The 46856-nt window shown below is 74.2% G+C and carries 37 protein-coding genes; 18 read left to right on the top strand and 19 right to left on the bottom strand.

Translation table 11 applies throughout. The features are described from left to right. Nucleotides 1-54: 54 nt before the first annotated feature. From rho to thrC, 3 genes are all read right to left on the bottom strand, one after another. A complete protein-coding gene (rho, locus tag ACFOWE_RS03870) occupies nucleotides 55-2001 on the bottom strand; it encodes a transcription termination factor Rho (protein ID WP_377285399.1) in 1947 nt (648 codons plus the stop codon). 497 nt (nucleotides 2002-2498) lie between these two features. Next, the gene (locus ACFOWE_RS03865) at nucleotides 2499-3518 is read right to left on the bottom strand and encodes a homoserine kinase (RefSeq protein ID WP_377285398.1); all 1020 of its coding nucleotides are present in this window, start codon (nucleotides 3516-3518) and stop codon (nucleotides 2499-2501) included. Nucleotides 3519-3552: 34 nt separating this feature from the next. Next, nucleotides 3553-4611: a threonine synthase gene (gene thrC / locus ACFOWE_RS03860; protein WP_377285397.1), complete on the bottom strand. Its 1059-nt coding sequence runs from the start codon at nucleotides 4609-4611 to the stop codon at nucleotides 3553-3555. A gap of 235 nt (nucleotides 4612-4846) precedes the next feature. Here thrC and ACFOWE_RS03855 point away from each other — a divergent pair, with 235 nt between their 5' ends. From ACFOWE_RS03855 to ACFOWE_RS03840, 4 genes are all read left to right on the top strand, one after another. Continuing rightward, nucleotides 4847-6439: a glycosyltransferase gene (locus tag ACFOWE_RS03855; protein WP_377285396.1), complete on the top strand. Its 1593-nt coding sequence runs from the start codon at nucleotides 4847-4849 to the stop codon at nucleotides 6437-6439. A gap of 390 nt (nucleotides 6440-6829) precedes the next feature. Next, the gene (locus ACFOWE_RS03850; RefSeq protein WP_377285395.1) at nucleotides 6830-7351 is read left to right on the top strand and encodes a hypothetical protein; all 522 of its coding nucleotides are present in this window, start codon (nucleotides 6830-6832) and stop codon (nucleotides 7349-7351) included. Beyond that, entirely contained in the window at nucleotides 7348-11043 is a 3696-nt protein-coding gene (locus tag ACFOWE_RS03845) for a glycosyltransferase (protein ID WP_377285394.1), read from the top strand. The genes ACFOWE_RS03850 and ACFOWE_RS03845 overlap by 4 nt, the downstream gene beginning before the upstream one ends. Continuing rightward, nucleotides 11040-12806, top strand: a complete 1767-nt coding sequence (locus ACFOWE_RS03840) for a glycosyltransferase (RefSeq protein WP_377285393.1) — start codon at nucleotides 11040-11042, stop codon at nucleotides 12804-12806. The genes ACFOWE_RS03845 and ACFOWE_RS03840 overlap by 4 nt, the downstream gene beginning before the upstream one ends. A gap of 138 nt (nucleotides 12807-12944) precedes the next feature. On the opposite strand, the gene ACFOWE_RS03835 is transcribed toward ACFOWE_RS03840, so the two are convergent. From ACFOWE_RS03835 to ACFOWE_RS03810, 6 genes are all read right to left on the bottom strand, one after another. Continuing rightward, complete coding sequence (locus ACFOWE_RS03835; protein WP_377285391.1) at nucleotides 12945-13775, bottom strand: polysaccharide deacetylase family protein; 831 nt, start codon at nucleotides 13773-13775, stop codon at nucleotides 12945-12947. 256 nt (nucleotides 13776-14031) lie between these two features. Further along, nucleotides 14032-15342, bottom strand: a complete 1311-nt coding sequence (locus ACFOWE_RS03830; RefSeq protein ID WP_377285390.1) for a homoserine dehydrogenase — start codon at nucleotides 15340-15342, stop codon at nucleotides 14032-14034. Then, nucleotides 15339-16721 carry a diaminopimelate decarboxylase gene (gene lysA, locus ACFOWE_RS03825; protein ID WP_377285389.1) on the bottom strand — a complete coding sequence of 461 codons (1383 nt, stop codon included), beginning with the start codon at nucleotides 16719-16721 and terminating at the stop codon, nucleotides 15339-15341. The genes ACFOWE_RS03830 and lysA overlap by 4 nt, the downstream gene beginning before the upstream one ends. 133 nt (nucleotides 16722-16854) lie before the next feature. Further along, a complete protein-coding gene (locus ACFOWE_RS03820; RefSeq protein ID WP_377285387.1) occupies nucleotides 16855-17679 on the bottom strand; it encodes a neutral zinc metallopeptidase in 825 nt (274 codons plus the stop codon). A gap of 31 nt (nucleotides 17680-17710) precedes the next feature. Continuing rightward, on the bottom strand, nucleotides 17711-18502 hold the full coding sequence (locus ACFOWE_RS03815) for a DALR anticodon-binding domain-containing protein (protein ID WP_377285386.1): 792 nt from the start codon (nucleotides 18500-18502) through the stop codon (nucleotides 17711-17713). Between the two features lie 20 nt (nucleotides 18503-18522). Continuing rightward, nucleotides 18523-20511: a hypothetical protein gene (locus ACFOWE_RS03810; RefSeq protein WP_377285385.1), complete on the bottom strand. Its 1989-nt coding sequence runs from the start codon at nucleotides 20509-20511 to the stop codon at nucleotides 18523-18525. Between the two features lie 71 nt (nucleotides 20512-20582). Here ACFOWE_RS03810 and ACFOWE_RS03805 point away from each other — a divergent pair, with 71 nt between their 5' ends. Further along, the gene (locus tag ACFOWE_RS03805) at nucleotides 20583-22346 is read left to right on the top strand and encodes an asparagine synthetase B family protein (protein ID WP_377285383.1); all 1764 of its coding nucleotides are present in this window, start codon (nucleotides 20583-20585) and stop codon (nucleotides 22344-22346) included. Between the two features lie 54 nt (nucleotides 22347-22400). On the opposite strand, the gene ACFOWE_RS03800 is transcribed toward ACFOWE_RS03805, so the two are convergent. Then, nucleotides 22401-22835, bottom strand: coding sequence for a type II toxin-antitoxin system VapC family toxin (locus ACFOWE_RS03800; RefSeq protein WP_377285382.1), 435 nt, complete (start codon nucleotides 22833-22835; stop codon nucleotides 22401-22403). Next, complete coding sequence (locus ACFOWE_RS03795; RefSeq protein ID WP_377285381.1) at nucleotides 22832-23074, bottom strand: hypothetical protein; 243 nt, start codon at nucleotides 23072-23074, stop codon at nucleotides 22832-22834. The genes ACFOWE_RS03800 and ACFOWE_RS03795 overlap by 4 nt, the downstream gene beginning before the upstream one ends. Before the next feature lie 466 nt (nucleotides 23075-23540). Between ACFOWE_RS03795 and treS the strand changes: the two genes are divergently transcribed. Beyond that, nucleotides 23541-25229: a maltose alpha-D-glucosyltransferase gene (gene treS / locus ACFOWE_RS03790; protein WP_377285380.1), complete on the top strand. Its 1689-nt coding sequence runs from the start codon at nucleotides 23541-23543 to the stop codon at nucleotides 25227-25229. Nucleotides 25230-25393: 164 nt separating this feature from the next. On the opposite strand, the gene ACFOWE_RS03785 is transcribed toward treS, so the two are convergent. Genes ACFOWE_RS03785 through ACFOWE_RS03775 form a run of 3 tightly spaced genes read right to left on the bottom strand, consistent with a single transcriptional unit; the run spans nucleotide 25394 to nucleotide 28930 of the window. Then, on the bottom strand, nucleotides 25394-27673 hold the full coding sequence (locus tag ACFOWE_RS03785) for an FtsX-like permease family protein (RefSeq protein ID WP_377285379.1): 2280 nt from the start codon (nucleotides 27671-27673) through the stop codon (nucleotides 25394-25396). A gap of 7 nt (nucleotides 27674-27680) precedes the next feature. After that, a complete protein-coding gene (locus ACFOWE_RS03780; RefSeq protein ID WP_377285377.1) occupies nucleotides 27681-28427 on the bottom strand; it encodes an ABC transporter ATP-binding protein in 747 nt (248 codons plus the stop codon). Continuing rightward, nucleotides 28424-28930: a PadR family transcriptional regulator gene (locus ACFOWE_RS03775; RefSeq protein WP_377285376.1), complete on the bottom strand. Its 507-nt coding sequence runs from the start codon at nucleotides 28928-28930 to the stop codon at nucleotides 28424-28426. Before ACFOWE_RS03775 ends, ACFOWE_RS03780 begins: the two co-directional genes overlap by 4 nt. Before the next feature lie 133 nt (nucleotides 28931-29063). On the opposite strand from ACFOWE_RS03775, the gene ACFOWE_RS03770 reads away from it, so the two are divergent. The 6 genes from ACFOWE_RS03770 to ACFOWE_RS03745 all read left to right on the top strand — a co-directional run bounded on the left by ACFOWE_RS03770 (nucleotide 29064) and on the right by ACFOWE_RS03745 (nucleotide 35341). Further along, the gene (locus ACFOWE_RS03770; RefSeq protein ID WP_377285375.1) at nucleotides 29064-30341 is read left to right on the top strand and encodes an ABC transporter substrate-binding protein; all 1278 of its coding nucleotides are present in this window, start codon (nucleotides 29064-29066) and stop codon (nucleotides 30339-30341) included. 91 nt (nucleotides 30342-30432) lie between these two features. Beyond that, the gene (locus ACFOWE_RS03765; protein ID WP_377285374.1) at nucleotides 30433-31758 is read left to right on the top strand and encodes an ABC transporter substrate-binding protein; all 1326 of its coding nucleotides are present in this window, start codon (nucleotides 30433-30435) and stop codon (nucleotides 31756-31758) included. 13 nt (nucleotides 31759-31771) lie between these two features. Further along, a complete protein-coding gene (locus tag ACFOWE_RS03760) occupies nucleotides 31772-33193 on the top strand; it encodes an ABC transporter permease (protein WP_377285373.1) in 1422 nt (473 codons plus the stop codon). Further along, a complete protein-coding gene (locus tag ACFOWE_RS03755) occupies nucleotides 33190-34077 on the top strand; it encodes a carbohydrate ABC transporter permease (RefSeq protein ID WP_377285371.1) in 888 nt (295 codons plus the stop codon). The genes ACFOWE_RS03760 and ACFOWE_RS03755 overlap by 4 nt, the downstream gene beginning before the upstream one ends. Nucleotides 34078-34280: 203 nt before the next feature. Beyond that, a complete protein-coding gene (locus ACFOWE_RS03750; RefSeq protein ID WP_377285370.1) occupies nucleotides 34281-34958 on the top strand; it encodes a uracil-DNA glycosylase in 678 nt (225 codons plus the stop codon). A 38-nt stretch (nucleotides 34959-34996) separates the two neighbouring features. After that, nucleotides 34997-35341 carry a hypothetical protein gene (locus tag ACFOWE_RS03745; protein ID WP_377285368.1) on the top strand — a complete coding sequence of 115 codons (345 nt, stop codon included), beginning with the start codon at nucleotides 34997-34999 and terminating at the stop codon, nucleotides 35339-35341. 228 nt (nucleotides 35342-35569) lie between these two features. Here ACFOWE_RS03745 and ACFOWE_RS03740 read toward each other — a convergent pair whose 3' ends face one another. Then, nucleotides 35570-36340: an SAM-dependent methyltransferase gene (locus tag ACFOWE_RS03740; protein ID WP_377285366.1), complete on the bottom strand. Its 771-nt coding sequence runs from the start codon at nucleotides 36338-36340 to the stop codon at nucleotides 35570-35572. Between the two features lie 257 nt (nucleotides 36341-36597). On the opposite strand from ACFOWE_RS03740, the gene ACFOWE_RS03735 reads away from it, so the two are divergent. The 3 genes from ACFOWE_RS03735 to ACFOWE_RS03725 all read left to right on the top strand — a co-directional run bounded on the left by ACFOWE_RS03735 (nucleotide 36598) and on the right by ACFOWE_RS03725 (nucleotide 39407). Further along, a complete protein-coding gene (locus ACFOWE_RS03735) occupies nucleotides 36598-37746 on the top strand; it encodes a MerR family transcriptional regulator (protein ID WP_377285365.1) in 1149 nt (382 codons plus the stop codon). 91 nt (nucleotides 37747-37837) lie between these two features. Then, nucleotides 37838-38377, top strand: coding sequence for an RNA polymerase sigma factor (locus ACFOWE_RS03730; protein WP_377285363.1), 540 nt, complete (start codon nucleotides 37838-37840; stop codon nucleotides 38375-38377). 73 nt (nucleotides 38378-38450) lie between these two features. After that, nucleotides 38451-39407, top strand: a complete 957-nt coding sequence (locus ACFOWE_RS03725; RefSeq protein ID WP_377285361.1) for a YbgA family protein — start codon at nucleotides 38451-38453, stop codon at nucleotides 39405-39407. A 79-nt stretch (nucleotides 39408-39486) separates the two neighbouring features. On the opposite strand, the gene ACFOWE_RS03720 is transcribed toward ACFOWE_RS03725, so the two are convergent. The 4 genes from ACFOWE_RS03720 to ACFOWE_RS03705 all read right to left on the bottom strand — a co-directional run bounded on the left by ACFOWE_RS03720 (nucleotide 39487) and on the right by ACFOWE_RS03705 (nucleotide 44091). Then, nucleotides 39487-40146, bottom strand: coding sequence for a lysoplasmalogenase (locus ACFOWE_RS03720; protein ID WP_377285360.1), 660 nt, complete (start codon nucleotides 40144-40146; stop codon nucleotides 39487-39489). Then, the gene (locus ACFOWE_RS03715; protein ID WP_377285359.1) at nucleotides 40143-41015 is read right to left on the bottom strand and encodes a sterol desaturase family protein; all 873 of its coding nucleotides are present in this window, start codon (nucleotides 41013-41015) and stop codon (nucleotides 40143-40145) included. The genes ACFOWE_RS03720 and ACFOWE_RS03715 overlap by 4 nt, the downstream gene beginning before the upstream one ends. 173 nt (nucleotides 41016-41188) lie before the next feature. Next, a complete protein-coding gene (locus ACFOWE_RS03710) occupies nucleotides 41189-43273 on the bottom strand; it encodes an MMPL family transporter (RefSeq protein ID WP_377285358.1) in 2085 nt (694 codons plus the stop codon). 203 nt (nucleotides 43274-43476) lie between these two features. Continuing rightward, nucleotides 43477-44091, bottom strand: a complete 615-nt coding sequence (locus ACFOWE_RS03705) for a TetR/AcrR family transcriptional regulator (RefSeq protein ID WP_377285357.1) — start codon at nucleotides 44089-44091, stop codon at nucleotides 43477-43479. An 82-nt stretch (nucleotides 44092-44173) separates the two neighbouring features. On the opposite strand from ACFOWE_RS03705, the gene ACFOWE_RS03700 reads away from it, so the two are divergent. From ACFOWE_RS03700 to ACFOWE_RS03690, 3 genes are all read left to right on the top strand, one after another. After that, entirely contained in the window at nucleotides 44174-45019 is an 846-nt protein-coding gene (locus tag ACFOWE_RS03700; protein WP_377285356.1) for an NAD(P)H-binding protein, read from the top strand. Nucleotides 45020-45190: 171 nt separating this feature from the next. Beyond that, a complete protein-coding gene (locus tag ACFOWE_RS03695) occupies nucleotides 45191-46156 on the top strand; it encodes a GlxA family transcriptional regulator (protein ID WP_377285355.1) in 966 nt (321 codons plus the stop codon). Between the two features lie 2 nt (nucleotides 46157-46158). Then, a complete protein-coding gene (locus ACFOWE_RS03690; protein WP_377285354.1) occupies nucleotides 46159-46782 on the top strand; it encodes a DJ-1/PfpI family protein in 624 nt (207 codons plus the stop codon). Nucleotides 46783-46856 lie beyond the last annotated feature (74 nt).

Here is a 46856-nt window from a genome sequence, read left to right as displayed (position 1 = left end):
CGACGGCGCCGCACGGCCCGTACGGCTCGTACGGACCGTGCGGCCCCGTGCGGATCAGTCGCGGTCGGAGCTGACGGTCGTCTTCTGCACCTGGAGCAGGAACTCCGCGTTGGACTTGGTCTCCTTCATCTTCTCCAGGAGAAGCTCCAGAGCCTGCTGCATGTCCAGCGCGTGCAGCACCCGGCGCAGCTTCCAGACGATGTTCAGCTCGTCCTTCGACATGAGGATCTCCTCCTTGCGGGTGCCGGACGCGTCGACGTCCACCGCGGGGAAGATCCGCTTGTCGGCCAGGGACCGGTTGAGCTTGAGCTCCATGTTGCCGGTGCCCTTGAACTCCTCGAAGATGACCTCGTCCATCTTGGAGCCCGTCTCGACCAGCGCCGTGGCGAGGATCGTCAGCGAGCCGCCGTTCTCGATGTTGCGGGCGGCGCCGAAGAAGCGCTTCGGCGGGTAGAGCGCGGTGGAGTCGACACCACCGGACAGGATCCTGCCCGAGGCCGGGGCCGCGAGGTTGTAGGCCCGGCCCAGGCGGGTGATCGAGTCGAGCAGCACGACGACGTCGTGGCCCAGCTCCACCAGTCGCTTGGCGCGCTCGATGGCGAGCTCGGCGACCGTGGTGTGGTCCTCCGCGGGACGGTCGAAGGTCGAGTGGATGACCTCGCCCTTCACCGACCGCTGCATGTCGGTGACCTCTTCCGGACGCTCGTCGACGAGGACGACCATCAGGTGGCACTCGGGGTTGTTCCGGGTGATCGCGTTGGCGATCGACTGGAGCACCATCGTCTTTCCGGCCTTGGGCGGGGAGACGATGAGGCCGCGCTGGCCCTTGCCGATCGGGGAGACCAGGTCGATGATCCGGGTCGTCAGGACGTTCGGCTCGGTCTCCAGGCGCAGGCGCTCCTGCGGGTACAGCGGCGTGAGCTTGTTGAAGTCGGGCCGCTGGCGGGCCTGCTCCGGGTCCATGCCGTTGACCGTGTCGAGGCGGACGAGCGCGTTGAACTTCTCGCGCCGCTCGCCCTCGCGCGGCTGGCGGACGGCGCCGGTGACGACGTCGCCCTTGCGCAGGCCGTTGCGGCGGATCTGGGCCAGGGAGACGTAGACGTCGTTGGCTCCGGGCAGGTAGCCGCTGGTGCGCACGAACGCGTAGTTGTCGAGGATGTCGAGGATGCCGGCGATCGGGATGAGGACGTCGTCCTCGCCGACCACGGGCTCGCCGCCCTCGAAGCGGTCGCGCCCGCGGCGGTTGCGCTCCCGGAAGCGGCCGCGACGTCCGCGGCGGTCGTCGTCCTGCTCGGTGCCGTGCTGGTCGCCGCGGCCCTGCTGGCCGCGGCCCTGCTGCTCGGCGCGGCCCTGACCGGAGTCGGCGGCCCGCTGCTCGGCGCGGCCCTCGCCGCGCTCGCCGCGCTCACGGCCTTCACCGCGCTCGCCGCGCTCACGGCCCTCGCCGCGCTCACGGCCCTCGCCGCGCTCACGGCCTTCAACGCGCTCACGGCGGCCCTCGCCGCGCTCACGGCTGCGGCGCTCGCGGCGGCTCTCGCCGCGCTCGGCGCGGCCCTCGGCGGGGGCGGTCTCACTCGGCGCCTCCACGGCCGGGGCCGCGGCGGCCACCGGCTCGGGCGCGGTCACCGGCTCGGCGGCGGGCTGCTCGGCCGGGGCCGCGGCGCGGGAACGCTCCCTGCGTCCGCGGGCGGGGCGCTCGGCGGCCGGCTCGGCGGCGACCGGAGCCGCCGGCGCCTCCTGGGCGGCGGCGGGCGCGGCGGCCCCCTCGGCGGTCACGCCCTGCTTCTCCTGGATGGCCGCGATCAGCTGGCTCTTGCGCATCCGCCCGGTCCCGCTGATGCCGAGACCCGACGCCATGGCCTGAAGCTCGGGCAGCACCATGGCGGACAGGCCGGTGCCGGAGCGACGACGCGGCGTCTTCGCCGCGGCGCGGGTGGGGGTGTCGCCGGCCGCAGGCTGTGCGCCGTTTGCGTCGGAGAGGAGTTCGGTGGTGTCGCTCACTAATGGGTCCTTCCCAGGGGTCGGGCGTGGCCACGATCGGCCAATCGTCCCGGTGGTGCGATCGATCCGGCGGGACAGACCGGGTCAGGTTGCACGTTGTGGTCCTGTCGCGATCCTGTTGCGATCTTGTTGCGATCCCCGGCGGCCCCGGAGGGCCGCCGCCACTGTCGGAGAAGGGGACATCCGCGCTTCACCGTCGAGACCCGCCGACGGTGGGGCACGGAGGACACCCCCCGGATTGCTACCGGCAACCAGATGTCGAGGTGGTTCGAACGCGCATGTCCCCTGAAACGCCGCCTCTCCTTGCCCCGTTCGAATGTGGACCATTCGGAGGCGGCGGATTCGGGGAAGCCACTGCGGCGATCACGCCTCGTGGAACAAGACGTGAGGCAACGATGTGTGGCTGACAAGCACGCACCCAGCACGGGGGCATCTGGTGCGGCTATCAGCCTAACATCACCAGCGCACACAGCTATTCCCTGAAGGCCGAAGAGGCGTCAACGTGTCTCGGGAGAAACGACGCACGCACCACGGGTTTCGACATCCAGTGGCCGGATGTGCCAGTCATTACCCACTTCTGGTGCGATCAAATCCTGCGTATCCCCTGTCGAAAACGCAAGAACCGTGGGACCCGCGCCCGAGACGATCGCGGGAATCCCGATCCCGCGCAGCCGCCGCACCAGCTCCGCCGTCCGGGGCATCGCCGGCGCCCGGTAGTCCTGATGCAGCCGGTCCGCCGTCCCCGCCAGCAGCAGCTCCCGCTCCGGCCGCCCGGTCAGCGCCGCGACCAGCAGCGCCGCCCGTCCGGCGTTCACCGCCGCGTCGGCGTGCGGGACGGTCGCGGGCAGCAGCCCCCGGGCGACCTCCGTGGACAGCCGGAAGGAGGGGACGAGGACCACGGGACGGACGTCGGCGTGCGGGAGCAGTTTCGCCATGCGCGGAACCCCGTCCGGCTCCGTCCACGAGATCGTGAGCCCTCCCGCCAGGCAGGGCGCCACGTTGTCGGGATGGCCCTCGATCTCGGTGGCCAGGGCGAAGACGTCGTCGTCGGTGAACTCCCGCGTCTTCCCCGCGGCTCCGGGCACCGGCCCGTCCGGGCGCCGGCGGGCGTCCGTACCGCTCCCGCCCCCCGTGCCGGGCACCGCCGGGTACGGCCCTGCCGCCAGGGCCCGGGCGGCGAGGATCCCGGCGCAGATCGCCGCGGAGGACGAGCCGAGGCCGCGCGCGTGCGGGATCCGGTTGACGCAGCGCAGCCGGATGCCCCGCGGGCTCGGCAGTCCCATCCGGTCGAAGGTCCTCCTCATCGTCGCGACGATGAGGTGGCCCTCCCCGAGGTCGACCTCCCCGGCCCCCTCCCCCTCCACGGACACCTCCGCGGACGGCCCGTCCGGACCGGGGTCGTGGAGGGTGGCCTCCACCTCGTCGTACAGGGCCAGGGCCAGTCCCAGCGTGTCGAACCCGGGGCCGAGGTTGGCCGAGGTCGCCGGGACCCGGACGACCACCGTGCTGTCGGTCATGCCTTCCTTCGCGGGAGAGGAGAGGAGAGGGGGGTCAGGCGAGCTCGAGGGCGCTCGCCGCCGCGTGGGCGTCGATCGGGATCGTGATCGGGGCGGGCGCGCCGGAGATGGCCCAGTCGGGGTCCTTCAGGCCGTTGCCGGTGACCGTGCAGACGATGCGCTGACCGGGCTCGACGAGGCCCTGCTCGTGGGCCTGGAGCAGACCGGCCACGCTGGCCGCGGAGGCGAGCTCGACGAACACGCCCTCCTCCTGCGCCAGGAGCTTGTAGGCGGCGGCGATCTGCCGGTCCGTGACGGCCTGGATGACGCCGCCGGACTCGTCGCGGGCGGCCTCGGCGAGCTTCCAGGAGGCGGGGTTGCCGATGCGGATCGCGGTGGCGATCGTGTGCGGGTGGGTCACCGGGGCGCCGTTGACGATCGGCGCGGCGCCGCTCGCCTGGAAGCCGAACATCTGGGGCGTCTTCGTGGCGACGCCGTCGGCGGCGTACTCGGTGTAGCCCATCCAGTAGGCGGAGATGTTGCCGGCGTTGCCGACCGGGATGCAGTGGATGTCCGGCGCGTCGCCGAGCGCGTCGACGATCTCGAAGGCCGCGGTCTTCTGGCCCTGCAGCCGGAACGGGTTGACCGAGTTGACCAGCGCGATCGGGTAGCTGTCGGAGAGCTTCCTGGTCATCTCCAGGCAGTCGTCGAAGGAGCCCTCGACCTGGAGCAGCCGGGCGCCGTGGACCAGCGCCTGGGCCAGCTTGCCCATGGCGATCTTGCCGCGCGGCACGAGCACCGCGCAGGTGAGCCCGGCGCGCACGGCGTAGGCGGCGGCGGAGGCGCTGGTGTTGCCGGTGGAGGCGCAGATGACGGCCTTCGCGCCCTCCTCGACGGCCTTGCTGATGGCCATGGTCATGCCGCGGTCCTTGAAGCTGCCCGTCGGGTTCAGCCCCTCGACCTTCAGGTGGACCTCGCAGCCCGTCAGCGCCGAGACCCGGCGCGCCGGCACGAGCGGAGTGCCGCCCTCCAGCAGGGTGACGACGGGCGTCTCCTCGGTGACCGGAAGACGGTCACGGTATTCCTCGATGAGACCACGCCACGCCCTGGCCATGATTGCTCCTCCCGCACGTGATCCCATGCCACGCGCGCTACCTGCGGTGTTGGGCACCGAGTCTACGGCCAACGGCCCGCCCCGGGGGATCCGGCGTCCACCACGTGGACAATCCGGGACAGACCCCGTGGACATCCCCGGGCAAGTCCTCAGTGAACATCCAGAAACGGCAGGTATGGTCGACACGACTTGACAGGTGGGACCCCGGACGATCTGACAAGGAGACGCAACTCTCATGACGGACGGAGCGGCGATCGGTCTGCCCCCGATCCGGCACAACGACTACTCGCCCCTGCGCCCCGCGGCACTCGGCGCCTGGGAGCCTTCTCTGCCGGTGAGCGTGGTCGTCCCCGCGCACGGTGGACAGCACCGGCTCGACCTGGTCCTGGCGGCCCTGTCCGCGCAGACCTACCCGGACCACCTCCTGGAGGTGATCGTCGTCGACGACGGCAGCGAGCCGCCGCTGCGCCTGCCGGAGATCGCCCCGCCGGACACCCGGATCGTCACCGCGCCCTCCGGGGGCTGGGGCCCCGCGCACGCGGTCAACGCCGGCGCGGCCGTGGCCGGCGGCGCCGTCCTGCAGCGGCTGGACTCCGACATGGTCGTCTGCCGTGAACACATCGAGGCGCTGGCCCGCTGGCACCACCTCTGCGACCACGTGGTCGCGATCGGCGCGAAGAAGTTCATCGAGGAGCCGCCGGTGACGCCCGCCGGCGTCCACGAGGCGGTGCGCGGGGGCTCGCTGGCGGACGCCTTCGACCTGTCGGCGGCGCTGCCCAGCTCCACCGAGGAGACCATCGCCCGCCTGGACGGCCTGAAGGCCAGCCGGAACCCGTACCACGTGTGCACGGGACCGACGGTGTCGATGCGGCGGGAGGTCTTCCACGCCGTGGGCGGGCTCGATCCGGCCGTGCCGCGCGGCGAGGACACCGAGTTCGCCTACCGGCTCGCCCAGCACGGCGTGGTGTTCGTCCCGGACATGGCCGCCGAGGCGGTGCACCTCGGGCTCCCCGCGCAGCGCCTCGCCCCGGAACGGGCGGTCCGGCTGGTGGCCCCCTACCTGGCCCACCGGGTACCGCTCCGCCGGGACCTGCGCAAGGACCCGGGGCGGCGCTGGCTGGTGCCGTACGTGGAGGTGGTGTTCCACGTGGACGGCGCCGGGCTGGAGCAGGTGCGCGAGGCGGTGGGGGCGGCGCTGTCGGGATCGGTCGGCGACGTGGTGGTCACACTGGTCGCGCCGTGGCCGGAGCCGTCCGCCGAGCGCCGGCCGGCGCTCGGCGACCCGGCGTTCGAGCTGCGGCTGATGCGCGAGCACTTCTCCCACGACGACCGGGTACGGCTGGCCGCCCGGGTCTCCGCCACACCGGCGCCGATCCCGTTCCGCTACACGGGCCCGGTCTCGGTCCCGCCGGCCCCGCGGACCCTGGAGCGGATGATCGACGCCGTCCAGCGCGACCGCCTGGGGATGCTCGTCGCCGACCTGGCCGGCGGCCGGACGGCCACCCTGGAGCGGACCGAGGCGCTGGGCCGGGCCCGGCTGCTCGGGGCCACCGGAGCGACCGCCGTGGCCGCCTCGGTCGAGGCGACCCACGGCCTGCGGAGGGCGCAGCGGGCGGAGTTCTGGCCGGCCGGGCAGGCGGGGCAGCGGCAGGGAGCAGGACAGGGCAGGACGGTGCCGGGACCGGAACAGGAGCGGCCCGCGCCGAAGACACCGGGCAGGCCGGGACCGGGCAAGGGCGAGGCGGAGCGGCGCGCCCCCACCGGTCCGGCCCCCCGCAAGCCGCGCACCCTGCTCTCCCGGATCCGCTCCGCGCTCCTGCAGAACTGATCCGCTCCGCGCTCCCGCGGAACTGCTCCGCTCCACGCACGCCGCGGGACCGCTCCGCTCCGCGCTCCCGCGGAACTGCTCCGCTCCACGCACGCCGCCGGACCGCTCCGCCCCGCACACGCCGCGGGACCCGAGGTGGAGACCGGTGTCCGCCGGGCACGGCCCCCGGCGGACACCGGTCGGCCGGAGTGGTCCTCCGGAGCGTCCGGCCGGAGAGTCCGCGCCGAGGCCGTCCTTGGACGACCCGAAATGCCGGGAAGGGCAAGGTAACCCCCAGGAAGCACTAAGCTTCCGTTGAGTTCCAAACGTTACATTCTGCTCCGCATCCGGATGGCCGGTGCCCCCGCGCGCCACCGGCGGATGACGACGACACACGGAAGGTACGTACGGATGCCCACGCCCCGACAACTGGTGCTCCCGGCCGCGGCCGGTGGCTGCCTGGCCCTGGTGGCACTGGTGGTCAGCGGTGCCGTCCCCGCCTCCGACGCCGTCCTGCTGGGCGCGGTGGTGCTCCTGCTGGGCACACAGGCGCTCGTCCTCCTCGCGGTCCGCCGGACGGACGGCAAGGCGCAGCGCGTCGACGCCCGGACGAAGCGCTGCGAGACCGGGCTGGCCGAGCTCACCGCGGCGGCCGAGCGGATCGGCGCCCGGCTCGACGAGGTCGCCGCGCTGCTCTCCGAGCGCGGCCTCGCGCACGACGAGGACCTGCGCGCGATCCTGGCGTCCCTGGGAGAGGACCGCCTGAACGCGATGGCCCTGCGGCAGGAGGTGGCGCGCCTGGCCGGCCTGCTGCCGCACCCCGCCGGACCCCCCGCGCCCGCGGCCGTCCCGGCGCCCTCTTCCCTCCCCGCGCCCTCCTCCCCGGCGTCCGCCCCCGCCCTCCGGCCGGCCTCCGCCGAGAGCGGGACGTGACGGCGGCCCGTCCGGGCCCCGGCCGCGGCGGGCGACCGTCGCCAGGGACCCTGGTCAGGCACAACGACTACTCCTGCCTGCGGCCCCCCGCCCTCGGCGACTGGTCCCCGCACCTGACGGTCAGCGTGGTGATCCCCGCCCGCGACTGCCAGGAGGCGCTGGACCGCACCCTCGCCGCGCTGGCCGCGCAGAGCTACCCCGCGCACCTGATGGACGTGGTCGTCGCCGACGACGGCAGCTCCCCCGCCCTGCGGGTGCCCGCCCTGGCCCCCGCGAACACCCGGATCGTGCGCGTGCCCGAGGGCCGGTGGGGACGGGGCTGGGCCCGCCGGACCGGCTCGTCCGCCGCCGAGGGCGAGGTCGTGCACTGGGTCGACTCCGACATGGTCCTCGACCGCGAGCACGTCGAGGCGCACCTGCGCTGGCACCACCTCTCCCCCTGCGTGGTCGTCCTCGGCGACGTCCTGTTCACCCCCGCCGGCCCCGAGCCGGGCCCGGCGGACATCTTCCCGGCCGTCGGCGAGGGCAGGGCGGCCGGGCTGTTCCCCTCCGCGGCCCCGCACGCCTACCGGGCGGACCTGCTGGCGCGGACCGGATGGCTGCGCGAGGCCGGCGGCGGCGCCTTCCACCTGCACACCGGCGCCACCACCTCCGTCTCCGCCGCCCTGCTGCGGGCGGCCGGCGGGGTGGACGCCTCCCTCCACATGGGCGAGGACACCGACCTCGGCTACCGCCTCGCCCAGGCGGGCGCGGTCTTCGTGCCCGACCCGCAGGCCCGCAGCTGGCACCTCGGCCCGTCCACGGTCATGCTGCGGGAGAAGGAGGTGCACCGGCACAACTGGTCGGTGCTGCCCGACCTCATCCCCGACCTGCGCTGGCTGCGCTCCCACCCGCGCCGCACCTGGCGGGTGCCGTACGTCGACGTCGTGGTGGACGCTGCCGGCGCCTCCTACGAGGACGTCCGCGCGAGCGTGGACTCCGTGCTGGCCGGCACCCTTCCCGACGCCGCCGTCACGCTGCTCGGACCGTGGCACGAGTTCACCGGGGAGCGCCGCTCCGCCCTGGACGACCCGCTGCTCGACCTGCGGCTGGTCCGCAACCTCTACGGGCACGAGCCCCGTGTCTCCTTCGCCGGGGAGCTCCCGCCCACCTCGGCGCCCACGCCGTTCCGCCTCCGTCTGCCCGCCGGATGGGCGCTCGCGCCCGACGCCCTGGCCCGGATGACGGAGCTGGCCCGGCGTGAGGAGTACGGCCTGCTGGGCGTGGCGCTCGGCGAGGACGCCGGCGGGGTCCTCGCCGCCAGGCTGGAGCGGACCGCCGCCTTCGCCCGGGCCGCGCTGGCCGCCGGGCCGGACGGCGCCCAGGACCTGGACGGCCTGGTGCACGAGCTGTGGGGCTCCTTCTGGACGGACGGCGAGCAGTCCGGCGTGGCGCGGGCCGGGAAGGCCGGGAAGGCGGAGCCGGCCCCTCAGACGCCCAAGGCGCCGAAGCCCGCCCAGTCCGGCAAGGCCACCGAGCCCGCCAAGACCGCGGTCGCGGCTCCGGCGGCTCCGGCGGCCCAGGCCCGCCCGGCCGCTCCCTCCGCAGGGTCCCCCCAGACTCCGCAGGTCCTGCGGGCCGGTCCGCTGGCCGGTCTGGTCCGCGCCGCGCTCGACCGGAACGCGGGCGACGCCAGGCGGCGCGTCCTGGTCTACCTCGCCGGCTTCGAGCCCACCGGCACTGCCGGCGTCCCCGGGACCCCGGTCTCCTCCGCTCCCTCCGTCTCCTCCGGCCCGTCCCGCACGGCACCGGTGGTGGACCTGGACGGCGACCTGTCCGGCGCGCCCGACCCCGGCCAGAGCGCCGCCGAGGTGCTGCTCCTCGCCCGGACCCCGACCGACCTGCGCCGGGCCGCGACCCTGCAGTCGCTGCTCCCGGCCGCCGAGCGGGTCGTCGTCGCGGTGGCCGAGACGCCCCCCGCCTGGACCGCGCCGGTCCTGTCGCCCACCCCCGCCCACCGCTGGCGGGCCCTGACCGACCTGCGCGTGCACCGGCCGGACGGGGCCTCCTGGGCGGTGGAGGCCCGCTTCGGCAAGCCCGTGCCCGCGGGCCGCACCGTGGCCGCCACGGCCAGGGCCTTCGCCGGGCACCGGCTGGACGCCGTCACCGCGCCCGTCGCCGGACTGGCCGGCCCGGGGGCCGCGCACTGGCGGCCCGGCGATCCGAACGCGGCCCCCGCCGCCTCCGCCGGGCCCGTTCCCGAGCGGTTCGGCGCGCGGGGCGGCGACCTGGTCCTGCGCGTCACCGGCTCGGACCCGGAGCCGTGGGCGGGCGCGGAGAGCCCGCTGGAGCGCCCGGTGGCCGAGCTGCTGAGCTGGGAGCGGCTCGGCCAGCCCGGCGGCGCCGCGATCCTCGGCGGCGATCTCGCCGACCTGTCCGACCCCCGGTCGCTGCCCCCGGTGGACGACCGTTCGGTCAACCCGATGGGCTTCGTCACCGTGCCCGCCCTCGGCATGGCCGAGCTCCGCCCGGAGGCCGGCCGGTGGACGGTCGTCTGCGAGAACGGCACGCTCACCCGGTTCGCCTCCTCCGGGTGCGTCACCGACACCGACGTCCACCGGATCAGGAGGGTCCGGGGGATCCGCGTCGACTGGCGGCGCGCGCACAGCGGCCCGCTCGCCGCGCTCCGGGTCGTGGCCGGGCTGGCGGCGGCGGGCGTCCCGCTCGTCTCGGGTCCCGTGCCGCCCTGGGCGGCCGCGCTCGGCGCGGAGCTGGTCCGGCTGATGACCTCGGTCGGCGAGGCCGACCTCGCCGACGACCTGCGCCGGGAGGAGTACAGCGTCCGGCTCCGCCGCGAGGCCCTGCGCACCCACGGCGTGCGGGCGCGCTGGGAGCAGCTGGGCGCCCCGCGTCCGCCCGCCCCGGCGACCTCGGTGCTGCTGGCCACCCGCCGCCCGGAGCTGGCGCGCTTCGCGCTCGCGCAGGTCGGCAGGCAGCGGGGCGCGGAGCTGGAGCTGGTCCTCGCCCTGCACGGCGTGCCCGCCGACCATCCGGAGGTGAAGGAGGCGCTGGCGTCCTTCGACCGCCCGGTCACCGTGTTCGAGGCCGACTCCCGGACCGTCTTCGGGCAGGTGCTCAACGAGGCCGCCGCCCGGGCGTCGGGGTCGTACCTGCTGAAGATGGACGACGACGACTGGTACGGCCCGGACTTCCTGTCCGACCTGCTGCTGGCCCACTCCTACTCGGGGGCGCAGGTCGTGGGCACGGTCCCGGAGTTCGTCTACCTGGCGCCGATCGACGTGACCGTCCACCGGGAGCAGGTCACCGAGCAGATCACCAACTTCATCGCCGGAGGGACGATCTTCGCCGAGCGCTCCGCGTTCGAGGCCGTGGGCGGTTTCCGGCCGCTGCCGCGCGCCATCGACGCCCAGTTCCAGCACGCCGTGCAGGCGGCGGGCGGGCAGATCTACCGCACCCACGGGCTGGGCTACATCCTGCGGCGCGGCAAGGTGACGGGGCACACGTGGCGCGAGCCGATCGGCACGTTCCTGCGGCGCAACAAGCGCCAGTGGCGGGGGTTCCGGCCGAACGCGCTGATGGAGCTGCCGCAGGGGCCGGACGCGCCCACGGAGCCGGTCCACGGGCCGGACCCGCTCACGGAGCCGCCGCGGAGGCCGGACGCGCTCACAGGACCGCCGGAGGGGACGCCGTGACCGCACCCGAGACGACCGCACCCGAGACGACCGCGCCCGGGACGACCGCCTCCGGCGCGCGCGCCCCCGAGCCGCGTGTCCCCGGCAACGACTACGGGGTGCTGGAGGCGCCCGCGCTCGGCGACTGGTCCCCGCACCTGACGGTCAGCGTCGTGATCCCCGCCCACGGGGGCCAGGAGCGACTCGACCTCGTCCTGGCCGCCCTGACCGCCCAGTCCTACCCGGCCCACCTGGTGGAGGCGGTCGTCGTCGACGACGGCAGCGAGCCGCCGCTCCGCCTGCCGGAGATCGCACCGGAGCGCACCCGCCTCGTCCGCAGCGCCCCCGGCGGCTGGGGCATCGCCTGGGCCATGCAGTCCGGTACGGCGGCCGCGGAGGGCCGGGTGATCCTCCGGCTGGACTCCGACGTCGTCCCCTACCGGGACCATCTCGAGGCGCACCTGCGCTGGCACCACCTGGCCGGCTACCTGGTGGTCACGGGCAGGCTGCGGTTCACCGCGCTGGAGAGGACCCCGCCGGCCCCCGGCGAGGTCCGCGCCGCCGTCGCCGCGGGCCGGGCCGCCTCCCTCTTCGACCCCGCCCCCGACTCCGGCCACGACTGGCTCGACGAACTCGTCGCCTCCCACCGCGGCTTCCGCGACGCGCCCCCCGCGCTCCTGCACCGGATCCACCTCGGCGCGACGGTCTCGGCCCCCGCCGGGCTGCTGAGGGCCGCGGGCGGCTACGACCCCGCGCTCCCGCTGGGCGAGGACACCGAGCTGGGCTACCGGCTCACCCAGGCGGGGGCGGTGTTCGTCCCGGAGGGCGAGGCCGTGGCCTGGCACCTGGGCACGACCACGGCCGTGCGGCGCGGCGCCGAGGTCAGACGGCACAACCAGCCCTTCATCGCCGACCGGGTGCCCTGCCGGCGGCGGCTCCGCACGGACCCGGGCCGCCAGTGGCTGGTGCCGTACGTCGACGTCGTGGTGGACGCCGCCGGCGCCTCCTTCGAGGACGTGCGGGCGAGCGTGGACGGGGCCCTGGCGAGCACGCTGCCCGACGTCGCGGTCACCGTGGCGGGACCGTGGTCCTCGCTCGCCTCCACCCGCCGCGCCCTGCTCGACGACCCCCTGCTCGACCTGCGGCTGCTGCGCGCCCAGTACGCCCACGACGGGCGCGTCTCCTTCGCCGAGACGATCGCGCCGACCTCCGCGCCGGCGCCGTTCCGCCTGGTCTGCCCGGCGGGCTGGGTGCCCGGGGCGGACTCGCTCCGGCTCCTGGTCGAGGAGGCCGAGCGGCAGGGGGCGGGGCTGCTGCTCCTGGCCCTGGACGAGGACGACTCCGGCGTGGTGGCCGCCCGGCTGGAGCGGACGGCCGCGCTCGCGCGGGCGCTGCTCGTGGCGCGGGACGGCGAGCCCCTGGACGACGTGGTCGCCGAGCTGTACGGCGCGGCCTGGCTCGACGGGGAGTCCTGGACGTTCCGGCCGGCCCACCGGGCCTTCCCCTCCTGGGCGTCCAACCGCAACCGCGAGGCCGCCCGGTGGCGGGCCGAGGCCGAGGCCCGCGCGAAGGAGGCCGAACGCGCCCGGCGTCAGGTCGCCGAGCTCAAGACCGAGCTGAGGCGGCTGCGCGCCGCCGCGGCCAAGGGCCTGCGGGACACGGAGCGCTGGCGCGAGAAGGCCGAGCAGCGCCGTCAGGAGGCGGCCGACCTGCGCAGGACGATGGAGCGCACCCTGCTCCGGCGGGCCCGCAGGCGCCTGCGCCGCCTGCGCGAGGGCCGCTGACCGGGTCCGTCCGGCTTCCCCGGCCGGCCGCGCGCGGGGGCGGGGAGCGCCGGAGGGCTCGCGGCGCGCCCCTCCCCCGCCGGACCGCCGCCGGGGTGTCCCTCCCGCTCGGGGCCGCGGAGCGGCGCCGGCGCCCGGTCACTCCTCGGGCAGCGGCCTGACCTTGCCCCTCACCACCTGGTCCATGGTCCGGACCACGGTGCCCCGGCTCCTGCGCTTCTCCAGCCAGCCGAGGAACTCCTGCAGCCGCTCCGGCGTGGTCGAGTACTGACCGCAGCCGTCGCAGATCAGGTGGAAGATGATGGGGACCAGGCCGCCGCCGGCCTTCTCCGCGTCGAGCACCTGCTGCTTCAGGTGCCGGACCGGCGTGCTGTCGAGGACCGAGCTCGGCGCGCGGAGCTCCCAGCGGTCCGCCGGGGGCAGGGTCTCCGCGGCGGGGCAGGTGCGGCAGCCCCAGTGCCGCAGGCCGTAGGTCGTGCGGGCCGCGTTGTAGCCGCACTGCCTGGCCGTGCGCTCGGCGTCGGCGTCGACCGCGCCGAACGGGTAGGCGAAGGTGGTGACCCGGTGGCCCCTCTTCATCAGCGCCCGGCGGTCGTCGCAGATCTGGGCGCGCTGCTCGTCCGGGAGGAGCTCGTCGAGCCGGGCGTGGTCCACCGTGTGCCCGCCGATCTCGTGGCCGGCCTTGGCGAGCGCGGCCAGCTGGCGCCAGGTGAGCTTGCCCTCGTCGCCGATGGTCCCGCTGTTGACGTAGAACGTCCCCCGCATGCCGTGCCGCTGGAGCATGCGGGCGGCCGTCACGTTGCTGGCGTCCCCGTCGTCGAAGGTGAGCACCACGACCGTCGTGGCCCGCGCCGGTTTCGCCGGCTTCTTCGGCGCGGCGTTCGCCGCGGGGGCGGACAGGGCGGGCCAGGCCAGGGCCAGCGCCGTCAGGGCCGCCAGGGACGCCTTCAGGCGCGCGGAGGTCTTCACGGGGGCGGTGTCCCTTCGGGGGAAGCGGAAGGCCGATCCGGACGACGGTCCGGACCGGCCTCACGGTGAAACAGACCGGTGCACTGAAAAGCACCATACCGATCTATATGTCGTTGAACCGCCTTTTACCGAGACGTTATGGCCGCACGCCGTCCAAGCGGAGGGGGATCCGCGCACCGCCTCCGGCGGGAGGCCGCGCACCGTCCCCGGCCGGAGGACTACGAGGCGAGGCCGCGCACCGCCCCCGGCCGGAGGACTACGAGGCGTCCTCGCCCTCCACCCGCATGACGCTGACCACGTCGCGGACGATGTCCAGCTCGCGCAGGCCCTCGATCGTCGCCGAGAGGGCGGCGTCGGTGGCCCGGTGCGTGACCAGGACGAGCTGGGCGTCGGCGCCGAGACCCTCCTGGCGGACGGTCTGGATGGAGACGTCCTGCTTGGCGAACATGTCGGCGACCCGGGCGAGCACACCCGGCTTGTCGGCGACGTCCAGGGAGACGTGGTAGCGGGTGACGGTCTCGCCCACCGGGTGGACCGCCAGGTCGGCGTAGGTCGACTCCTCCGGACCGCGCGCGCCGGACACCCGGTTGCGGGCCACGGCCACGATGTCGCCCAGCACCGCGCTGGCCGTCGGCGCGCCGCCGGCGCCCGCGCCGTAGAACATGAGCCGCCCGGCGGACTCCGCCTCGACGAAGACCGCGTTGTAGGCCTCGCGGACCCCGGCGAGCGGGTGGTCCCGGGGGATCATCGCCGGGTGGACCCGGACGCCGAAGGAGCGGCCGTCCTCCGAGCGGGCGCAGATCGCCAGCAGCTTGATGACGTAGCCCATGGCCTTGGCGCTGGCCACGTCCGCCGCGGTGATCTCGGTGATGCCCTCCCGGTACACGTCGGCGGCCGTCACCCGGCTGTGGAAGGCGATGCCGGCGAGGATCGCCGCCTTGGCGGCGGCGTCGAAGCCCTCGACGTCGGCCGTGGGGTCGGCCTCGGCGTACCCCAGGGCCTGGGCCTCCTCCAGCGCGTCGGAGAACGAGGCCCCGGAGGAGTCCATCTTGTCGAGGATGTAGTTGGTGGTGCCGTTGACGATGCCGAGCACCCGGTGCACGTGGTCGCCGGCCAGCGACTCGCGCAGCGGCCGGATGAGCGGGATCGCGCCCGCGACGGCCGCCTCGAAGTAGAGGTCCGCCCCGCCGTCCCTGGCGGCGGCGTGGATCGTCGCGCCGTCCTCGGCCAGCAGCGCCTTGTTGGCGGTGACGACGGACTTGCCGCTCCGCATGGCGGCGAGGATGAGCGAGCGCGCCGGCTCGATGCCGCCGATCACCTCGACGACGATGTCGACGTCGTCCCGCGTCACCAGCGCCTCGGCGTCGGTGGTGAGCAGCGCGGGGTCCACGTCGACGTCCCGGGCCCGGCCCAGCCTCCGCACGGCCACGCCCGCCAGCTCCAGCGGGGCGCCGACCCGGGCGGCCAGGTCGTCCGCCTGCTCGCGCAGGAGCCGGACCACCTGGGATCCGACCACACCGCAGCCGAGGAGCGCGACTTTCAGTTTCTTCCCTGAAACCTGGTTCACAGCTGTCCTCTCAGCAAGTCGTCCTCGGTCTCCCGCTGGACGATCACACGGGACGCCCCGCCGGAGACCGCGACCACGGCCGGCTTGGGGAGGTAGTTGTAGTTGCTGGCCAGCGAACGGCAGTAGGCGCCGGTGCCGGCCACCGCGATCAGGTCGCCGGGGGCGAGGTCCTGCGGGAGCCACAGGTCGCGGACCACCATGTCACCGCTCTCGCAGTGCTTGCCGACCAGGCGGGAGAGCATCGGCTGCGCGTCGCTGGCCCTGGACGCCAGGCGCGCGGTGTACTCGGCGCCGTAGAGGGCGGTGCGCACGTTGTCGCTCATGCCCCCGTCGACGCTGACGTAGGTGCGCAGGCCCTCCACGTCCTTGATCGTGCCGACCTCGTAGAGCGTCACGCCCGCGATCGCCGAGATGGACCGGCCGGGCTCGACGGTGAGCTTCGGGACCGGGAGCCCCGCGGCCTGCGCCACCCTGGTGACGATCTCGCGCAGGCTGTCGGCGATCTCCTTCACGTCGGGCGCCTCGTCGCCCTCGACGTAGGCGACGCCGTACCCGCCGCCGAGGTCGAGCTCGGGGAGGGTGACGCCGTGCTCCTGCTGGATCTGCACCATGAGCTTGGCCAGGCGGCCCGCGGCCACCTCGAAGCCGGCGGTGTCGGTGATCTGCGACCCGATGTGGGAGTGCAGGCCCACCAGCTCCAGCTGCGGCAGGGCGAGGATCCGCCGGGCCGCCTCGGCCGCCGCTCCGCTGCTCAGCGAGAGGCCGAACTTCTGGTCGTCGTGGGCGGTGGCGATGAACTCGTGGGTGTGCGCCTCCACGCCCACGGTGACGCGGATCATGACCTTGGGCCGCGCGCCGTGCTTGTCGGCGAGGAAGCCCAGCCGCGCGATCTCCTCGAAGGAGTCGACCACGATGTGCCCGACGCCCACCTGGACGGCCCGCTCCAGCTCGGCGGGCGACTTGTTGTTGCCGTGCATCGTGATGCGCTCGGGCGGGAAGCCGACGCTCAGCGCGACCGCGAGCTCTCCCGCGCTGCACACGTCGAGACCGAGCCCCTCGTCCATGATCCAGCGGGCGGCCTCCCGGCACAGGAACGCCTTGGCCGCGTAGTGGACCTCCCCGCCCTCGAAGGCGGAGCGGTAGTCGCGGCAGCGGGAGCGGAAGTCCTCCTCGTCCACCACGTAGAGCGGCGTGCCGTACTGCTCCGCCAGGTCCCGGACGTCCACGCCGCCGATCGTGATCGAGCCGTCGGCGCGGCTGGACGTTCGCGGCCAGATCGTCGGATCGAGCGTGTTGAGGTCGGCGGGCGCCTGCGGCGGGCGGTCCTCGGGAAGGATCTCGGCGTGCCGGTCACCGGCGGGGTGGACGAATCGACTCACCCAAAAGAGGCTATCGGACCCGCAGATCCAGATGAGACGCCTGCCCACCTGTCGAGACGGAATCGTCCGCCGATACGTGAACTTTTTGCGCATAGGGCGCATTCCGCCGGAGGATTTCGCCGTTCCGCCGAGGTCAGGAGACCTCCTCCGCGGGGGCCTTCCAGGTGTTGCAGGACGCGACCGTGCCCTCCTTCTGCCCGCGCAGCATCCAGCGGGCGCTGCTGGCGCCCGAGCCGTGCGAGTCGCGGTAGACCTCGGCCTGCTCCTGCGTCGCGGACGACTGGGCGGCCGCGGAGCGGCGCAGGTCGTTGAGCAGGTACGGGTGCACGTCGCGGAGCGTCGCGGCGGCCAGGCAGTCGGCCTGCAGCTCCAGGCGGCGCGACCACGCCTCGTCGAAGACCTCCGGGCCGCTCTGGTCGGCGATTCCGGTGATCTGCTGGACGTGGTGGGCGTACTCGTGGGCGAGGGTGAACATCATCGGGAACGTCTCGCGCTCCTCGCCGCCCCGCTCGACCAGGACGTTGACGACGCGATCCCCCGAGCAGTAGATACCGGACCAGTCGAAGTCGTCGATCCCGCAGGCCGCCTCCTCCGGGGTGCCGACCAGCCGGGTCTCCGCGGGCGGCTCGTAGTCGAAGCCGGCCCGCTCCAGCGCGGCGCTCCACATGCGGTCCAGGCAGCCGGCCAGCGTCCGCAGCGTGGCCTCGCCGTCGGCGTCGAGGTCCTTCGGCAGCCCCGCGCAGCGGCGGCCGACCGGCGTGGCCGCCTCGTAGAGGCTGTGCGTGGCCAGGGCCGAGCGCCCCGAGCCGGGCGCGGTCCCGATCAGCTCCCGCAGGTCGTCCCGGAAGTGGATCAGCCCGGCCACGACGACGGCGACGGCGAGGACGATCGGCAGCGTCCGCCGGACCACCCCGGGCCTCCGGGGCTCGTGCGGGGACCAGTCCCGCGGACCGCTCACTCACCCTCCCCGAGGCATTTCAGCTGATTCCTCACAATCTATCCGGTGGGATCAGACCGATCGCCACCAGCGCCTCCGCCAGCACCTGCCGGACCGCGCCCGCCAGCCGTACCCGCGCCACGTGCAGCGCCGACGGCTCCTCATCCCCCTTCGGCAGCGCGGGCGCCCGCTCGAACGCGTCGTGGTAGACCAGCGCCAGCCGTTCGGCGTAGGCAGCCCACCCGGGATCGCGGCTCACCCTCCGCCCCGGGGCCTCCGCCAGCGCCCGCAGCACCGCCCGGTCCCGCCGGCAGGCCAGCAGCTCCGGCCGGAACTCCCCCGCCACACCCAGCTCCGCCGCCCAGCGCGCCACCGCGACCGCCCGCGCGTGCGCGTACCCGACGGCGAACCCGGGGTTGTCCCACGTCCCCGGTCGCCACGGGGAGGCGGGGCCCGCCGCCCAGCGCGGCCCGGCCTTCTCCCCCCGGCCCGCGGAGACCGGGGACGCGGAGGAGATCGGAGACCCGGAGGACGCCGGAGACGCGGAGGGCCCGGCGGGCGCCGCGCCCACCGGGGACGCCGGAGACGCCGGCGGGAGCGGCGGGGGCACCGCGCCGACGTCCTCGACCAGCTCGCCGGGCACGGCCACCACGATCTCCAGGAAGGCGCCGGGACGCAGCCTGACCTCCGCGATCCCCGGCAGCGCGCGCACCCGCTCCGCCAGCTCCTGCGGCGGCTCCCCGCGGCGCAGCGCGGCCGTCGAGACGTACAGCGCCTCGTGCTCCCACGTCCCCCGGGGCGCCGGCGGGGTCCCGAGGACCTCGGCGAGCCCGCGCGGCGTCACCGGCCCGCCCCCGTCACGGCTCAGACCAGCGCGTGCGGCTCGGCCGGGCCGTACTCGACGAGCCGGGCCGAGCCGAGCAGCCCGGCGTCGTGGTCGCGCCGGCAGACGTAGCCGTAGCGGTCGGCGGAGAAGACCTTGACCCCGTCGGTACGGCACTGCCGCATCAGGACCTCGTCCCAGCCCTCGGACAGGTCGGCGAAGCCGAGGGAGCGCAGCACGGTCCTGCGGCCCAGCAGGGTGGCCCCGGCCACCTCCGGCAGGTAGGCGTACTCGGCCTCGGGCCGGCGCAGCACGGTCGCGCCGACGTCGGCCAGGTGGGCGTGGTAGGCCGCCTTCCCGGCGATGTCGGCGGTGGTGAAGGTGAAGACCCGGGCCAGGTCGGCCAGGTAGTGCTCGCCGTAGGTGTCGCGGCCGTCCATGACCGCCACCAGGTCGCCCTCGCACAGGTCCAGCGCCCGGTCCAGCAGGGCCCCGGTGGTCAGGGCCGGGTCGGCGGAGCGGACCGCGACGTCCACGTGCGGGCCCAGCGCGGCGCGCGCCCGCTTCTCCGCCTCCTCTGCGGAGGCCGCGTCGGTGACGGCCTGCGAGAGCAGCACCAGCTGCACGATTTCCCCCTGTCCTCCCTGTCCCCGCTGTCCTCCCTGTCCTCCCTGTCCTCGCTGCCGCGCGACCTGCTCCAGCGCGCCACCGAGGTCGCCCCGGTCCAGCATGATCACCGAGATGCCCAGGGTCGGCCGGGCGCTGGGCAGCCCGATCGCGTCCAGCAGCTCGTCGACCCTGTCGGTCATCGTGCCGGCGGCGTAGGCCTGCCGGAGCGCCGCGTGGGCCCGGCGCAGGTCGGGCTCCTCCCCCTCGGCGGGCAGGCCGATCGGCGTGCCGCAGGCGGCCAGCTCGGCCAGGCGCCAGGGCTCGGTGCCGGGCGGGCAGTCCACGGCCTTCGGCCACCGGTAGGAGGTCAGCACGTCCGGGTACGACAGGTGGCCGGGGAGCAGCTCCGCCAGGGTCAGGGCCCGGTCGAACCTGCCCGAGGACAGCGGCAGCGGGTTGTGCACGCGCGGCTGCACCGCGAAGGGCAGCAGGCCCAGGGAGGGCTCCCGGCGGCCGGAGGCCCGCTCCGCCGAGGCCAGCGCGGTCCCCCACGCCTGCACCGAGGCGGGCAGGGCGGTGACGATGTGCTCGAACAGCGCCGCCGTGGCGGCCCACTCGGACACCTCGCCTCCGGTGTGCCAGAAGACCGTGCGGATGCCCCGCTCGGCGCACCAGGCCAGCAGCGCGCGCAGGCCGTCCCCGCCCTCGCGCACCTCCTCGGCCCAGGGACCCTGCCCGACCGACTCGACCAGCAGCAGGTGCGGCACCTCCGCGGCCAGCGCGCGGGCGAAGTCGCGGGGCGTGAAGCCGGCGGTCTGCCGCCACTCGTAGCGCAGCAGCGCCTCGGCGTGCGGGCCGGCGACCACGGCCGCGGTCAGGTGCGGGCGGGTGTTCGGGCCGGTCGGCACCCGGAACGGCTTGAGCCGGAAGGAGACCCCGTCGAGCGTCCGGGTCGACGCGGTGGCCTGGAAGGCCGCCCCGGGCACGGGCTTGGCCGTTTCGGGGGCCTGCGGGACCGGCTGGCGCTTGGGCGCGGCCGGGCGCTGGGCGGGCCTGGCCGCTCCGCGCAGGCCGCGGGCCAGCCGTACCGGGTTGGTCTTGCCCGTCTTGATCGCGTCACCGAGCCGGGACCAGCGGGCCATCTGCACCGACGAGAGCTTCCAGCGGGCCACCTCGGCCTGGTAGCGCTGCTCGGCCAGCTCCTTGCGGAGCCTCTCCTCGGTGGCGCGGGCCCGCTCCAGGTCCTCCTGGGCCTCGCTCAGGCGCTCGCGGACGTCGCGGAGCTCCCCCACCGCCCGCTCGGCCTCGGCGATCCTCGCCTGGGCCGCGTCGAGCAACCGGGCCAGCTCGGCGGTCCGCTCCGCCTGGGCCATGGCTTCCCGCAGCGCCCGCTGCGTGCTCTCGAGTCGCTCGCTCGCCACGTCGTCCTCCGATTCATGAGCCGGGCGAAAGGATACCCTTTGGTCAATCGCGACACAGAGGAGTCAGCACGGTGCAGTGGCCGACGTTCAATGTGAGGCCGTACGTCTGCGGCGGCATCGGCCGGCTCGACGAGGCGGCCCTGACCGCCCTGCGCGAGGCCGGGCCGCGCGTGCGGCCCGCGCTGCGGACCGCCGAGGCGGCGCTGTTCAGCTCCTCCCCGCTGCCGCCCTACCACCGCTCCACCCGTCCCGGCGCCGAGCGGCCCGGCCAGTTCGGGCCGTCCGAGCAGCCCGGCCCGGCCGGCCACCAGGACGGCGCGGGGCCCGCGGCCGGGCAGCGGGAGACCGGCACCTGGGCGTTCGCCTGGGGCGAGCGCCGGCCGGCCGGGCCCGCGCCGTGGATCACCGTCGCCGAGACCTACGAGACGCCCGGCCTGATCGACGACGGGACCCGGGTCGTCCTGCACGCCGGCGGGCTCGGCCTGGTGGACGTCTACTACGTCTCCACCGGCGAGGCGGTCTACTTCTCCTCTCTGCTGGAGCCGCTGCTGGCGCTGGCCGGCGGGCCGCAGGAGGTGGACTGGGACGCCTGGGCGGCGATCGTCCGGCTCACCTTCCCGCTCCGCGACGACACCCCCTACACCCGCGTCAGGCGGCTGTCCGGCGGCGGCGCGCTGGTGCTGGACAGGGCCACCGGCCGGATCTCCGCCGAACGGCGGCTGCCCCGCTGGCTGCGGACCGAGCCGTACGAGGCCGGGGTGAGCGCGGAGGACCTGCTGGCGATCCTGCACGAGGTCTACAAGGAGTTCGACTCCCGGCCGCTGCTGGTCCCGGTCAGCGGCGGCTACGACTCGCGGCTGCTCTGCTCGGTGGCCGTGGCCCGCGGCGCGGACGTGGAGTCGTGGACGACCAGCCCGGACGACGGCACCGACACCGACATCCCCTTCGCCCAGGCGATCACCCGGGAGCTCGGCGTCCGGCACCGGGTCGTCCCGCAGGACCCGGCCGCCTACCCCTCCGACGCGCTGGCCGTCGCCCGCCGCCTGGAGTTCCTCACCCCGCACCACGCCTGGTACGCCCCGTTCGCTCGGGAGGTGCACCGGGCCGGGCGAACCCTGGTGGACGGCCTGGCCGGCGGGCCGCTGCTGAAGAACTTCATGGTCAGCGGGGCGGCGCTGGAGGCGTCCAGCGAGGCCGGGCGCAAGGCCGCACTGCTCGGCTCGCTCGCCCTCGGCACCCCCTCGGTTCCGTTCCTGTCGGAGCGGGCCGACACGTGGACGTCCGACTCGGTCCGCACGGCGTTCGCCGAGGCGACCTCCATGCTCAACGGCCACCGGGCCGAGCTGCCCCTGTCGGTCCTGCACACCCGCACCGCCCGGGGCATCGCCCGCTCCCCGGTCAACCTGGTCGGCCCCGAGGTGTCGTTCACGGCGCCGTTCATCCACCCCGACTTCTTCGACGCCGCCCTCTCCGTGGGCGTGGCCCGCAAGGACGCGGGGCGCTTCTACCGGGAGCTGCTGCACGCCGCCAACCCCCGGGTGGCCGCGCTGCCCTCGACCAACGTGGTCAAGCAGCCGCTGCGCCGGGTCCCGCTCCGCTCGGCCGCCGCGCCCGCCCGCGCCTACGGCCACGCGATGCTGACCCGGGTCGCGCGGACGGTGCCGTCGCTGCTCTCGGAGCACCTGCACGGGGTGATCGCCGAGGGCCCGGACGCGCTGGCCCGCTTCAACGGCTGGAACGACCGCTTCTGGGTCCGCGGCCTGGTCCTGTTCGGCGCCTGGCTCGGCGACCACGGCGACCGCCTGGCCGACCTCACCCCGCCGTGGGAGGGGTGACCCGTCATCCGAAACGGGGAACGGCCTGTAGAAAGAAGGGGACCCGCCCCGGACTCAACTCCGGAGCGGGTTGCGGACGGCCAACTCCGGAAAGCGGCTGAAGTCACGGTCCATGCTCCACAGTTCGCGCACTCCGTGCGTGGCGCACAGGGCCGCGATCCGCGCGTCGTGGACCAGCGGACCGACCACCCTGCCCTCCTCGAGCGAATTCCGGAGAACCTGCCAGTGGTTCTCGGCCTCGCCGAGAACCACGAGGGAAGGCGATCCCAGCCAGGCGTCGATCTGACGGATCGCCTCCGCCGTACTGCTCGGCGGGTTGTACACCCGCGGGCGGGTGACGATCGAGAAGAACTCGTGGATGCACGGCCAGGGAATCGCCCACGCCGCCCGGCCCTCTGCCAGCGCCTTCACCTTCGGAGCCGCGCAGCTGTGGAACTCGCTGTCCTTCCGATGGGCGTAGACCAGGATGTTCGTGTCGACCGCGATCACAGGCGATCCCCATAGGCCATGGCCCGCAGTTCCTCCCAAGAGACGTCACGCGCCCCCGGGTGCAGACCACGGCCTCCCACGGAGGCGTCGGGCAGCGTGTATCCCTCCATCTCTGTCCGGCGCGCGAGGACGGAACGCAGCCCTTCCTCGATCAGCGCCTTCAGTGTGGTCCCCTCACGGCGGGCGAGTTGCCGGACCTCGCCCAGCAAGCCATCGGGAATATCGACGGTCGTCTTCATATGGTGACCCATACCCATGGAGCAATACTGCCATACCGCTTTGCTCTCAGCATACGGTTCAATACAGAGGGCGATGGCCGTCTCCCGCCGGGGTCAGTCGGCGACCCACCGGCCGGGACACTCGCACGGCGAGGCGGATGAGATGGTCCCGGACACGCCGGGGAGGGTTCAGCTGGGATGTTTCCGCGGCGGAAACACCAGGTGACACGGCGATTACGAGGCTTCTCCGCGACTTCCGGGACGAGGGCCCGGACGGAGATGTTGATCGGGCTTCCGGGAGGGCGACCGGCTGATAGTGTTCGCCGCAGATTAGCGCTGCAACGGTCGGTGCCGAACCACGAATTCGGGCCGTCCGGGGGCATGGAGCACGTGGGGATGACGGCTCCCGCCGGCGCGGTCACCAAACACGTTCAGCCGGGGCACCCGGTGACTTCGTCCTGCCCTTCTCCTGGTGAGTGAGTACAAGATGAGTGCATCCCCTTGCCCGGAATCCGTTGCCGAGGACTTCGTCTCGGCGGATCCGCAGTGGTACAAGCGCGCGGTCTTCTACGAGGTTCTCGTACGGGGCTTCGCCGACTCCAACGGTGACGGCACCGGCGACCTCCGCGGTCTGATCGGCAAGCTCGACTATCTGCAGTGGCTCGGCGTGGACTGCCTGTGGCTGCTCCCGCTGTACGAGTCGCCGCTGCGCGACGGCGGCTACGACATCTCCGACTACATGAAGATCCTGCCGGACTTCGGCGACCTGGCCGACTTCGTGGAGCTGGTCGAGCAGGCCCACCAGCGGGGCATGCGCATCATCACCGACCTGGTGATGAACCACACCAGCGACCGGCACCCGTGGTTCCAGGCCTCCCGGCACGACCCCGAGGGCCCCTACGGCGACTTCTACGTCTGGTCGGACGACCCGTCCGGCTACCCCGACGCGCCGATCATCTTCGTCGGCGCCGAGGAGTCCAACTGGACCTACGACCCGGTCCGCAAGCAGCACTACTGGCACCGGTTCTTCCACCACCAGCCGGACCTGAACTACGACAACCCGGCGGTCCAGGAGGCCATGCTGGAGGTGCTGCGCTTCTGGCTGGACCTGGGCATCGACGGCTTCCGGCTGGACGCGGTGCCGTACCTGTTCGAGCGCGAGGGCACGATCTGCTCCGGTCTGCCGGAGACCCACGCCTACCTGAGGAAGGTCCGCGCCGAGGTGGACCGCCTCTACCCGGACCGGGTGCTGCTGGCCGAGGCAAACGGCTGGCCCGAGGACGTGGTGGAGTACTTCGGCGACCCGGCCACCGGCGGCGACGAGTGCCACATGGCCTTCCACTTCCCGCTGATGCCGCGCATCTTCATGGCGGTGCGGCGGGGCAGCCGCGAGCCGATCTCCGAGATCATGTCGCGCACGCCGAAGCTGCCGGAGAAGGCCCAGTGGGGCATCTTCCTGCGCAACCACGACGAGCTGACCCTGGAGACGGTCACCGACGACGAGCGCGACTACATGCACGCCGAGTACGCCAAGGACCCGCGCATGCGCGCCTACCTCGGCATCCGGCGCCGGCTGGCCCCGCTGCTGGAGAACGAGCGCGACCAGATCGAGCTGTTCACCGCGCTGCTGCTCTCCCTGCCGGGCTCGCCCGTCATGTACTACGGCGACGAGATCGGCATGGGCGACAACATCTGGCTGGAGGACCGCGACTCGGTCCGCACCCCGATGCAGTGGAGCCCCGACCGCAACGCCGGCTTCTCCGCCGCCGACCCGGGCCGGCTCTACCTCCCCGTCGTCATGGACCCGATCTACGGCTACCAGGCGGTCAACGTGGAGGCGCAGCAGAAGAGCCCGTCGTCGCTGCTGCACTTCACCCGGAAGATGCTGCAGATCCGCCGGCGGCACCCGGTCTTCGGCACCGGCGAGTACATCGAGCTGTGGTCGGACAACCCGGCGGTGCTGACCTTCCTGCGGGAGGACGCCGACGACGTGATGCTCTGCGTCAACAACCTGTCGAAGTACCCGCAGCCGGTCCAGCTGGACCTGCGCCGCTTCGAGGGCATGACGCCGGTCGAGGCGCGCGGCGGGGTGCCCTTCCCCGTCATCGGCGAGCTGCCGTACCTGCTGACCCTGCCGGGCCACGGGTTCTACTGGTTCTCCCTGTCCCGGCGCTGACCCGGAGCTCCGGTCCCCGGCCCCGCCCGGGGACCGGAGCACCCCGCCCCACCGGGGCGCGGGCGCGGCGAGAACGTCCTGGCCGCCCTCGACCTCATGGGCCACCGCCCCACCGGGGCGGTGGCGCGGCCCTTTCCGGTGCGGCCGGGCATGACCGGCGCCGTCTACCTCGCCGTCACCGGCACCCGAGCCCGCGCCGCCCGTCTCGCCGGGATCAGCGCCACCAGCAGGCCCGCGCCGACCGCCGTGCCCGCCGCGACCGCGAGGGCGGGGGCGGACGGCGGACGGCCGATGCCCGCGCCGACGCCGCTGGTGTGGCCCTGCAGGTCGACCAGGCCGGCGACCACCGAGGCCCCGGCCGCCGTGCCCGCCGCCACGCCCAGCACGACCAGCAGCCCGGTCCCGGTGACCAGCGTCGCCGCCACCTGCCTCCGGGTGAGCCCCATGGCCTTGAGCACCGCCAGGTCCGCCGCGTGGTCGCGCAGCCCCAGGGCGCTGGCGGTCAGCAGGTTGGCCAGCGCCAGCAGCGCGAGCACGGCGGTCAGCGCCACGATCACCACCCGGATGACGGCGAGCCGCTCGGCCGGGTTGACCGCCCGCCGTACCTCCATGGCCTCGCCCGAGGCGACCAGCAGCCGGGCCCGGACCGCCTCCGGATCGGCTCCGGGGGCCAGCACCAGCCGGTAGAACTGGGGCGGCGCCGCGTCCTTGGCCGCGAGGGTGTCCAGCCCGGTGGAGAGCACCTGGCCGTCCTGGTCGGGCTCCACCACCCGGCCGACGATGCGCACGATCAGCGGCGTGCCGCCGACCGTCATCCGCACCCGGTCGCCGATCCGGGCGCCGAGCAGGTCGAGCAGGCCCTGCCCGGCGACGGCCTCGCCCCTCGCCGCGAACATCCGGCCCTCGACGACCGTGAGCGGGTACGGCGCGGCGGACGTGCCGAGCGCGCGGACCAGCACGCTCCGGGTCTGCTCGGGCTCCAGCGCGGAGACCTCGCTGCCGGGGTGGACGGCGGCCACCTGCGGGTCGGCCCGGGCGAGGCGGGCGGCCTCGGCGGGGGCGAGCCTGCCGGGGTGGACGGTGAGGGCGGCGGCCTGGCCGACCCGCTCGGGGCGGCGCAGGAAGTCGTCGAGGGTGGCCCAGCAGCCGAGGCCGATGGTGATCATCATCATCGGGACGGCCACGCCGACGATGCTCAGGAAGGCGGGCGTGCGGCGGGTGAAGGCGTCGCGGGTGCCCAGGACGAGCGCCGGCGGGAGCCGTGCCAGCAGGGCGAGCTTGGCCAGCCTCGACAGCCGGCCGCGGGGCGGGGCGGCCGGGGCCGCCGGGATGGGCGGGGTGCGCCCGCCCCGCCAGGCGGGCAGCGCCACCGCGACCAGGACCACGGCGCAGGTCCCGCCGGCGATGGCGAGCAGCGCCAGCGGCGAGAGCGGCGGGAACGGCAGGCCGTCCAGGGTGAGCGCCGCGGCGAGCTGGCCGCCGGCCAGGCCGGACAGCACGCCGGCCAGGCCGAGCGCGCCGTGCTCGGCCACGAGCAGCGCGACGATCTGGCCCCGGGTGTAGCCGAGGGACTTGAGCGTGGCGATGTCCCGCGTCTGGGCGAGCACCCGGCCGCCCACCACGTTGGCGACGGCCAGCGCGGCGGCGACCAGGCCGGCGGCGCCGAACAGCGCCAGCAGCAGGCCGAGCAGCCGGTTGTCGAGTTCCATGGAGGCGCGGACCTCGCGCCAGGTGGACATGCGCCGGACCTGCTCGTCGAGGAGGGTGACGGCGCCGTGCACGGCCGGGAGCGTGTCCTCGCCGTCGGCGAGCCGCAGGCCGGTGACCGACTCGCTCCGGCCGGGGGCCGGCTCGATCCGGGCGAGGGTCTCCGGCAGGGTCCAGGCCAGGCCGGGCGTCCACTCGGGGTAGAAGCCCACCTCGGCGGTACCGGCGAGACCGACCACGGTGAGCGGGTGGGAGGCGCCGCTGAGCGCGGTGACCGGGAAGGGGTCGCCGACCCGCAGGTCCAGCGCCTTCGCGAAGGAGCTCTCGACGACCACCGCGCCGCCGTCCCCCGCGCGCAGCCACCGCCCCTCGCGCACCAGCGGCACGGCGGTCCGGCCCGGGTCGGCGCCCGCCTCGCGCAGCGCGACCGGCGACCTCCGGCCGTCCAGGGTGAGCGTCACGGGCGCCGTCCGGTACGGCCCGGCCACCTCCGTCACACCGGGCAGGCCCCGCAGGGCGGAGGCGTCGGGCGCGGCGCCGGTGTGGATCCACACGTGCGCGCCCCGGCTGCGTTCGAACAGGCCGCGCCAGGGGTTGGTCCCGTCCTCCAGCAGGGTCGCCGAGGCGACGAGGGCGGCGACGATGCCCGCCACCGACAGGACGGTGAGCAGCGCCTGCCCGCGCCGCGCCCGCAGGTCCGCCCGGATCCACCGGGCCGAGGCCCGGACCGTGCCCATGCCCGCCCTACCCCCGCAGCTCCACCACGCCGCCGACGCCGCCTCTCGGGCGGCGGCGGGGCGCGGCGACGGCGCCGTCGTCGACGATCTGGCCGTCGAGGAGGGAGACCACCCGGTCGGCGAGGCTGGCCACCCGGGCGTCGTGGGTGACCAGGACGATCGTCTGGCCCTCGCGGTGGACCTCGCCGAGCAGTTTCAGCACGTCCCGGGTGTTGCGGCTGTCGAGGTTGCCGGTGGGCTCGTCGGCCAGGAGCAGCCGGGGCCGGTTGGCCAGGGCTCGGGCCAGCGCCACCCGCTGCTGCTCCCCTCCGGCGAGCTGGGCGGGGGCGGCGGCGGCGCGGTCGGCGAGGCCGAGCGCGTCCAGGAGGTACTCGCGGCGTTCGCGGGCCTGACGAGGGGAGGCCCCGGTGAGCAGTGCCGGGAGTTCGACGTTGTCGGCGACGGTCATGTTGGCGACCAGGTTGAAGAACTGGAAGACGAAGCCGATCTTCTCGCGGCGGAGCAGCGCCCAGGCGCTCTCGCCGAGCGTGTCGGCCCGCCTGCCGTCCAGCCAGATCTCGCCGCTGGTGCGGGTGTCCAGGCCGCCGAGCAGGTGCACCAGCGTGGACTTCCCGGAGCCCGAGGGACCCATGATCGCCACGAACTCCCCGGCCTCCACCCGCAGGTCCACCCCCCGTACGGCGGGCACCGGCACGCCGCCGTCCTGGTAGATCTTGACGAGATTGACGGTGTCGACCACGGGGGGTGTCTTCATCCCAGCTCCTCCTGGCAGCGGTCGAGCCACTCCAGGTCGGCCTGCAGGTGCAGCATGGCCCCCTCGATCAGCAGGAGCGCGACGCGGTTGCCCGGGTCGGTCCGCTCGGCCAGGTCGTTGAGGTCCCGCATGAGCCCCAGGTAGTGGCGGCGCTGGCGGTTGATCAGCGCCGTCCGGTCGGCGACGCCCGTCATCGGGGCCAGGACGAGTTTCATGAAGAACTCGTCGCGGACCCGGGGGCCCTCGGTCGGCTCGTCCACCCACGCGTCGAGGGCCTCGCGGCCCGCGGCCGTCAGGTAGTAGACCTTCTTGTTCGGCCGGTTGGACTGCTCGACGCCGACCGCGCGCACCAGGCCGTCCTTCTCCAGCCGGCCGAGCGTGACGTAGATCTGGCCGATGTTCGGCGAGGGGTAGGCGCTGCCGAAGGTCTGCTCGAGAGCCTGTTTGAGCTCGTATCCGTGGGCAGGTTCCTTCGCGAGGAGCGCCAGCAGGAACGGGCGCACGCCCACCTCCTCATCGTGCCCGTGTTATGCGAGCGTTACGGATTCATCCGTTGACGTCCACATTAACGCTGTGCATAACATGAATGCATCTACCTAACATGTATGCAAACGGCCTGAAACGTGGAGGTCACGGGTGCCACGCCTGCTCCCCCTCGCCCTGGTGACGCTGACGCTGACGGGGTGCGCGGCGGGATGCACGGCGGGGGCCGGTGACGCGGAGGGCTCCGGCTCCCGGCACGGGAGCGGCCCGATCACCCTGGCGATCGGGCGGGACACCACCGGCTACCTGCGGCCGCTGCTGGAGCGGTGGAACCAGGCCCATCCCGGCGAGCGGGTCACCCTGCTCGAGCTGCCCGAGGCCTCCGACGAGCAGCGCGCCCAGATGGTGGCCAACCTCCAGGCCCGCAGCGACCGCTACGACGTGCTCGGCCTGGACGTGGTCTGGACGGCGGAGTTCGCCGACGCCGGCTGGATCGTGCCGCTGGAGCGGAGCATGTTCCCCCTCGACCGGTTCCTGCCGCCGGTGGTGGACACGGCCGTCTACCGGGGCAAGCTCTGGGCGGTGCCGTACACCAGCAACGCCGGGCTGCTCTACTACCGCAGGGACCTGCTCGCCAAGGAGGGCTTCGAGCCGCCCGCGACCTGGGCGCAGCTGCGCGAGCAGGCCAGGGCGCTGCGCGCCGGGTACGGCGTCGACGGCTACGCCGGGCAGTTCCTCGCCTACGAGGGCCTGACCGTCAACTTCGCCGAGGCCGTGCAGTCGGCGGGCGGCGGGCGGATCCTCAGCCCGGACGGCACGCGCGTCACCCTGGACGCCGGCCGGGCCGAGGCCGCCCTGGACTTCCTGCGCGGCGGGCTGAGGGAGGGGTGGATCCCACGCCAGGCGCTCTCCTACAAGGAGGAGGAGTCGCGGCTGGCCTTCCAGGAGGGCCGGCTGGCCTTCGCCCGCAACTGGCCGCACGCCTACGGCCCGGCCGCCCGGTCGCCGCTCGCGGGGAGGTTCGCGGTCACCCGGCTCCCCGGGCTGGACGGCCCGGGGTCCAGCACGCTGGGCGGGACCAACCTCGCCGTCAGCGCCTTCTCCAGGCACCAGCGGTCGGCGGTGGAGTTCATCCGCTACTTCACCGGACTGGAGAACCAGCGCCGGGTGCTCACCGACGGCTCGTTCCCGCCCGTGTGGACCGAGCTCTACGACGACCCCGGCCTCATCGAACGCTTCCCGTACCTGCCGGTCCTCAAGAAGAGCATCCTGTCCGCCCGGCCCCGGCCGGCGAGGGCCGACTACAACCAGGTGAGCCTGGTGATCGCCAGCGCGGTCTCCGGCGCCCTCGACCCGCCCTTCGAGGAGTCGAGCGCCGACGTCGCCGCCTCCCTGAAGGGACAGCTCGACGAGATCATCCGGGCTCCGTGACCGGGGGCGACCCTCCCGGGCGGAGCCGTCATCCCATCCCGCTTCCTTTCGAACCTCGGGGGTTTGAGAAAGACACAGGAGGTCTTCGGACATGCGTAAAGCCATCGCCGCCGTGACGACGGCCGGACTCGCGCTCGCGCTCGCCGCGTGCGGCGGCGAGTCCACCCCCACCCAGCCCACCGGCGGCGTCACCGGCGCCGCCTCCCCGACCGGGGCCCGGTCCCTGGAGGGAGTGACCATCGAGGTCGCCGCCAAGTGGACCGGCGCCGAGCAGGCCAACTTCCAGAAGGTCCTGGACGCCTTCCAGGCCAAGACCGGCGCCAAGGTCACCTACGCCTCCACCGGGGAGGACACCGGTGCCTACCTCGGCCCCCGCATCCAGGCCGGCAGCCCGCCCGACGTCGCGATCCTGCCCCAGCCCGGCCTGGTCCAGCAGTACGCCGACGACAAGGCCCTCAAGCCGCTCACCCCCGAGGTGATCAAGCAGATCGACGAGAACTACACCCCGTACTGGAAGGAGCTCGGCTCCGCCGGCGGCGAGGTGTACGGCGTGCTGGTGAAGGCGGCCCACAAGTCGCTCGTCTGGTACCGCGACCAGGCCTTCGCCGACGCCGGGGTGCAGCCCCCGGCCACCTGGGACGAGCTGGTGACGACCGCCCAGACGGTCGCCGACTCCGGCACCGCGCCGTTCGCGCTCTGCGGGGCCTCCGGCTGGACCCTCACCGACCTGTTCGAGAACGTCTACCTGTCCTCGGCCGGCCCGGAGAACTACGACAAGCTCTCCAAGCACGAGATCCCGTGGACCGACCCCAGCGTGACCACCGCGCTGGAGAAGATGGCGCAGATCGCCGGCAAGCAGGAGTTCCTGCTCGGCGGCTCCTCCGGCGCGCTGCAGACCGACTTCCCGACCTGCGTGACCCAGGTGTACGGCCAGGACAAGGCCGCGATGGTCATCGAGGCCGACTTCGTCGGCACCACGGCCGAGGAGTCGGGCGCCAAGCTCGGCGAGGAGGCCAGGTACTTCCCGTTCCCGAAGAGCGGTGACACCGTCCCCGTCGTGCTGGGCGGCGACATCGCGGTGGCGATGAAGGACTCGAAGGGCGCCATGGCGCTGCTGGAGTACCTCGCCTCGAAGGAGGGCGGCGAGGTCTGGGCCAAGCTCCCCGGCTACCTGTCCCCCAACCGCAACGTCTCCCCGGAGAACTACCCGAGCGAGCTGACCAGGCAGCTCGCGCAGACGATCATCTCCGCGGGCGAGTCGGTCCGCTACGACATGTCCGACCTGGCGCCCAGCGCCTTCGGCGGCACCGACGGCAAGGGCGAGTGGAAGCTCCTGCAGGACTTCGTCCGCGACCCGTCGAAGATCTCCGACATCCAGGAGCAGCTCGAGTCCGAGGCCGAAAAGGCCTGGAAGTAGGAAGGGGCAGGCCGTGACCGACCGGTTCGACGGCCCGCGGGACCCGCGCGACGGCGACGCCGCCGCCGGGTCCCCCGCCGGGCCCCCGAGCGTGGCCGCGGGCCGCGCCGCCCCCCAGACGACACCGGCGCGGCGCCCCCGGCTGGGCCCGTCGCCGACGCTGGCCGTGGCCTTCCTGCTCCCGGCGGCGGTCCTGCTCGGCGCGATGGTGATCTACCCGATCGTCTACTCGATCGTCCGCAGCCTCTACGACGCGGGCGGGGACACCTTCGTCGGCGCCGCGAACTACACCGCGATCTTCTCCGACCCCTCGACCCTGACCACCGTCAGGAACAACCTGATCTGGGTGGTCTTCGCCCCCGCGACGGTCACCGCGCTCGGCCTGGTCTTCGCGGTGCTGACCGAGCGGATCCGCTGGGCGACCGCGTTCAAGCTGGTCGTGTTCATGCCGATGGCGGTCTCCCTGATGGCCTCCGGCGTGATCTTCCGCCTGGTCTACGAGCAGGACCCGGACCGCGGTGTGGCCAACGCCGTCCTCACCTCGGTCCGCGACGCCTTCGGCTCCGCCGAGGGCCACCCGGACGCCCGGCCGCGGGAGAACGAGCGGTCCCCGGTCACCGCGGAGCGGGGCGCGGTGGTGACCAAGGAGGCCGTCCGGCCCGGCCAGGCCGTACTCGTCCCGCTGGTCGGCGTGAAACCCGCCGACCTCGCCGGCGCCGCGACGGCCCGGACGGCCGCCCCGCCGGGCCCCGGCGACATCACCGGCACCGTCTGGGTGGACTTCACCCAGGGCGGCGGCGGGCAGGCCGGCCAGGTGGACGGCACCGAGAAGGGCCTGGCCGGGGTGACCGTCGAGGCGGTGCGGCGCGGCGGCGGAGACGCGGTCGGGGCGACGGCCGTCACCGAGCCCGACGGGACCTTCCGCCTGACCGGGCTCGCCCCGGGCGACTACGTCGTCCGGTTGCCGCAGTCGAACTTCGAGGCGCCCTTCAACGGCCTGAGCTGGCTCGGCCCGACGCTGATCACCCCGGCGATCATCGGCGCGTTCGTCTGGGTGTGGGCCGGGTTCGCCATGGTGATGATCGCGGCGGGACTCTCGGCCATCCCGCGGGACGCGCTGGAGGCGGCCCGCATCGACGGCGCGAGCGAGTGGCAGGTGTTCCGCCGGATCACCGTCCCGCTGCTCTCCCCGGTGCTGCTCGTCGTCTTCGTCACGATGATCATCAACACGCTGAAGGTCTTCGACCTGGTCTTCGTGATCGCACCCGGATCGGTCCAGCCGCAGGCGAACGTGATCGCGCTGGAGATGTGGCGGGTCTCCTTCGGCGGCGGCGGCCACCAGGGGCTGGGCAGCGCGCTGGCCATCTTCCTGCTGGTCCTCGTCCTGCCCTTCATGATCCTCAACATCCGGCGCTTCAGGAGGGAGAGCCAGTGACGACCTCCACCATCGGTTCCTCCGTCGGCGCGCCGCGCCGCGGAGCCCTGGGCCGGATCGCCGACCGGCTCGGCGGCGGCCTGGTCCAGGCCGTGCTGGTGCTGATCGGCGTGTTCTGGCTGGTCCCCACCCTGGGCCTGTTCGTGGTCTCGGTCCGGCAGGAGACCGCCAACAACGCCAGCGGCTGGTGGACGGCGTTCACCAAGCCGGCCGAGTTCACCCTGAAGAACTACGCCGACCTGCTGGCCTCCGGGTTCACCGCGTCGTTCTGGAACACCGTGCTCATCACGGTGCCCGCGACGGTCCTGGTGATCGGCATCGCGGCGATGGCCGCCTACGCGTTCGCCTGGATGGAGTTCCCCGGCCGGGACGCCCTGTTCCTGGTGGTGGTCGGCCTGCTGGTCGTGCCGATCCAGATCGCGCTCATCCCGATCGCGAAGCTGTACGGCACGCTCGGCGTCTTCGGCTCCATCCCCGGCGTGGTGCTCTTCCACGTGGCCTTCGGGCTGCCATTCGCCATCTTCCTGCTCCGCAACTTCTTCGCGGGCATCCCGCGCTCGCTGCTGGAGGCGGCGCGGATGGACGGCGCGGGCGAGTGGAAGATCTTCTCGACCGTGGTGTTCCCGCTGGCCAAGCCGGCCATCGCCTCGCTCGGCATCTTCCAGTTCCTCTGGGTCTGGAACGACCTGCTCGTCGCCCTGGTCTTCGCCAACACCGACAACCAGCCGATGACCAAGGCCCTGCAGTCCCAGATGCGGCAGTTCGGGACCAACGTCGACATCCTCGCGCCGGGCGCCTTCCTGTCGCTGATCATCCCGTTGATCCTGTTCTTCGCCTTCCAGCGGTACTTCGTGCAGGGCATGCTGGCGGGTTCCGTGAAGTGAGGACCACCTGAAGAGAAGGGGGCAGGCCCGGTGCGGCCCGTGTTCCGCACGCGGGCCGCACCGGGCCGCACCGGGCCTCACCGGGCCGCACCCGCTCCCGGCCGGGAGCTCCGGCGGCCCTCCGGAGCCGGGTCCCGGAGGACCCCGCGCGCCTGCGCGCGATGACGCCCGTAATGTCGGTTGATCTCGATAGGGTGCCGACCATGGCTGCACGTCCGTTGAACGAACTGGTGGAACCCGGGTGGGCCGAGGCCCTGGCGCCCGTGGCGGGCAAGGTCGCCGAGATGGGCGACTTCCTCCGGAAGGAGGTGGCCGAGGGCCGGGGATACCTCCCCGCCGGGGAGCATGTGCTGCGCGCCTTCAAACAGCCCTTCGACCAGGTCAAGGTGCTGATCGTCGGCCAGGACCCCTACCCGACGCCGGGGCATCCGATCGGCCTGAGCTTCTCCGTGGCGGCCGACGTGCGCCCGATCCCGGGCAGCCTCCGCAACATCTTCAAGGAGCTCACCGAGGACCTCGGCCTGCCGATGCCCGGCAACGGCGACCTGACCCCGTGGGCCGAGCACGGCGTGCTCCTGCTCAACAGGGTGCTCACCGTCATGCCGGGCAAGCCCGCCTCGCACCGGGGGAAGGGCTGGGAGGAGGTCACCGACCAGGCCATCCGGGCGCTCGCCGGCCGGGGCAAGCCGCTGGTGGCGATCCTGTGGGGCCGTGACGCCCGCTCGCTCGCCCCGCTCCTCGGTGACGTGCCCCGCATCGAGTCGGCCCACCCGAGCCCCCTGTCGGCCCGGAGCGGCTTCTTCGGCTCCCGCCCGTTCAGCCGTGCCAACCAGTTGCTGGAGCAGCAGGGCACGAGCCCGGTCGACTGGAAACTCCCCTAGACTGATCGGGCTCCCCGGAGGGGCTAGGATTCTTCACCATGAGTGATGAATCGGGCACTGAGCGCTACCTGCGTCTGACGGTCGAGCTGACGGTGGAGGTGCTGGACACCGGCGCGCTCCAGGCCGCCGCGCTGAAGGAGATCAACCACCCCGAGGCCGACCTGGACGACGACGAGCGCAAGGAGCAGGCGGAGATGGTCTCCGCCGACGACAGCGGCGCGACGGCGCTGCAGTGGCTGATCGAGCCGGACCACGTCCTGTCGCTGATCGAGCACATCGAGCAGATCGAGCCCCGTGAGGCCGTGCTGAGCGTCGAGCCCTCCGAGGGCCCGTCCGACGAGGACGAGGACGACGAGCACGACCACCACGGCCACGGCCACTGACGGGGCGCCGGTCACCGACCGGCCCGCGGACGCCTGACGGGCCGCACCCGCATTCCGGGTTCCGGAGGACCCGCCGCACCGCACTCCCGGCGAGGGGGTGCGGCGGAGCCTCCGGGAGCCGGCGCGGATGCGGCCCTTTCCCGCGCCCGCCCCCGCCCGGCGCCCCTGTCCGGCCCCGCCCGCGTCCAGGGCCGCGCTTCGCGCCCGGGGGCGCCGCCTCCCGCGCCGTCAGGGCTTGCGGCCGACTCCGCCCCAGCCGAGGATCTCCATGCGCTCCAGCACCTTGAGGTCGATGAAGCGCCCGTTGTCCAGGAGCTCGAAGTCGCCGAAGAATGCCTTGATCTCCTCGATGGTGCGCGGGGTCACGCCCGAGCTCGCCCGGGAGTAGACGTCCTTCACCGTGTCGGTGTCCCTGGCGCGGCGCTCGGTCATCGACAGATGGGTGATCGTCAGGAAGCTGCCGGGCGCCATCGCCTCCCGCACCGCGGCGACCTCGGCGTAGGGGTCGTCGAGGAAGTGCAGGGTCGCCACCATGAGCACGCCGACCGGCTCGTCCGGCTTGATCAGGCCGGTCGCCACCACCTTGTCCCAGAGCTCGCCGGGGGCGCGCAGGTCGCCCTCGACCATCGCGGTGGTGGGGGTGTTGGCGAGCAGCGCTCTGCCGTGCACGCAGACGACCGGGTCGTTGTCGACGTAGACCGTGCGCGCCTCGGGGGTGACCGCGTGCGCCACCTCGTGCACGTTCTTCTGGGTGGGCAGGCCGGCGCCGATGTCGACGAACTGGCGGACGCCCTCCTCCTCCGCGAGGTACCGCACCACGTTGCCGAGGAAGCGCCGGTTGAGCCGGACGCCGTCGCGCGACTCGGGGAACGCCTTGAGGATCTGCTCGGCGGCGACGCGGTCGGCGGCGAAGTTGTCCTTGCCGCCGAGCATGAAGTCGTAGATCCGGGCGACGTTGGCCGTGCTCACGTCGATGCCGTAGGGGTTCCGCTCGTTCATCGCCGCACCTCGCCCTGATGTCCCGCTCACCGTGGATCGGCGGATTCCGTAGATCGTAGCCCAATGATCATCACCACGACCGACATCCCGAACATTGCTCTCTTTTCCTGCTTTCCATTACAGACCGGACCCGCGTCCCCCGCGCGTTCCACAGCGGCCGCATCCATGCGGGCCTCCGGCACGAAGAACCCGTCAGGGACCGGGTACGGGCCCCGGCCGGCAGGCTGGGACGGGAGGCACGAGGAGATGGGTGAGCGGTGAACACGGGGAACGGTCCTGATTACGGCATCGGAGCCGTCTCACGGCGGCTCGGCGTGCCCGCGCCGACCCTGCGCACCTGGAACCTCCGCTACGGCCTCGGTCCCAGCCGGCGCAGTCCCGGCGGGCACCGCCGCTACGACTCGGCGGACCTGTGGCGCCTGGAGGAGATGAACCGGCTGATCCGCTCCGGCGTCCCGGCCGCGGACGCCGCCCGGCTCGTGCTGAGCGCCCACCCTCCGCCGGGGGCCGGGACCGCCCAGCCCGGGACCTCCACCGAGGCCCCCACCGGGGCCCCCACCGGGGCCTCCACCGGGGCCTCCACCGGGGTCACCTCGCGGGCCGCCCCGCACGCCCCCGCCGGAGCCCCGCCGGCCCCTCCGCGCTCTGCGGCGGAGCTCCCGGCGGGAGCGCCCGCGGAGACCCGGGCCGGGATTCCTGCGCGGGCCCGGGCCGGGATTCCTGCGCGGGCCCGGGCCGGGATTCCTGCGCGGGCCCGGGCCCTCGCGCCGGAGCCCCGGCCGCAGATCCCGAGCCCGGCGATGCTGGCGCGGGCCGCGGCGGCCCTGGACGGCGAGGCCGTCTCCGAGTGGCTCGGCGCCGCCCTGGAGCGGCACGGCGTCCTGTGGACCTGGGAGCGGCTGGTGCTGCCGGTGTTCGCCAGGATCTCCCGGCGCCAGTCGGACACCGGGGCGGCCATCGAGGTCGAGCACCTGTTCTCCGACCGGCTGACCGCCGCGCTGGCCCCGCTCGTCCGGCGTCCGCGGGACCCGGTGAACGGGCGGCCGGTGCTACTGGCCTGCGCGCAGGAGGAGCAGCACAGCCTGCCCCTCCACGCCCTGGCCGCCGTGCTGACCCTGGACCACAGGGCCGAGACGCGCGTGCTGGGCGCGCGCACGCCGTACCCGGCGCTGGGGGACGCGATGCGCCGCCTCGGCCCGGCGGTGGTGCTCGTCTGGTCCCAGATGGCCGCGACCGGCGATCCGGCGCCGCTCGCCGCGCTGCCCGTGCTCCGCCCTCCGGCGCTGATCATGGCGGGCGGTCCCGGTTGGAGGGCGGGACTGCCACCGGCCGTCCCGCACGTCACCTCCTTCCGCGACGCCCTCGCCCGCATCACGGCCGCCCTGCACCGCTCCCCCGCGAGCTGACGGGCCCGGATCTCCGCAGGTCACTTGCGATCACCGCATTCGAACGCATATGAATAAGTTTTGAATAGCTTATCTCGGAGAGAAGGCGGCCATGACGGCAGAGATCCAGGACCCGGCTCTGAACGCACGCCTCGCCGCCGGCGACGAGGCCGCCCTGGAGGAGTGCCTACGGGCGCACGGGGCCCTGATCCGCTCCTATCTGCGCAGGTTCGTGCCACCGCAGGACGTGGAGGACGTGCAGCAGGTGGTCTTCGCCGAGATCTGGCGGTCCCGGCACCGCTTCGACCCGCTCCGCAGCCTCCCCGCGTGGCTGCTCGGCATCGCGCACAACCGGGCGGTGGACCACCTGCGGGCGCGCAGGCCCGTGACCGTGCCGCTGGAGACGGCGGCCCGCCCTGCCGACCCGACGGACCCGGTCCCCTGCGAGGAACTGGCCGACCGCGACGCGGTGCGCCGGGCGCTGGCCGGGTTGCCCGCGCCCCAGCGCCAGGCGATCGGGCTGGCCTACTACGCCGACCTGACCCAGCGTGAGATCGCCGAACTGCTGGACGTGCCGCTGGGCACCGTCAAAGCGCGCACCGCCCGGGGCCTGCGCAGACTCTCCGACGCCCTTACTCCGGCCGCGGCATGACTCGTGGCCCTCGTGGCAGGAGACGAACATGGAGAACATGGACAAGAACCAGACAACAGCCATGAATCCAGACATGGATGACGGTGTCCGCCCCCGGGTCGGGGTCTCCAGCTGCCTGCTCGGCGATCCGGTCCGCTTCAACGGCGGCCACAGCCGGGACAGGTTCCTCAGCGGGGAGCTGGACCCCTACGTCGACTGGGTGCCGTTCTGCCCGGAGATCGCGCTCGGCCTCGGCGCCCCGCGCGAGACCCTGCGTCTGGAGAACGCCCCTGAAGGCCCGCACCTGGTGACCCGGAAGACCCGGCGGGACCTCACCGGGCCGATGGCCGCCCTGGCCGCCGAGCGGGCCCGCGCCCTCGACGACGTCGACGGCTACGTCTTCAAGTCCAAGAGCCCCAGCTGCGGCGTCCACGGCGTCCCGGTCCACGAGGGGAGCGCCCCCGCGGGCCGCAGGAGCCGGGGCGTGTTCGCGGCCCCGATCATGGACGCCCACCCGCTGCTGGCGGTGGAGGACGAGGGACGGCTGCACGACCCGCTGCTCCGCGAGACCTTCGTCGAGCGGATCTTCGCCACCGCCCGGCTCCGGGCGCTGCTGGCGGGCGACTGGCACCCGCGCGACCTGGTCGCCTTCCACGCCCGCCACAAGATGCAGATCCTCGCCCACGACCCCGACCTCTACCGCGAGGCCGGGCGGATCGTGGCCCGTGCGGGCGCGCTCGGCCGCGTGGAGCTGGCCTCCGAGTACGCCCGGGTCTTCCGTACGGCTCTGGCCAGGAAGGCGAGCCCCGGCCGGCACGTCAACGTGCTCCAGCACTGCGCGGGCATGGTGGGCGCGGCGCTGGACCGGGTCCGCCGCGCGGACCTGGCCGAGGTCATCGCCTCCTACGCGGCCGGGCTGGTTCCGCTCAGCGTGCCGGTGGCCCTGATCCGGCACGACGCCCGCGGCGAGGCCGCCACCTACGTCATGGAGCAGACGTACTTCGCGCCGTACCCCGAACGGCTCCGCCTGCGCAACTACGTCCCCGCCTGAACGGCCCCGCGCCGGGCCGCCGCCCTCCCCGGAAGGCGGGGGACGGCGAGGAGAGCACTGCGTGCGGGCCGCGTCCCGGCTACGGTTCCGTCCCGCCCCCGGCGGCGCGGACCCCGGAGGCGATCAGGTACTGCGCGGCGATGTAGGTGGCCATCACCCACAGCCCCGGCACCGGCGGGCGCGGCAGCCCCGCCAGGCCGAGGGCGATGAGGGCGTCGGAGACGAGGAAGAGGCAACCGCCGATCCCGGCGCGCAGGCCGTACCCGGCGGAGGTCACCGCGGTCGCGGTGAGCAGCAGCGAGTACAGCGCGACGGGGATGCGGAGCGCGCCCAGGCCGGGCCAGAGCGCGACCACCATCGCGGCCCAGACCACCCCGTAGGCGACGGGGACGATCCACTGGCGTCGCAGGCCCGCCACCGCACCGCCGCGGAGGAAGAACACCACATAGCAGACGTGCGCGGCGGCGAAGAAGGCCATGCCGGTGACGAACGGGCCGGTGCCCTCGAACTCCAGGGCGATGTCGCCCCCGGTGGACAGCAGCAGCCCCGCCACGACGGGCCGGGGGCCGCCCCGGGCCAGCAGCCAGGCGGCCAGCAGCGGCATGAGCAGTGCCTTGGTGACCGAGGCGGGCAGGCCCGTGTCCGCGGCGACCGCGGCCAGGTGCAGCGCCGAGCAGACCGCGAAGGCGGCGAGCGCGGCGGACGGGAGCCGCGGGAGAAGGCTCGCGGACGGGTTCACCGGGAGACCTCCTCCGGCAGGACGGGCCGGGACGGCTGCCAGCCCGGCGAGCGGAACACCCGGCCCAGGCGCTCGCGCCAGTCGCGGGAGCGCACGACGTCGCGGCCGATGGACAGGTACTCGTGGAAGGCCACCATCACCGGGTTGTGGGTCTCGATGTTCTTGGTCAGGCCGTAGACGGGCCGCTCCGTCTCGGGGGCGAACGAGCCGAACGCCCGGTCCCAGACGATGAGGATCCCGCCGAAGTTCCGGTCCAGGTAGGAGCCCTGCGAGGCGTGGTGGACCCGGTGGTGGGAGGGCGTGTTGAAGAGGAACTCGAACCAGGGGTGGAGCCGGCCGATCCGCTCGGTGTGGATCCAGAACTGGTAGACGAGGTTGACGCCGCCGACGAAGGCCACCACCGCCGGGTGGAAGCCCGCCACGCCCATCGGCACGTAGAAGATCCACCCGGTGAACCCGGTCCAGGGCTGCCGGAGCGCGGTGGAGAGGTTGAAACGCCGGCTGGAGTGGTGGACCACGTGCGAGGCCCACAGCAGCCGGATCACGTGGTGGCCCCGGTGCGACCAGTAGTAGAAGAAGTCGTAGACGACGACCGCCGCCAGGGTCCACGGCCAGGTCACCGGGATCTCCCAGGAGGCGGCGAGATAGAGCCAGCCGAACACCCCGGCGTTGACCACCGCGATCGGCACAGCCCAGAGCAGGTCCCAGCCGAGACTGCCGAGCCCCATGGCCAGGCTGGTCAGCGTGTCCTTCCGTTCGAAGCCGAGCTCGTCGTCGTCCGGGTGGAGCCGGTAGGAGACCGCCTCGGCAGCCAGCAGCACGAGGAAGGCGGGGATGGACCACAACACGACATCGGGAAGATCCGGCATGCCGGGATACTAGTGATGCACATCACCCCCCACGAAGGGCCATCCGGCAACGATCCGGACACCGTTCCATGGACCGCCTTGGACCGCCCCGGCCCGGGGAACGGCGTTCAGCGGCGCCCGGCAGGACGTCGATCACCTCCTGGACCGCCCCGGCCCGGGGAGCGGCGCCCGGGTCAGCCCGCGGGCCGGCTGCCCGCCAGGTCGGGCACGGCCGCGCCCTCGGTGCCGTCCTCCCTCAGCAGCCGCCGGTTCGGCCACCACATCCACCGGCCCACGTCCAGGGCGAGCGCGGTCAGCAGCACCGAACGGACCACGAAGGTGTCCAGCAGGACGCCGAACGCGACGACGAAGCCCAGCTCGGCGAGGACCACCAGGGGCAGCACGCCCAGCACCGCGAAGGTCGCCGCGAGCACCACGCCCGCCGAGGTGATAACCCCTCCGGTGGCGGAGAGCCCGATGAGGGCGGCCCCGCGGGTGCCGTGGACCGCCGCCTCCTCCTGGATCCGGGTGATCAGGAAGATGTTGTAGTCGACGCCGACCGCCACCAGGAAGACGAACGCCAGCAGCGGCACCCCGGTGTCCACCGCGGCGAAGCCGAACAGCCCGGTGAAGACCAGGCCGCTCACCCCGAGCGCCGCCGCGAAGGAGAGCACGACCGTGGCCATCAGCAGCAGCGGCGCGACCAGCGCGCGGAGCAGGATCACCAGGACCAGGAAGACGACCGCCAGGATCAGCGGGGCGACCACGCGCAGGTCCCGCTCGGAGGCGCGCGTGCCGTCCAGGTTGACCGCCGCGGTGCCGCCGACCGTCGCGCCGGGGATCTCGCGGAGCCGTTCGACCGTCGCGTAGGCGGCCTGGCTGTCCGGCGCGTCCTTCAGCGCGCCGCGGAGCAGGACCTGCCCGTCCACGGTCTCGGGGACGCCGCCTCCGGGCCGGCCGCCCGCGCCCCGGGCCCCGATCCGCTCCACGCCCGGGTCGGCGGCGACCGCGGCGGTGACCCGCCCGGCCTCGCCGGCGGGGGCGAGCACCACCAGCGACCCCTCCTGCCCGGTACCGAAGTGCCGGTCCAGGACCTCGGCGCCGCGCACGGACTCGGGCGCGCTCCGGTAGGCGTCGGCCTCGGCCAGCGGACCGACGGCCGTGGCGGTCAGCGTCAGCGTCAGCGCGCCCAGGCCCAGCGCCGTGCCTATCCAGGTGAGCCGGGGGCGGCGGGCGATCACGGCGCCGGCCCGGTCCCAGAGGCGGGAGCCGCTCTCGGCCGCCTCGCCGTACACCGGGACCCTGGGCCAGAAGACCCCGCGCGGGCAGATCACCAGCAGCGCGGGCAGCAGCGTCAGCATGGCGGCCAGGGCGCAGGCCACGCCCACCGCGCAGACCGGGCCCAGGCCCCGGGTGGCGTTCTGGTCGGCCACCAGCAGGCAGCAGAGCCCGGCGGCCACGGTGGCGGCGCTGGCCGCGATCGCCGGGGTGGCCCGGCGCAGCGCGACGGCCATCGCCTCGTGCCGGTCCTCGTGCCGGGCGAGCTCCTCGCGGTAGCGGGCCACCAGCAGCAGCGCGTAGTCGGTGGCGACGCCGAAGACCAGCACCATCAGGATGCCGCCGCTCTGCCCGCTCACGGTCAGGCCCGCGTACTCGGCCAGCAGGTAGTTGCCGGCCCGCGAGCAGGCCAGCGCCACCCCCGCGGCCAGGAACGGGAGCAGCCAGAGCAGCGGGCTGCGGTAGGTGAGCAGAAGCACCAGGACGACCACGGCGGAGGTCGCGGCCAGCAGCGTCGCGTCGATCGAGCCGAAGACCTCGATCGTGTCGGTGCTCTGCCCGGCCGGGCCGGTCACGTACGCGCGCCCGCCGGTGATCTCGCGGATCTTCCCGACCGCCGAGGTCAGCGTGTCGTAGTCGCTCCCGTCGAGCGGGACGACCACCTGCACCGCCCCGCCGCCCTCCGCCGGGACGGGCGGCGACACCCGCCCGGCGACCCCCTCCAGCGCGGCGAAGCGCTCCGCGTCGGCGGCGGCCTCCGCCACCGGCCGCCCCTCGTAGACCACGATCGCCGGGACCTGGTCCCCGGCCCGGGAGGCGCGCTGCGCCTCCTGCACCACCGTGGACTCGGCCGAGCCCGGCAGGAACGACGAGGCGTCGTTGGTCTGCGCCTCCTCCAGCCTCCCGCCGAGGAGGCCCGCCCCGGCCGCGACCAGCAGCCAGACCGCCAGGACGACCCATTTACCGGTCCGTCCGCACACCGCCGCACTCAGGCCCCGCACCCGCCCACCCCCGAGGTCCGCCACCGCTCCGCTCCCACGCCGCAGCCCCCTTATCCCGTCGCGGTCCTGTTACACCTGTCGCACCAGGGCCCTCGGCGTACGGCTCCCGCAGAGCGAGGGCGACCGTAGGCGTCCGAGGGCGGGGCGACCGTAGGCGGAGGTGTCCGAGGGCGGGGTCCCGCCGTCCGGCGCGGCCGTCCGGCTCAGGGGGCGGGGCGCGCGCCGGTGCCGCCGCCGTCGAGGGAGTCGAGCCAGCGGGTCAGGCGGGCCCCCTGACGGGTCATGATCTCCGGATCCCGCAGGGCGTTGGCCAGGAGCGACATGCCCTGGTAGGCGCCGACGAACGTGAGGGCGAGGTCCTCGGGGTCGGGCAGGCCCAGGTCGCGGAACTGGTGCTCCACCCAGTCCAGCAGCAGCCGGATGACCCTGCCCGCCTCCAGGTCGAGGCCTCCTTCGGCGCGTTTGTCGAGCTCGACCGCAAGGGTGCCGGTCGGGCAGCCGTAGCGGGCCGCGACGTCGCGCTGTGCGACCCACGCCTCGACCAGGGCCTTGAGGCGCCGGAGCGGGTCGGGGAGCTTGCCGAGCTCGCCGGTCAGCTCGGCGAGGTTGCCGGCGTGCTCGGCGAGAGCGGCCTGGACCAGCTCGTCCTTGGTCTTGAAGTAGTAGTACACGTTCCCGACCGGAACGTCGGCGGCGGCGGCGATGTCGGCGATGGTGGTGCGCTCGGCGCCCTGCCGGTGCAGGACGGCCGCGGCCGCGGCCGCCAGCCGCCGCCGCTTGCCGGCTCCCCGCGCCGAGGCCCGTGTTGAGTCGGTCACCTGACTGACTATAGACAACCGGCCACCGGACCGTGCTATCGTCTTTCTAAGTCAGCCAACTAACTAATGAACGGGGAACGACATGATCGTGGTGACCGGGGCGACCGGGAACGTCGGCCGTCCGCTCGTGCGGGCGCTCGCAGCGGCCGGTGGGAAGGTGACGGCGACCTCCCGCGGGATCACGCCCGCGGACGTGCCGCCGGGCGTCGCGCACCGGCGGGCGGACCTGACCGACGCGGGGAGCCTGCGGCCCGTCCTCGACGGCGCCGACGCCCTCTTCCTGCAGAGCGGCGGCGCCGCCGCGCACGCGCTCGACCCGCGGGCCCTCCTCGGCGCCGCCGAGGCCGGCGGCGTACGGCGAGTGGTGCTGCTGTCCTCCCAGGGGGTGGCGACCCGGCCGGAGTCGGCCTCCCACGGGACCCTCATGCGCTCCATCGAGGACGCCGTCCGGCGCTCGGGCATGGAGTGGACGATCCTGCGGCCCGGCGGCTTCGCCTCCAACACCTACGCCTGGGCCGAGGCGGTCCGCACGGAGCGGACCGTCACCGCGCCCTTCGGCGACGTCGGCCTGCCGGTCGTCGACCCGCTCGACATCGCCGAGGTCGCCGCGGCGGTCCTGCGCGAGGACGGCCACGCCGGGCAGGTCTACGAGCTGACCGGCCCCGCCCCCGTCACGCCCCGGCAGCAGGCCGCGGCGATCGGCGACGCCCTCGGCGAGCCCGTCCGGTTCGTCGAGCAGACCCCGGAGCAGGCCCGCGCGCGGATGCTGCGGTTCATGCCCGAGCCCGTGATCGAGACCACCCTCGCCATCCTCGGCGCCCCCACCCCCGCCGAACGGCGCGTCAGCCCCGACGTCGAGCGTGTCCTCGGCCGCGCGCCCCGCACCTACACCGCCTGGGCGCGGCGCAACGCCGCGGTGTTCCGGTAGTCCCGGCGCAGCGGTCCACCGGCGGACATGACGGCGGCCGCAGTCGGCCGCGGTCAGGACACCGCCGGCCCGAGGCCGACGCCCTCGGGCCGGCGGTGCCGGGCCGGCGTGGCAGGAAACGCAATGATCGTGTCATTGCCGCCACGGCGGGCCGGCGCCCAGCATGGAGGGGTGCCCCGCGACATCGTCCTCGTGATCTTCGACGGCTTCCAGCTGTTCGACCTGGCCGGACCGGCCGACGTGTTCGCGACCGCGAACCTGTGCACCCGGTCGGACGGCTACCGGCTGCGCGTGGCGGCCGTGCGGGCGGGCGCCGTACCGGCGCACAACGGCATCGCGACCACCGCGCAGGTCTCCCTCGCCGAGATCACCGGGCCGGTCGACACCCTGATGGTCGTCGGCGGCCTGTCCGTGCCCGGGCGCCTGCGCGACCGGGAGCTGGTGGACGGGATCGCCCGGCTGGCCGGCTCCGCCCGCCGGACGGCGTCGGTGTGCAACGGGGCGCTGCTGCTGGCCGAGGCCGGGCTGCTCGACGGCCGGCGCGCCACCACGCACTGGCTGACCGCCGGCGAGCTGGCCCGCCGTTACCCCGGCGTCGAGGTGGACGCCGACCCCGTCTACGTCCGGGACGGCGACGTGTGGACCTCGGCCGGGGTCAGCGCCGGGGTGGACCTCGCCCTGGCCCTGGTGGCGGACGACCACGGCCACCGGCTGGCCCGGGACGTGGCACGGGGCCTGGTGGTGTACCTGCACCGGCCCGGCGGGCAGAGCCAGTTCAGCGCGCCGCTGCGGGCGCTGGCCCCCCGCAGTGAGCCGCTGCGGGAGCTGCAGGCGTTCATCGACGCCCACCCGGCCGAGGACCTGAGCGTTCCCGCCCTCGCCCGCCGGACCGGGATGAGCGAGCGCCACTTCTCCCGCGTCTTCACCGCGCAGACCGGCCTGCCGCCCGGCCGGTACGTCGAGCGCAGCCGGGCCGACGCCGCCCGCCGCCTGCTGGAGACGACCGACCACCCGCTGGACCGGGTCGCCCGGGAGTGCGGGCTGGGCACCCCCGAGACCCTCTACCGCCTCTTCCGCCGGCACTGGCGGACCTCACCCGGCGACTACCGCCGCCGCTTCCACGTCAAGGAGAGTTGACCGTGCACGTCGTCATCCCGCTGTACCCCCGTTTCACCGCGCTCGACGCCGTCGGCCCGTACACGGTGCTGGCCTTCGCACCCGGCTGGACGGTCACCTTCGCGGCCGCCGAGACCGGGCCGGTCGCCGACGACCGCGGCTCCCTGTCCCTGGCCGCCACCGCCCGCCTGGCCGACCTGCCGCACCCGGACGTGGTCGTGGTCCCCGGCGGGCCCGGGACGCTCGACGCGATCTCCGACCCCGACCTGGTCGGCTGGATCGCCCGGGCGCACGAGCACACCCGGTGGACGGCCTCGGTGTGCAGCGGCTCCTTCCTGCTGGGCGCCGCCGGCCTGCTGCGCGGGCGCCGGGCCACCACCCACTGGGGATGGCTCGACCACCTCGCCGGCTTCGGCGCCGAACCCGTGGGCGAGCGGGTGGTCACGGACGGCAAGGTGGTGACCTCCGCGGGCGTCTCGGCCGGGATCGACATGGCGCTGGCCCTGCTGGCCGAAGCCGCCGACCGGGAGACCGCGCAGGCCGTGCAGCTGGCGATCGAGTACGACCCGCGGCCCCCGTTCGCGGCGGGCTCGCCGAAGACCGCCCCGGCCGGCCTCACCGGCCGCGCCCTGAGCCTGATCGGCTGAGCCGCCGCCGCCCCGTCCGGCGGCGAGCGCCCCAGCCGTGAGCGCCCCGGTGGCGAACGGCCCGGCGGACGGCG

This window comes from Planomonospora corallina (genome assembly GCF_042650625.1).
GTDB classification, from domain to species: Bacteria; Actinomycetota; Actinomycetes; order Streptosporangiales; family Streptosporangiaceae; genus Planomonospora_B; species Planomonospora_B corallina.
This window is presented reverse-complemented; position numbering and strand designations above follow the sequence as displayed.

What these genes read in the sequence shown, in the direction of transcription:
- ACFOWE_RS03865 (WP_377285398.1), bottom strand. Translation starts at nt 3,518, where the DNA reads ATGACCGACAGCACGGTGGTCGTCCGGGTCCCGGCGACCTCGGCCAAC.
- thrC (WP_377285397.1), bottom strand. Translation starts at nt 4,611, where the DNA reads ATGGCCAGGGCGTGGCGTGGTCTCATCGAGGAATACCGTGACCGTCTT.
- ACFOWE_RS03855 (WP_377285396.1), top strand. Translation starts at nt 4,847, where the DNA reads ATGACGGACGGAGCGGCGATCGGTCTGCCCCCGATCCGGCACAACGAC.
- ACFOWE_RS03850 (WP_377285395.1), top strand. Translation starts at nt 6,830, where the DNA reads ATGCCCACGCCCCGACAACTGGTGCTCCCGGCCGCGGCCGGTGGCTGC.
- ACFOWE_RS03795 (WP_377285381.1), bottom strand. Translation starts at nt 23,074, where the DNA reads ATGAAGACGACCGTCGATATTCCCGATGGCTTGCTGGGCGAGGTCCGG.
- treS (WP_377285380.1), top strand. Translation starts at nt 23,541, where the DNA reads ATGAGTGCATCCCCTTGCCCGGAATCCGTTGCCGAGGACTTCGTCTCG.
- ACFOWE_RS03785 (WP_377285379.1), bottom strand. Translation starts at nt 27,673, where the DNA reads ATGGGCACGGTCCGGGCCTCGGCCCGGTGGATCCGGGCGGACCTGCGG.
- ACFOWE_RS03780 (WP_377285377.1), bottom strand. Translation starts at nt 28,427, where the DNA reads ATGAAGACACCCCCCGTGGTCGACACCGTCAATCTCGTCAAGATCTAC.
- ACFOWE_RS03765 (WP_377285374.1), top strand. Translation starts at nt 30,433, where the DNA reads ATGCGTAAAGCCATCGCCGCCGTGACGACGGCCGGACTCGCGCTCGCG.
- ACFOWE_RS03750 (WP_377285370.1), top strand. Translation starts at nt 34,281, where the DNA reads ATGGCTGCACGTCCGTTGAACGAACTGGTGGAACCCGGGTGGGCCGAG.
- ACFOWE_RS03745 (WP_377285368.1), top strand. Translation starts at nt 34,997, where the DNA reads ATGAGTGATGAATCGGGCACTGAGCGCTACCTGCGTCTGACGGTCGAG.
- ACFOWE_RS03740 (WP_377285366.1), bottom strand. Translation starts at nt 36,340, where the DNA reads ATGAACGAGCGGAACCCCTACGGCATCGACGTGAGCACGGCCAACGTC.
- ACFOWE_RS03730 (WP_377285363.1), top strand. Translation starts at nt 37,838, where the DNA reads ATGACGGCAGAGATCCAGGACCCGGCTCTGAACGCACGCCTCGCCGCC.
- ACFOWE_RS03725 (WP_377285361.1), top strand. Translation starts at nt 38,451, where the DNA reads ATGGATGACGGTGTCCGCCCCCGGGTCGGGGTCTCCAGCTGCCTGCTC.
- ACFOWE_RS03715 (WP_377285359.1), bottom strand. Translation starts at nt 41,015, where the DNA reads ATGCCGGATCTTCCCGATGTCGTGTTGTGGTCCATCCCCGCCTTCCTC.
- ACFOWE_RS03700 (WP_377285356.1), top strand. Translation starts at nt 44,174, where the DNA reads ATGATCGTGGTGACCGGGGCGACCGGGAACGTCGGCCGTCCGCTCGTG.